At 72.6% G+C, this 56,951-nt stretch carries 54 protein-coding genes (2 of these 54 only partly in view); 28 read left to right on the forward strand and 26 right to left on the reverse strand.

All coding sequences use genetic code 11. The features are described 5' to 3' along the window. Positions 1–1,146, reverse strand: partial view of a molybdopterin molybdotransferase MoeA gene (locus BM028_RS03225; RefSeq protein ID WP_254789370.1) — the 5' portion only. The gene continues 84 nt to the left of window position 1, outside the view; the window shows 1,146 of its 1,230 coding nt (coding positions 1–1,146); it begins with the start codon at positions 1,144–1,146; its stop codon lies off the left edge, out of view. 119 nt (positions 1,147–1,265) lie between these two features. Here BM028_RS03225 and BM028_RS03230 point away from each other — a divergent pair, with 119 nt between their 5' ends. The 9 genes from BM028_RS03230 (at position 1,266) to BM028_RS03265 (ending at position 11,554) form a co-directional block, all read left to right on the forward strand. Continuing rightward, positions 1,266–2,165, forward strand: a complete 900-nt coding sequence (locus BM028_RS03230; protein ID WP_254789371.1) for an MTAP family purine nucleoside phosphorylase — start codon at positions 1,266–1,268, stop codon at positions 2,163–2,165. Further along, positions 2,162–3,232 (forward strand): NAD-dependent epimerase/dehydratase family protein, encoded by a 1,071-nt coding sequence (locus BM028_RS03235; protein WP_092384504.1) that lies wholly within the window; start codon positions 2,162–2,164, stop codon positions 3,230–3,232. The genes BM028_RS03230 and BM028_RS03235 overlap by 4 nt, the downstream gene beginning before the upstream one ends. A gap of 529 nt (positions 3,233–3,761) precedes the next feature. Next, entirely contained in the window at positions 3,762–4,508 is a 747-nt protein-coding gene (locus tag BM028_RS18155) for a glycosyltransferase family 2 protein (RefSeq protein WP_139219733.1), read from the forward strand. Then, positions 4,505–5,137: a TIGR04282 family arsenosugar biosynthesis glycosyltransferase gene (locus BM028_RS18160; protein ID WP_139219734.1), complete on the forward strand. Its 633-nt coding sequence runs from the start codon at positions 4,505–4,507 to the stop codon at positions 5,135–5,137. The genes BM028_RS18155 and BM028_RS18160 overlap by 4 nt, the downstream gene beginning before the upstream one ends. Beyond that, complete coding sequence (locus tag BM028_RS03245; RefSeq protein ID WP_092384506.1) at positions 5,134–5,796, forward strand: methyltransferase domain-containing protein; 663 nt, start codon at positions 5,134–5,136, stop codon at positions 5,794–5,796. The genes BM028_RS18160 and BM028_RS03245 overlap by 4 nt, the downstream gene beginning before the upstream one ends. A 118-nt stretch (positions 5,797–5,914) precedes the next feature. Then, positions 5,915–6,160, forward strand: a complete 246-nt coding sequence (locus tag BM028_RS03250) for a hypothetical protein (protein ID WP_071295066.1) — start codon at positions 5,915–5,917, stop codon at positions 6,158–6,160. Between the two features lie 153 nt (positions 6,161–6,313). Further along, on the forward strand, positions 6,314–7,933 hold the full coding sequence (gene pgm / locus BM028_RS03255; protein ID WP_092384508.1) for a phosphoglucomutase (alpha-D-glucose-1,6-bisphosphate-dependent): 1,620 nt from the start codon (positions 6,314–6,316) through the stop codon (positions 7,931–7,933). A gap of 12 nt (positions 7,934–7,945) precedes the next feature. Next, positions 7,946–8,881 (forward strand): hypothetical protein, encoded by a 936-nt coding sequence (locus tag BM028_RS03260; RefSeq protein ID WP_092384510.1) that lies wholly within the window; start codon positions 7,946–7,948, stop codon positions 8,879–8,881. Between the two features lie 186 nt (positions 8,882–9,067). Next, positions 9,068–11,554 (forward strand): MDR family MFS transporter, encoded by a 2,487-nt coding sequence (locus BM028_RS03265; RefSeq protein ID WP_092384512.1) that lies wholly within the window; start codon positions 9,068–9,070, stop codon positions 11,552–11,554. An 8-nt stretch (positions 11,555–11,562) separates the two neighbouring features. Here BM028_RS03265 and BM028_RS03270 read toward each other — a convergent pair whose 3' ends face one another. Next, entirely contained in the window at positions 11,563–12,480 is a 918-nt protein-coding gene (locus BM028_RS03270) for a DNA-methyltransferase (RefSeq protein ID WP_092384514.1), read from the reverse strand. 46 nt (positions 12,481–12,526) lie between these two features. After that, a complete protein-coding gene (locus BM028_RS03275; protein ID WP_139219735.1) occupies positions 12,527–13,912 on the reverse strand; it encodes a hypothetical protein in 1,386 nt (461 codons plus the stop codon). A gap of 69 nt (positions 13,913–13,981) precedes the next feature. Between BM028_RS03275 and BM028_RS03280 the strand changes: the two genes are divergently transcribed. Then, positions 13,982–14,269, forward strand: a complete 288-nt coding sequence (locus BM028_RS03280; RefSeq protein WP_070416961.1) for a GNAT family N-acetyltransferase — start codon at positions 13,982–13,984, stop codon at positions 14,267–14,269. A 39-nt stretch (positions 14,270–14,308) separates the two neighbouring features. Here BM028_RS03280 and BM028_RS03285 read toward each other — a convergent pair whose 3' ends face one another. Continuing rightward, positions 14,309–14,638 (reverse strand): hypothetical protein, encoded by a 330-nt coding sequence (locus tag BM028_RS03285; RefSeq protein ID WP_139219736.1) that lies wholly within the window; start codon positions 14,636–14,638, stop codon positions 14,309–14,311. A 197-nt stretch (positions 14,639–14,835) separates the two neighbouring features. On the opposite strand from BM028_RS03285, the gene BM028_RS03290 reads away from it, so the two are divergent. After that, positions 14,836–16,413, forward strand: a complete 1,578-nt coding sequence (locus BM028_RS03290) for an AAA family ATPase (protein ID WP_175495973.1) — start codon at positions 14,836–14,838, stop codon at positions 16,411–16,413. On the opposite strand, the gene BM028_RS03295 is transcribed toward BM028_RS03290, so the two are convergent. The 3 genes from BM028_RS03295 to BM028_RS03305 form a co-directional block, all read right to left on the reverse strand. Beyond that, positions 16,398–16,910 carry a hypothetical protein gene (locus tag BM028_RS03295; protein ID WP_139219737.1) on the reverse strand — a complete coding sequence of 171 codons (513 nt, stop codon included), beginning with the start codon at positions 16,908–16,910 and terminating at the stop codon, positions 16,398–16,400. The genes BM028_RS03290 and BM028_RS03295 overlap by 16 nt on opposite strands. Before the next feature lie 44 nt (positions 16,911–16,954). Next, positions 16,955–18,004, reverse strand: a complete 1,050-nt coding sequence (locus tag BM028_RS03300; RefSeq protein WP_070416964.1) for a lipoate-protein ligase LplAB — start codon at positions 18,002–18,004, stop codon at positions 16,955–16,957. Positions 18,005–18,083: 79 nt separating this feature from the next. After that, a complete protein-coding gene (locus tag BM028_RS03305; protein ID WP_071295057.1) occupies positions 18,084–18,959 on the reverse strand; it encodes an alpha/beta fold hydrolase in 876 nt (291 codons plus the stop codon). Positions 18,960–19,057: 98 nt separating this feature from the next. Between BM028_RS03305 and BM028_RS03310 the strand changes: the two genes are divergently transcribed. Further along, on the forward strand, positions 19,058–20,200 hold the full coding sequence (locus BM028_RS03310) for an inorganic phosphate transporter (protein ID WP_092384522.1): 1,143 nt from the start codon (positions 19,058–19,060) through the stop codon (positions 20,198–20,200). Between the two features lie 11 nt (positions 20,201–20,211). Continuing rightward, a complete protein-coding gene (locus BM028_RS03315; protein ID WP_071303526.1) occupies positions 20,212–20,481 on the forward strand; it encodes a hypothetical protein in 270 nt (89 codons plus the stop codon). A 143-nt stretch (positions 20,482–20,624) separates the two neighbouring features. Here BM028_RS03315 and BM028_RS03320 read toward each other — a convergent pair whose 3' ends face one another. Then, positions 20,625–21,377: an SDR family NAD(P)-dependent oxidoreductase gene (locus tag BM028_RS03320; RefSeq protein WP_092384524.1), complete on the reverse strand. Its 753-nt coding sequence runs from the start codon at positions 21,375–21,377 to the stop codon at positions 20,625–20,627. Positions 21,378–21,471: 94 nt separating this feature from the next. Here BM028_RS03320 and BM028_RS03325 point away from each other — a divergent pair, with 94 nt between their 5' ends. After that, entirely contained in the window at positions 21,472–21,882 is a 411-nt protein-coding gene (locus tag BM028_RS03325) for a MarR family winged helix-turn-helix transcriptional regulator (protein ID WP_070416969.1), read from the forward strand. Between the two features lie 5 nt (positions 21,883–21,887). Continuing rightward, positions 21,888–23,225, forward strand: a complete 1,338-nt coding sequence (locus tag BM028_RS03330; protein ID WP_070419235.1) for an MFS transporter — start codon at positions 21,888–21,890, stop codon at positions 23,223–23,225. A gap of 130 nt (positions 23,226–23,355) precedes the next feature. On the opposite strand, the gene BM028_RS03335 is transcribed toward BM028_RS03330, so the two are convergent. Beyond that, positions 23,356–24,252: an alpha-E domain-containing protein gene (locus tag BM028_RS03335; RefSeq protein ID WP_175495974.1), complete on the reverse strand. Its 897-nt coding sequence runs from the start codon at positions 24,250–24,252 to the stop codon at positions 23,356–23,358. A gap of 198 nt (positions 24,253–24,450) precedes the next feature. Between BM028_RS03335 and BM028_RS03340 the strand changes: the two genes are divergently transcribed. Together BM028_RS03340 and BM028_RS03345 are read left to right on the forward strand one after the other, a co-directional pair. Further along, positions 24,451–24,981 carry a MarR family winged helix-turn-helix transcriptional regulator gene (locus BM028_RS03340; protein WP_070419236.1) on the forward strand — a complete coding sequence of 177 codons (531 nt, stop codon included), beginning with the start codon at positions 24,451–24,453 and terminating at the stop codon, positions 24,979–24,981. Between the two features lie 9 nt (positions 24,982–24,990). Continuing rightward, positions 24,991–25,251, forward strand: a complete 261-nt coding sequence (locus BM028_RS03345; protein WP_071303522.1) for a hypothetical protein — start codon at positions 24,991–24,993, stop codon at positions 25,249–25,251. On the opposite strand, the gene BM028_RS03350 is transcribed toward BM028_RS03345, so the two are convergent. The 6 genes from BM028_RS03350 to BM028_RS03375 form a co-directional block, all read right to left on the reverse strand. Next, positions 25,248–26,096, reverse strand: a complete 849-nt coding sequence (locus BM028_RS03350; protein ID WP_254789372.1) for an NAD(P)-dependent oxidoreductase — start codon at positions 26,094–26,096, stop codon at positions 25,248–25,250. The genes BM028_RS03345 and BM028_RS03350 overlap by 4 nt on opposite strands. A 60-nt stretch (positions 26,097–26,156) precedes the next feature. Further along, positions 26,157–27,380: a M23 family metallopeptidase gene (locus BM028_RS03355; protein WP_071303520.1), complete on the reverse strand. Its 1,224-nt coding sequence runs from the start codon at positions 27,378–27,380 to the stop codon at positions 26,157–26,159. A 20-nt stretch (positions 27,381–27,400) separates the two neighbouring features. Continuing rightward, positions 27,401–27,760 (reverse strand): hypothetical protein, encoded by a 360-nt coding sequence (locus tag BM028_RS03360; protein WP_070416974.1) that lies wholly within the window; start codon positions 27,758–27,760, stop codon positions 27,401–27,403. A gap of 134 nt (positions 27,761–27,894) precedes the next feature. Beyond that, positions 27,895–28,635, reverse strand: a complete 741-nt coding sequence (locus BM028_RS03365) for a lysophospholipid acyltransferase family protein (RefSeq protein WP_070416975.1) — start codon at positions 28,633–28,635, stop codon at positions 27,895–27,897. 79 nt (positions 28,636–28,714) lie between these two features. Further along, positions 28,715–30,562: a DNA helicase RecQ gene (recQ, locus tag BM028_RS03370; RefSeq protein WP_092384528.1), complete on the reverse strand. Its 1,848-nt coding sequence runs from the start codon at positions 30,560–30,562 to the stop codon at positions 28,715–28,717. Positions 30,563–30,571: 9 nt separating this feature from the next. Continuing rightward, positions 30,572–31,714, reverse strand: a complete 1,143-nt coding sequence (locus tag BM028_RS03375) for a CPBP family intramembrane glutamic endopeptidase (RefSeq protein ID WP_139219738.1) — start codon at positions 31,712–31,714, stop codon at positions 30,572–30,574. Positions 31,715–31,750: 36 nt separating this feature from the next. Here BM028_RS03375 and BM028_RS03380 point away from each other — a divergent pair, with 36 nt between their 5' ends. Continuing rightward, positions 31,751–32,707: an EamA family transporter gene (locus BM028_RS03380; protein WP_092384532.1), complete on the forward strand. Its 957-nt coding sequence runs from the start codon at positions 31,751–31,753 to the stop codon at positions 32,705–32,707. Positions 32,708–32,815: 108 nt separating this feature from the next. Here the strand turns inward: BM028_RS03380 and BM028_RS03385 are convergent, their stop codons facing one another. Beyond that, a complete protein-coding gene (locus BM028_RS03385; protein ID WP_092384534.1) occupies positions 32,816–33,253 on the reverse strand; it encodes a GNAT family acetyltransferase in 438 nt (145 codons plus the stop codon). Positions 33,254–33,349: 96 nt separating this feature from the next. On the opposite strand from BM028_RS03385, the gene BM028_RS03390 reads away from it, so the two are divergent. After that, complete coding sequence (locus tag BM028_RS03390; protein WP_229087447.1) at positions 33,350–34,153, forward strand: class E sortase; 804 nt, start codon at positions 33,350–33,352, stop codon at positions 34,151–34,153. Further along, on the forward strand, positions 34,150–34,326 hold the full coding sequence (locus BM028_RS18420) for a hypothetical protein (protein ID WP_156794771.1): 177 nt from the start codon (positions 34,150–34,152) through the stop codon (positions 34,324–34,326). Before BM028_RS03390 ends, BM028_RS18420 begins: the two co-directional genes overlap by 4 nt. A 166-nt stretch (positions 34,327–34,492) precedes the next feature. Here the strand turns inward: BM028_RS18420 and BM028_RS03395 are convergent, their stop codons facing one another. From BM028_RS03395 to BM028_RS03410, 4 genes are all read right to left on the reverse strand, one after another. Continuing rightward, the gene (locus BM028_RS03395; protein WP_092384536.1) at positions 34,493–37,468 is read right to left on the reverse strand and encodes an AAA family ATPase; all 2,976 of its coding nucleotides are present in this window, start codon (positions 37,466–37,468) and stop codon (positions 34,493–34,495) included. Continuing rightward, positions 37,468–38,631, reverse strand: a complete 1,164-nt coding sequence (locus tag BM028_RS03400; RefSeq protein WP_092384538.1) for a metallophosphoesterase family protein — start codon at positions 38,629–38,631, stop codon at positions 37,468–37,470. Before BM028_RS03400 ends, BM028_RS03395 begins: the two co-directional genes overlap by 1 nt. 61 nt (positions 38,632–38,692) lie before the next feature. Then, a complete protein-coding gene (locus tag BM028_RS03405) occupies positions 38,693–39,874 on the reverse strand; it encodes a S24/S26 family peptidase (RefSeq protein WP_092384540.1) in 1,182 nt (393 codons plus the stop codon). Positions 39,875–39,991: 117 nt separating this feature from the next. After that, the gene (locus tag BM028_RS03410) at positions 39,992–40,591 is read right to left on the reverse strand and encodes a hypothetical protein (RefSeq protein WP_070416983.1); all 600 of its coding nucleotides are present in this window, start codon (positions 40,589–40,591) and stop codon (positions 39,992–39,994) included. Between the two features lie 236 nt (positions 40,592–40,827). Between BM028_RS03410 and BM028_RS03415 the strand changes: the two genes are divergently transcribed. After that, positions 40,828–41,394, forward strand: a complete 567-nt coding sequence (locus BM028_RS03415; protein WP_175495975.1) for a MarR family winged helix-turn-helix transcriptional regulator — start codon at positions 40,828–40,830, stop codon at positions 41,392–41,394. 36 nt (positions 41,395–41,430) lie between these two features. Further along, positions 41,431–41,940 carry a mycothiol transferase gene (locus BM028_RS03420; protein ID WP_092384544.1) on the forward strand — a complete coding sequence of 170 codons (510 nt, stop codon included), beginning with the start codon at positions 41,431–41,433 and terminating at the stop codon, positions 41,938–41,940. Positions 41,941–42,067: 127 nt separating this feature from the next. Here BM028_RS03420 and BM028_RS03425 read toward each other — a convergent pair whose 3' ends face one another. Together BM028_RS03425 and BM028_RS03430 are read right to left on the reverse strand one after the other, a co-directional pair. Next, positions 42,068–44,152: a DEAD/DEAH box helicase gene (locus BM028_RS03425; RefSeq protein WP_092384546.1), complete on the reverse strand. Its 2,085-nt coding sequence runs from the start codon at positions 44,150–44,152 to the stop codon at positions 42,068–42,070. Between the two features lie 269 nt (positions 44,153–44,421). Beyond that, positions 44,422–45,276 carry a PPK2 family polyphosphate kinase gene (locus BM028_RS03430; protein ID WP_092384548.1) on the reverse strand — a complete coding sequence of 285 codons (855 nt, stop codon included), beginning with the start codon at positions 45,274–45,276 and terminating at the stop codon, positions 44,422–44,424. Positions 45,277–45,405: 129 nt separating this feature from the next. Between BM028_RS03430 and BM028_RS03435 the strand changes: the two genes are divergently transcribed. Both BM028_RS03435 and BM028_RS03440 read left to right on the forward strand, forming a co-directional pair. Next, complete coding sequence (locus BM028_RS03435) at positions 45,406–46,548, forward strand: alpha/beta hydrolase (protein WP_092384550.1); 1,143 nt, start codon at positions 45,406–45,408, stop codon at positions 46,546–46,548. A 204-nt stretch (positions 46,549–46,752) separates the two neighbouring features. After that, the gene (locus tag BM028_RS03440; RefSeq protein WP_139199463.1) at positions 46,753–47,064 is read left to right on the forward strand and encodes a hypothetical protein; all 312 of its coding nucleotides are present in this window, start codon (positions 46,753–46,755) and stop codon (positions 47,062–47,064) included. Here BM028_RS03440 and BM028_RS03445 read toward each other — a convergent pair. The 3 genes from BM028_RS03445 to yczR all read right to left on the reverse strand — a co-directional run bounded on the left by BM028_RS03445 (position 47,061) and on the right by yczR (position 52,731). After that, positions 47,061–50,474: an efflux RND transporter permease subunit gene (locus BM028_RS03445; RefSeq protein ID WP_092384552.1), complete on the reverse strand. Its 3,414-nt coding sequence runs from the start codon at positions 50,472–50,474 to the stop codon at positions 47,061–47,063. The two genes, BM028_RS03440 and BM028_RS03445, sit on opposite strands and share 4 nt — an antisense overlap. Before the next feature lie 33 nt (positions 50,475–50,507). Continuing rightward, positions 50,508–51,173 carry a DUF6518 family protein gene (locus tag BM028_RS03450; RefSeq protein ID WP_092384554.1) on the reverse strand — a complete coding sequence of 222 codons (666 nt, stop codon included), beginning with the start codon at positions 51,171–51,173 and terminating at the stop codon, positions 50,508–50,510. 106 nt (positions 51,174–51,279) lie between these two features. Beyond that, the gene (yczR, locus tag BM028_RS03455) at positions 51,280–52,731 is read right to left on the reverse strand and encodes a MocR-like transcription factor YczR (protein ID WP_092384556.1); all 1,452 of its coding nucleotides are present in this window, start codon (positions 52,729–52,731) and stop codon (positions 51,280–51,282) included. 60 nt (positions 52,732–52,791) lie between these two features. On the opposite strand from yczR, the gene yczE reads away from it, so the two are divergent. The 3 genes from yczE (at position 52,792) to BM028_RS03470 (ending at position 55,008) form a co-directional block, all read left to right on the forward strand. Further along, positions 52,792–53,457 (forward strand): membrane protein YczE, encoded by a 666-nt coding sequence (gene yczE, locus BM028_RS03460; RefSeq protein ID WP_092384558.1) that lies wholly within the window; start codon positions 52,792–52,794, stop codon positions 53,455–53,457. Positions 53,458–53,533: 76 nt separating this feature from the next. Then, a complete protein-coding gene (locus BM028_RS03465; protein ID WP_092384560.1) occupies positions 53,534–54,430 on the forward strand; it encodes a DUF4097 family beta strand repeat-containing protein in 897 nt (298 codons plus the stop codon). Further along, positions 54,427–55,008: a PadR family transcriptional regulator gene (locus tag BM028_RS03470; protein ID WP_092384562.1), complete on the forward strand. Its 582-nt coding sequence runs from the start codon at positions 54,427–54,429 to the stop codon at positions 55,006–55,008. The genes BM028_RS03465 and BM028_RS03470 overlap by 4 nt, the downstream gene beginning before the upstream one ends. Before the next feature lie 69 nt (positions 55,009–55,077). Here BM028_RS03470 and BM028_RS03475 read toward each other — a convergent pair whose 3' ends face one another. Beyond that, entirely contained in the window at positions 55,078–55,866 is a 789-nt protein-coding gene (locus BM028_RS03475; protein ID WP_092384564.1) for a MerR family transcriptional regulator, read from the reverse strand. Positions 55,867–55,996: 130 nt separating this feature from the next. Here BM028_RS03475 and BM028_RS03480 point away from each other — a divergent pair, with 130 nt between their 5' ends. After that, positions 55,997–56,951, forward strand: the 5' portion of a protein-coding gene (locus BM028_RS03480) for an APC family permease (protein WP_092384566.1). Its footprint extends 1,259 nt past the window's final position; 955 of the gene's 2,214 nt are visible here — the first part of the coding sequence; its start codon is at positions 55,997–55,999; the stop codon falls past the right edge of the window.

The raw sequence follows: 56,951 nt of genomic DNA on the forward strand, positions 1-56,951 counted from the left end.
GGCGTAGTGCGCGAGCAGGTGCGAGCTGGTGCCCCCGACGAAGTGCACGCGGCCGTCCTCGACCCGGCCGCGCCGGACCTGGTGCTTGCCCTCGGGCGAGGTCGCGGTGTCCGCAGCGGGCAGCACCGCGGCGACGCGGTCGTCGGGGATCCCGGCGTCCGCCGCCAGGAGCGGGCGGAGGAAGACCTCGAACGAGACGAGGGCCGACACGGGGTTGCCGGGGAAGGACACCACGGGGACCGGACGCCCGGCGAGTTCGACGGTACCGAACGCCTGGGGGCCGCCGGGCTGCATCGCGACGGGGGTGACGGCGAGACCCCGCGGTTCGAGGGCCTGCCGCACGACCTCGTACGCCCCGGCGCTGATGCCACCCGTGGTGAGCACGAGGTCGGCCCAGTCCCCCACCGCATCGTCGAGGGCCGCGACGAACGTCGTCTCGTCGTCCGGCACCCGCACCGACCGCGAGGCCACCCCGAGCTCGGCGAGCGCCGCCCGCAGTGCGATCCCGTTGGCGTCGCCGATCGTGGCGTCACCGGCGCCCTGGAGTTCGGAGCCGGTGGACACGACGAGGACCCGGAGCTGCCGGACGACGTCGACCGTCGAGACCCCGGCCGCGGCGAGCGTCCCGAGCACCGCGGGTGTCACGGCAGCACCGGCAGGAGCCAGCTCGCCCCCGCTCGGCAGGTCGGTGCCCGTCGCCCGGACGAAGGTCCCGGGGGCGAGGTCGTCCGGCACCCTGACCTCGGCCAAGGCCAGCGCCGCGGGGAACGCCCCGAGGTCGGTGGCCTCGACCGGGAACACCGCGTCGGCGCCGAGCGGGATGCGCGCCCCCGTCATGATCGGCGCAGCGGTCCCGGGGTCCAGCGCCGGTGGCATCGTCCCCGCCGGGATCGGGGCGACCACCCGCAGCACGCGACCGGCGTCGGCGGCACGGACGGCGAAGCCGTCCATCTGGCTGTTGTCGAACGGTGGGAGCGGCACGGGTGCGACGACGGCACGTGCGAGCACGCGGTGCCCCCGTCCGCCGTCGGCACCGCTGGCGAGGTCGTCGATGTCCCGTGCCTCCGGGACCGCGGAGCGCCTGGCGGACAGGACCGGCGCGACCAGGGCCGCGATCTCGTCGCGGTGCTGACCGATCGTTCGCACGTGCGCCTCCGAACAGGTGAGAAGTGTGCCCGCTCCCGGTCCGGCCGGGGGCGGTCCCAGTAGCGTAACGAGCGCGCAGAACGCGCCGAGGACCATTCGGAGGACCTGTGGAGAACGACGTGACCACGACCGGGGCTGTGGACGAGACGCGCATCGGGGTGATCGGCGGTTCGGGCCTCTACGAGCTGTTCGAACCCGGCACCGCGGACGAGATCGATGTCGACACCCCGTTCGGCGCCACGTCGAGCCCGATCAGCATCGGCACGATGGCCGGCAAGCGCGTCGCGTTCCTCACCCGGCACGGCCGCGCGCACTCCGTCGCCCCGCACCGCATCAACCACCGCGCGAACCTGTGGGCGCTGCGGTCGCTCGGGGTCCGCGCCGTGGTGTCGTCGAGCGCCGTCGGCGGGCTGCACCCCGACTACGCCCCGGGGACCTTCGTCGTGACCGACCAGCTCATCGACCGCACGTGGGGCCGCGCGGACACGTTCTTCGAGGACGCCGTGCAGCACCTCTCCTTCGCGGACCCGTTCGACCCGGTGCTCCGACGCGTCGCGATCGGTGCGATCGAGCGCCTCGACGTGCCGTTCCGCCCGACGGGCACGTGCGTGGTGATCCAGGGGCCGCGGTTCTCGACGCGTGCGGAGTCCGTCTGGATGCGCGAGGCCGGCGGCCACACGATCAACATGACGATGACGCCGGAGGTGCCGCTCGCGGCCGAGCTCGGCATCGGGACGGTGAACCTCTCGTTCGTGACCGACGCCGACGCCGGCCTGGCCCCGTCCGAGGCCGAGGCGGAAGCGCAGGCAGCCGCCGGAACCGGCGAGGCCCCGGTCACGCACGGCATGGTGATGGAGCGTCTGGCCCGCGCGAACGAGGTGATCGTCCGCGCGATCGGCTCGATCGTGGCGGCGATCCCGGACGACTACACCCCGCGCGAGCTCGTCCCGGCCGAGGCGAGCGCGAGCGCCATGACGAGCGCACGGCCCGCAGCAGCGACCACGGGAGCCACCGCGTGACCCGCCTGCTCGTCACCGGCGGCGCCGGCTTCATCGGCTCCGCCATCGTCCGCCGCGCCCGGGCCGAGGGCCACGAGGTGCGCGTGCTCGACTCCCTCCGCGACGACGTGCACGGCGACCCCGCCGAGGTCGTCACCGCCCACCAGCAGCAGGGCATCGAGTTCGTGCACGGCGACGTCCGCGACCGGGTCGCCCTCGACGCGGCCCTCGACGGTGTGGACGTGGTGTGCCACCAGGCCGCCAAGGTCGGCCTCGGCGTCGACTTCCAGGACGCCCCGGACTACGTCTCGACGAACGACGCCGGCACGGCCCACGTCCTCGCCGGCATGGACCGCCACGGCATCGGCCGGCTCGTGGTCGCGAGCTCGATGGTCGTCTACGGCGAGGGGGCGTACACGACCGCCGCCGGCGAGCGCGTGCGCCCGCCCGCCCGTCGCCGCGCCGACCTCGACGCCGGTGAGTTCGACCCGATCGGGCCGGACGGCACGCCGCTCCTGCCCGGCCTGATCGACGAGTCCGCCGCGCTCGACCCCCGCAACGTGTACGCGCAGACGAAGGTCGCGCAGGAGCACCTCGCGTCGTCGTGGGCGCGCGCCACCGGAGGCCGCGCGATCGCCCTGCGCTACCACAACGTCTACGGGCCGGGCATGCCCGCGAACACGCCGTACGCCGGCGTCGCGTCGCTGTTCCGCTCGGCGCTCGCACGCGGCGAGGCCCCCCGCGTCTTCGAGGACGGCCGCCAGCGTCGCGACTTCGTGCACGTCGACGACGTCGCCGGCGCGAACGCCGCGTCGATCGCCGCGACGGCGGAGCTCCCGGCGGAGAGCTTCCGTGCGTACAACGTCGGCTCCGGCGTCGTGCACACCATCGGCGAGATGGCGGCCGCGATCGCCGGTCCCGAGGGGCCGCGACCGGTCGTCACGGGCGAGTACCGCCTCGGGGACGTCCGGCACGTGACGGCGTCGTCGGACCGGATCGCCGCCGAGCTCGGGTGGCGTGCCGAGGTCGACTTCGAGCGCGGCATGCGGGAGTTCGCGACGGCGCCGCTGCGCGCCGCGGTGCAGTAGGCCGCGGGCCACTCGCCGGCGCCGCCGCGAGCGGGCGCGCCCGCGAGCGGGCGGAATGCGTCGCCCGGGCTGAGCGGTCGAGCGGGCACGACTCGCCGCTCGCGTTCGGCGAGCGGGCGGAACCGGCCGCACAGCGGCCGCGAACGCGACGTTTCGTGCCCGCTCGGCGACCAGGCGGGCAGGCAGGCGGGCAGGCAGGCGAGCGGGCAGGCAAGCGGCCAACGGGCAGGAGCGCGACCGCCTGGAGGCGCGGCGCCGGTCCCCGAAACCGGCGCCGCGCCTCCAGGCCGGCACCCCCACCGCGTGACGCGTCCGCCCGACGCCCCACCTGCGTGTCCCCCGATCAGGGGTGGCCCGCCACCGAGAGTGCGCGGAACGTCCATCGGGGGACGCCAATCCTGTACCCCGACCTCTCATCACGTGTTGTGTCGTAGGCATGGAACGACAGCCGGCCCACGAGACCGACCGCCCCGCCCCGCCGACGCGCGCGGCGGGAGCCGACACCAGTCGTTCCGACGCTCCGCACCGAATGGGCGACATGAACGTCGACGTCATCCTCCCCTGTCTCGACGAGGCCGATGCCCTCCCCGAGGTCCTGGGCCGACTCCCGCGCGGCTACCGCGCGATCGTCGTCGACAACGGCTCGACCGACGGCTCCGCCGACGTCGCCCGGGCCCACGGCGCCCTCGTCGTCACCGAACCGGTGAAGGGCTTCGGCTCGGCCTGCGCCGCCGGGGTCGCCGCCGCCACGGCCGAGTACGTCGCCTTCTGCGACGCCGACGCCTCGATGGACCCGGCCGAGCTCGTCCCGCTCGTCGCCCGCGTGGCCACGGGACACACCGACCTCGCCCTCGGACGCCGCGTGCCGACCACGCCGGGCGCCTGGGCACCGCACGCCCGGTTCGCCAACCGCGTCCTGGCGGTCCTGATGCGTCGCGCGACCGGGTACCGGCTGCGCGACCTCGGCCCGATGCGCGTGATGCGTCGCGCGGACCTGGTGTCCCTCGACCTTCGGGACCGCCGCAGCGGCTACCCGCTCGAGATGGTCCTCGCGGCGCACGCCGCCGGGTGGCGCGTCGACGAGTCCGACATCGGGTACGCGCAGCGCATCGGCGACAGCAAGGTCACCGGCACGCTCCGCGGCACCGTCAACGCCGTCAAGGACATGTCGCGTCTGCTGCGCGAGTACCGCCGGGAGGCGCGAGCGACCGTCGTCGCACCCGCTCTGGTCCGCCACGTGGCCGGTCCCACCCACTCCGAGGAGGTCCACTCATGACGACCGACATCACCGTCGCGGTGGTCGCGAAGGAGTGCCTGCCCGGCCGGGTCAAGACCCGCCTGACGCCGGCGCTCACCCCCGAGGGCGCCGCGCGGGTCGCCGCCGCGAGCCTCGCGGACACGCTGGCGACCGTCCGTGCGCTGCCCGCCGCCCGTCGGGTGCTGTTCTACGACGGCACGGTGCTGCCGACCGGCGCCGAGGGCTTCGACGTCATCCACCAGACCACGGGCGGCCTCGACGAGCGCCTCGGTGCACTGTTCGACGCCGTCGACGGCCCGACGCTGCTCGTCGGCATGGACACGCCGCAGTTCGGCCCGGCCGACGTCGCGCCGGTGTTCGACGAGCCGCAGCGCGACGCGTGGTTCGGCCCGGCCGAGGACGGCGGCTTCTGGTCCCTCTACCTGCGCGACCCGGACGGCGACCTGCTCCGCGGCGTGCCGATGTCGCAGGACGACACCGGTGCGGTCCAGTTCGCCCGCCTGACCGACGCCGGGCTCGACGCGGGCACCCTCGGGGTCCTGCTCGACGTCGACACCGTGCCGGATGCCGAGCGCGTCGCCGATCTCGTGCCCGACTCCGCGTTCGCCGCCGCACTGCAGGCCGAGACCACGGGGGCACTCCGATGACCATGGAAGCACCCGTCTCCTTCGGGGCCGGCGGTGGCGAACCGTACGCGCGTGCGCTCCGCACCGATGGTCGCATCCGGCTGACGGACACCTCCCGACCGGACCGGGCGGTCACGCTCGACGTCGGCCGCTGGAGCGCCGCGGCGGACCGCATCGACCGGTCGCTCCTCGACGGTGCGGACGGGCCGGTGATCGACATCGGCTGCGGGCCGGGGCGGATGCTCGTCGCCGCGAGCACCCTCGGCATCCCGTCGCTCGGCGTGGACGTCTCCGCCGACGCCGTGGCGATCGCCCGACGCTCCGGCGGGACGGCGATCCAGGGCTCGGTCTTCGACCCGGTCCCCGACGAGGGGCACTGGGACACGGCGCTCGTGATCGACGGGAACATCGGCATCGGCGGCGACCCGGCGGCCCTGCTCGCCCGGTGCCGCGAGATCGTGCGCGTCGGTGGCCGCGTGGTCGTCGAGACCCACGTCGACCGCACCGCCGACCGGGTGTACACCGCCCGCGTGGTGGACGCCGACGGCCACAAGAGCGCGGGCTTCCCGTGGGCCGAGGTGGGCGTCGACGCCCTGCTCGACCACGCCGAGACGGTCGGCCTCGTGGCGAAGCAGAGCTGGACCGCCGAGGGCCGGACCTTCTGCGAGCTGCTCGCCTGAGCATTCCTTCTTTTGTGTCATGCAAAAGAAGGAGGTAGTGTGGTGGTCATCAAGCCGACGGCGTCGCGGTCGCCGGCCCGGTGACCGACGACCCTCGGCACGACGACGAGGAGCATCCATGCAGAACCGTCAGAACCCCCTGGGCGGCGCGTACGTGACCGGCCTCGAGAACCGTGACGAGCTCGGCGCCTACGCGGTGGACGCCGCCTGGCGACCGATCGGCACCTACACCGGAACCGGGATCGGTCGCGCGCTCGGCCGCTTCGTCGACACGCAGTCCCGTCGGCCCGGTACCGCGACGTCCTCGACGCGCACGGCCACCGGTTCGCTGCGGACCGCGACGGGCTCGTTCCGCACGGCCTGACGCCGTCCCCGTACCGCGAGTGGTCGTCCACCCGGGGTGTGCCCCTTTCTCCCCGGTGCGGACGGCCGCTCGCTCCTCGTCCACAGGCGCGCTCGTCGTCCACAGGCGCGACGTTCCTGGGCGTGCCGACCTGTGCGATGCCAGGATGGACGCATGAACGACCGCGCCGGCACCCCTGCCACTGCAGACGACCTCGTCGACCTCGACGCCCTCATCGCCGCGTACCACGAGCGCGTCCCGGACGTCTCCGTCCCCGAGCAGAAGGTCGTCTTCGGCACCTCGGGCCACCGCGGCTCCTCACTGGACTCCGCGTTCAACGACACCCACATCGCCGCGATCACGCAGGCGATCGTTGAGTACCGCACGTCGCAGGGCACCGACGGCCCGCTCTTCATCGGCCGTGACACGCACGCGCTGTCCGGCCCCGCCGAACGCACCGCGCTCGAGGTCCTCGCCGCCAACGGCGTGCACGTGCTCGCCGACAGCGAGAACGGCTACGTCCCCACCCCGGCGCTCAGCCACGCGATCATCGCGTACAACCGTGCCGGCAACGCGGACACGGCGGACGGCATCGTCATCACGCCCAGCCACAACCCGCCCCGCGACGGCGGCTTCAAGTACAACCCGCCGCACGGTGGCCCGGCCGACAGCGATGCGACGAGCTGGATCGCCGAGCGCGCGAACGCGATCATCGCCGGCGGCAACGCCGAGGTCCAGCGCACCGAACACGCCTCGCCCGACCGCTACGACTTCCTCGGCGCCTACGTCGCCGACCTCGAGAACATCATCGACATCGAGGCGATCAAGCGTGCCGGCGTGAAGATCGGCGCCGATCCGCTCGGTGGTGCGTCGCTCCCCTACTGGAACCGCATCCGCGACCACTACGGGCTCGACCTCACCGTGGTCAACCCCGACGTCGACCCCACCTGGTCGTTCATGACCCTCGACTGGGACGGCAAGATCCGGATGGACCCGTCGAGCCCGAGCGCGATGGCCTCGGTCGTCGCGCGCAAGGACGACTACGACGTCCTCACCGGCAACGACGCCGACTCCGACCGGCACGGCATCGTCACGCCCGACGGCGGCCTGATGAACCCGAACCACTACCTCGCCGTGGCGATCGAGTACCTCTACGCGCACCGTCCGGCCTGGCGCGACGACGCCGCGATCGGCAAGACCCTCGTGTCGTCGAGCATCATCGACCGCGTGGCCGAGTCCCTCGGTCGCCGCCTGTGGGAGGTCCCGGTCGGCTTCAAGTGGTTCGTCCCGGGCCTGATCGACGGTTCCGTGGCCTTCGGCGGCGAGGAATCGGCGGGCGCGTCGTTCCTCCGCAAGGACGGCACCGCGTGGACCACCGACAAGGACGGCATCATCCTGGCGCTCCTGGCGTCGGAGATCATCGCGGTCACCGGCAAGACCCCGTCGCAGCTCTACGACGAGCTGACCGAACGCTTCGGCGCCCCGGTCTACCAGCGTGTCGACGCCGCCGCGAGCAAGGAGCAGAAGGCCCGCCTGTCGAAGCTCGACGGTGACGCCATCACCGCCGAGACCCTCGCGGGCGACCCGATCACGGCGAAGCTGTCGAAGGCTCCGGGCAACGACGCGGCCGTCGGCGGCGTGAAGGTCGTCACCGACAAGGCGTGGTTCGCGGCCCGCCCGTCCGGCACCGAGGACGTCTACAAGATCTACGCCGAGAGCTTCGTCGGGCAGGAGCACCTCGAACAGGTGCAGCGCGAAGCCAAGGAGATCGTCGACGCCGCACTCGGGGCCTGAGGTCCCGCGCGGATGGGGTGGTTCGGCCGGAAGCAGGACGATCGGCACGACGAGCCCGCCCCGACGCTCGTGGTGCTCGCGCAACGAGCCCTCGCCGAGCGCGGCATGGAGACCACGGTCGAGGTGCCGGCCGGTGAGCAGGCTCGCCTGGTCGGTACCGACGGCCGGGTCTTCCTGCTCGAGAACCTCGCGGCGCAGGTGCACGGCGAGACCCCGGACGTGCAGGCCGACATGGTCGCCGAGCACTTCGACCGGATGATCCAGGCGTACAGCGAGCCGGCACCCGAGGAGCTCGGCGCCGACGAGCTGCGGCAGCGCATCCGACTGCGGATCCTGCCGGACCCCAGCGCGGACGGCGGCACGGGCCTCGGCGCCGGCCCGTCCGACCCCACCGACCTCGACTACGCCCGACCGTTCGCTCCCGGGCTGGTGCTCGGGCTGTGCGTCGACTACCCGACGATGGTGAGCACGCTGTCGGGTCCGACCCTGCCGCGGCTCGCCCTCGGCATCGACGAGCTCTTCGCCTTCGGGCAGCTGGGCACCGACGACGAACCGGTGGACGAGCACGCCGAGATCGCCCCCGGGGTGTTCATCGTCGAGGGCGAGTCCCTGTTCGTCGCGTCGAAGGCGGTCAACCTCCCGGCGCTCTTCGGCGCCGCCGGGTTCGGCACGGTGTTCGCGATCCCGCACCGGCACCTCCTGCTCGCCGTCCCGATCCGTGACGCGTCGAGCATCACCTCGGTGCAGATGCTCGCCGGCCTGGTCGTGCAGGTGCTCACGGACGGCGAGCACGGCCTGCCCGGCGGGGTGCTGAGCCCCCTGCTGTACTTCTCGCGCCACGGCCGGGTCAGCGCGGTGTCCGGCTTCGACGACGAGACGGGCGCGATGCGCATCGAGGTGGACGAGCGGTTCCAAGAAGCCCTCGAACAGGCCGCCGCAGCGTCCTGACGCACCACACGCCACGCTCGGGCGTACTGTGACGGCGTCGGGAGCGCTCACGAGGGCGTTCGACAGGCACCACCGAAACCGGTGCCGGTGCTGCCGATCCACTCAGGAACCCACTCCGGCGCGACCCTTCACCTTGCGGCAGATGTAACTTTGCAGCCAGCGCAAAGTTTCCGGGAGACCCTGCACATGACCCAGACCGCGACCGCACCCGCGGCACCCACCACCTCGTCCAACGCCGTGATGAACCACCGGCAAATCCTGCTGGTCATCTACGGCCTGATGGCGGGGATGTTCCTCGGTGCCCTCGACCAGACGATCGTCGGTACCGCGATCCGCACGATCGGCGACGACCTGCACGGCCTCGACCAGCAGGCCTGGGTGACGACCGGCTACCTCATCGCGTCGACGATCACGACGCCGATCTACGGCAAGCTGTCCGACATCTTCGGCCGGCGTCCGCTGTTCCTCACCGCGATCGGCATCTTCATCGTCGGGTCGTTCGCCGCGTCGTTCTCGACCTCGATGCTCATGCTCGCCGGGTTCCGCGCACTGCAGGGCCTCGGTGCCGGCGGTCTGATGTCCCTGCCGCTCGCCATCATGGGCGACATGCTCGCCCCGCGCGAGCGCGCCAAGTACCAGGGCTACTTCCTGGCGGTCTTCGGCATCTCGAGCGTCATCGGCCCGCTCGTCGGCGGTGTCTTCGCCGGGGCGGACCAGCTGCTGTTCATCGCCGGGTGGCGCTGGGTGTTCCTGATCAACGTGCCGATCGGCATCATCGCGCTCTTCATGGTGCTGACGTTCCTGCACCTGCCGAAGTTCGGCGACCGCGGCAAGCCCCGGATCGACTGGTGGGGCGCGACGCTCGTCATCGTGACCCTGGTGCCGCTGCTCCTCATCGCCGAGCAGGGCCGCGAGTGGGGCTGGGACTCCCCCGGCGCCTTCGCCTGCTACGCGATCGGTGCGCTCGGGCTCATCGCGTTCATCATCGTCGAACGGGCGATGGGCGACGACGCGATCCTGCCGCTGAAGCTGTTCGGCTCGCGGGTGTTCTCGATGTCGGCGATCCTGTCCGTCCTAGTCGGCTTCGGCATGTTCGGCGCCATGCTCACCATCCCGCTGTACCTGCAGATCGTGAAGGGCGTCACCCCGACCGAGTCCGGGTTCGCGATGCTCCCGATGGTGCTCGGTCTGATGATCTCGTCGATCGCCTCGGGCCAGATCATCTCGCGGACCGGCAACTACCAGGTCTTCCCGATCACCGGCACGGCGTTCACGGCCATCGGGTTCACCGTCCTGACGTTCCTCACCGCCGATCGCCCGCTCTGGTTCCTGATGCTCGGCATGTTCGGCATCGGCCTCGGGCTCGGGCAGCTCATGCAGACCCTGACCCTGGCGGCGCAGAACTCGGTCAGCCCGCGGGACATCGGCGTCGCGACGAGCGCCGCCACGTTCTTCCGCCAGATCGGCGGCACCATGGGCACCGCCGTGCTGCTGTCCGTCCTCTTCACGCTCATGCCGACGAACATCACGACGGCGATGCAGAACGAGGGCGACCTGAAGAGCGCCCTGAACGCCGCACTCACCCCGTCGGTCGCGAACGCGTCGGACAACAAGGGCGTGATGGACCAGATCTGGAACAAGATCGTCGACCCGGTGCAGCAGAACGTCCAGGACGGTCTCGACAAGGGCGCCGCCCAGGCCAAGGAGGCCGCGGACGCCGCCGTCACGAAGCAGGTCACCGCTGCCGTCCAGCAGCAGGTCGCGGCCGGGACGGTCCCCGAGGCCTCGGCGGACACGGTCATCGCCCAGCAGGTCGCCGCCGCGAAGCCCGCCGCCGAGCAGCAGGCACTCGAGACGGCCGCGTCGAAGGCGAACGCAGAGGTCGTGGACGGCACGCTGCAGGTGGACTACTCGAACGCCGACCAGCGCCAGAACGTCGTCGACGAGGTTGCTCCGACGCTCGTCAAGCAGCTCAAGAGCGGTGACTCGAGCGCGAGTTCCTCGACCAGCTCGTCGACGAGCGACACGTCGTTCCTGAACGGCGCGGACAAGCGCCTCACTCGGCCGTTCCTCGTCGGGTTCAGCGACTCCGCCGTGGTCGTCTACTACGTCGGCCTCGCCGTGATCCTGCTCGCCTTCGTGCTCACCTGGTTCTTCCGCGTGCCGCCGCTCCGCAAGGTCTCGGCACTGCAGGAGCAGGCGAACACCGAGCGCGCGGACAACGAGCGGGCGACCGCCGACGCGGACCGCCTGACCGTGGACGCCCAGCACGCAGCCGCCCGGACGGGATCGCTCGTCTCGCCGGACACCGGCTCGATGGCGGTCGTGCCGACCTCGCCGGACGTGGTCTCGCAGCCGCGCTCGGCCGGTTCCGCGGTCGGTGTCGGTGTCGGTGTCGGGCAGTCGACGACCCGGTCGGGCGGAGCAGCCGGCGGTGCCTCCACCGTCTCGCTCGACGGCACCCGCGCACCGCTGCCCGACGCGACCACGCACGGCGCGCACTCCGCCGCCGCGCCGGTCGACGAGCCGCCCACCACCACGGGCGCGATCCGTACCCGAGCCGCGCACGCCGCAACGGACGCGACCACGGACACCACCGGCGGCGACGCTGCGGAGGCGAGCCGCGCCTCCAGGCCCGACGAGCACGGGCACGGGCGTCACTCAGCCGAGTAGCGACGTGGTCAGCCCGTCGAAGCGTCCGACGGGCTGACCACGTCGAACGACGCCCCCGGCAGTCGTCGGCGCATCACGTCGACCGCGACCGGGTTGTCGTCCACGAGCACGAACCGCCGGCCGAGCGCGCGGGCCACCGCGCCTGTCGTCCCGCTGCCGGCGAAGAAGTCGAGGATCCAGTCACCCTCGCGGGAGGACGCCTGCACGATGCGGCGGAGCACGCCCTCGGGCTTCTGCGTCGGGTAGCCGGTCTTCTCCTTGCCGGTCGGGGACACGATCGTGTGCCACCACACGTCCGTCGGGAGCTTGCCGCGCTCGCGCTTCTCGGGTGTGACGAGTCCCGGCGCCATGTAGGGCTCACGGTCGACCGCCTCGGAGTCGAACCAGTACCGCGACGGGTCCTTGACGTAGACGAGGATCGTGTCGTGCTTCGTCGGCCACCGCGACCGGGACTTCGCACCGAAGTCGTACGCCCAGACGATCTCGTTGAGGAAGGACTCCCGGCCGAACAGGGCGTCGAGCAGGACCTTGGCGTAGTGCGACTCGCGGTAGTCGAGGTGGAGGTAGAGGGTGCCGTCCTCGGCGAGGAGCCGCCACGCCTCGAGCAGCCGCGGTTCGAGGAACGACCAGTAGTCCTCGAACCGGTCGTCGAAGCGCATGAGGTCGCCGCGGACGCGCTCGTAGGAGCTCCCCCGGAAGCCCGTCACCCGCTCGCGCCGGCGATCGGCAGCTGTGGCCTCGTCAACGACCGTCGGCTCGCGGACCGCGGCGCTCGCGTGCCGACGCTGGTAGCGGCCGGTGTTGAACGGCGGGTCGAGGTACACGAGCGTGAACGAGCCGTCCGCCAGGGTCGGCAGGACGTCGAGGTTGTCGCCGAGAACCACCCGGTCCGGTCCTCGATCGTCGCCGCTGTGCACGTGCACCATTCTGGTCCACGCGGCGTCCCGTCCCCGCGGAGCCGGCGGGCCGGGCTCAGCCGCAGGTCACCTGGGAGATCGTCGCGTCGTCGTCCGGCAGCCACGCGCCGCCGGCCCAGACGTCCACCGGTTCGCCCGCGCGCAGTGCCGTCGCCACCACGAGGTCGTGCGGACCGGGCAGCGTCGCGACCTCCTCGTCGACGGAGAACTGCACGGTCGCCGAGTCGCAGGACGCCTCGGGGGTGACCTCCCACCCGGCGCAGCCGTAGTCGACGCAGCCGTCCGGCCACGAGCCGTCGGCGTCCTCGGCGTCGGAGTCGAGCGGGCTCCGGGTCAGCGCCACGGCGTGCTCCGGTGCGGTGAAGCAGGTGACGTCGCGGATGCCGCCCCACTCCTCGGACCCCTGCTCGGTGAGGACGAGCGGTCGCCCGGAGGTCAGCACGACCGTGCGGGTGTCGGTGCGCACGTCGTCACCGCCCTCGGTGGCGGAGAACCCGACCGTGACCCGGGCCGGCCCGTCGCACTCGCTGTCGATCTGCCACGACCAGCAGCCGTCCGCGAAGTCGATCGCTCCGCAGGTCGCATCCCACGTCTCGTCGTCGCCGATGAACGACGCGGTGACCGTGCCGTCGTCCGAGGTCCACGGTGCCTGGTCCCCCGCGTCCGGTGCGTCCTGGTCCGGTGCGTCGTCGTCCGGGCTGCTGTCGTCCGGGACGCTGCCGTCGGGTGCGGTGTCCTGGAGTCCGTACGCGAGCGTCTGCCCGTCGCTCTGCAGCGCACGGACGACGGGGTCGACGGCCGTCGTCGCGCCGACGACGAGCACGAGCGCGGCGGCACCGGCGGTCACGGCGACGACCGTACGGGTGCGGTGGCGCAACGGCGAACGCCGCGGTGCCGCGTCCGCCGCCACGGCGAACGGCCGCACGGCGGGCAGCCCCCACGCTGCCGCCTCCCAGGCGGCCACGGCTGCGTCCTCGTCGAGCTCCGGGAACGCCGCCCGCGCCCGCGCCGGGACCTCCGTCCGCCGCCACACCGCCGCATCGTCCCGGATCGAGGCCGCGGTCCGGTCAGCGAGCTCGCCCGCCCGCGCGGAGCACACCACCAGCACCGCGATCCCGGCCACGAGCGGCAGGAGTCCGACCACGGCCAGACCACCGAGCGCCGCGACGACGATGACCGCGGCGAGCGCGAGGAGCGCCACCACGAGGCCGATCCACTGGGCGACGCGGAGGCGGCGGGCTGCGGCCGGCACGAAGGCCCGGAACGACCGCGGGACCGGGGCCCAGAAGTGCCAGCCCTCGGGTGCGGGCGGGATCCCCGGCGCTGGCGACCACCCCGGTGCGGGCTCGGCGGCCTGGTGCAGTTCCACCCACTCAGCGGAGGGTGTCGGCCACCCGGGAGGCGTCCGGAAGCGGAACGGCGGGGTCGTCTCGTGCTGCACGATCAGACCCTAGCCCGGCGTCCAGCGCGCACACAGGCCCTTCTTCGGGAGGGGCGTAGCGTCTGCTCCATGGCGACACCCGAGGTCCGGAACGACACCGACAAGCAGCAGTACTCCCTCGTCGAGGACGGTGAGGTGATCGGCTTCGCGGCGTACGAGGTCGACGGCGACGAGATCCGCTTCGTCCACACCGAGGTGGACCCCGCGCACCGCGGCGGTGGTCACGCCTCGATCCTCGTCGAGCACGCGCTGGACGACGTCCGCTCGGGGTCCTCGCGCCGGGTCGTCCCGCAGTGCAGCTACGTCGCGGCCTGGATCGAGCGGCACCCGGACTACCAGGAGCTCACGACCCGCTGACGCGGCCCGCGCGTTGCCGGCTCCCGCCAGGACGAGTCGTCAGTACGACCGGTCGTGCGTCCCGGCCCGCACCGCGTGCCGACCGGCGCTGCGCACCGCCGGCACCTTGATGAGGACACTCCCGCTGAGCAGGTCGTGATCGTCGTCCGCCGGCGTCGGTGCCTCCCTCGGGAGGCGCGACTGCCGTTCGTACTCCGCTTGCGTCTCGTGACGGGTCGGCGCGAACACCTCGTCCATCATCGAGACCACACCGCCGGATCCGCCGCTGCGCGTGGACTTGTTCGACAGGTCGATCCACCCCACGCGATCGGCGATCCACATCACGACGGCCGCGGCGGCCACCGCCCCCAGGAGGATCAACCAGTTCACGCACACGACGCTACGTCGGCGATCGGACGAGGACATCCGCCGCGCGGAGGATTCTCACGATCCACATGGCTCGTTCTTCAGGACGACACCCACACTGGTCCTGCGGCCGCCCGGAACCCCCCTCTCCGGGCGGCCGACCACGCGCGGCCGGCCAACGGGGCCGCACGCGTTCCAGCGCTGCGTGCCAGGATGGCGACGTGCTCGACGACGCAGACCGGGACCTCATGCGGGCGTTCGCCCGCTACATCGAGAAGGCGAACGAACTCGCCGCCGCGGAACAGCAGGCGGTGACCACACCGATCGGTGAACGGATCGGCGCCCACCTCGGCGTCGACCCGCAGTCGGTCCCCGTGGTCACCGAGGAGTTCCCCGACCACCGCCTCGTCGACGCCGACATCGCCCTCGAGGAGCTCGCCGGCACCGACCCCGACGCCCTCGTCGGCATCGCGGGCGACGACAGCCGGTTCCACAGCTCGGTCAGCGAGTTCATCGCGAACCCCCACATGCGGTGGGCGCCCGGCCCCGTGAGCTACGCCACCCGGGCCACCGGTGCCGACACCACCCGTCGGGTCGTGTCGTTCGGCCTCCGGTTCCTCACCTTCGACGGCGCTCCGGTCGCGGTCGTCCAGCGGTCCGCCAAACCGGAGTACGGCCGTGGCCGCGCCAGCCTCGAGATTCTCTCCCCCGACCAGGACGCCGCCACCGCGTTCCTGCTCCGCCTCCGTGCCCTGATGATCGAGCGGAGCGTCCTGCGCGGACAGGTCCTGTCGTTCGTGCAGTCCGAGTACGGGTCCGATGCCGGAGCGACGTTCCTCCGCCGGCCCGAGGTCGACGCCGACGACGTCGTCCTCGGCGCGGGCGTGCTCGACGAGGTGGTCGACCACGTCGTGGGGATCGGCGAGCAGCGTGCGGCGCTCCTCGCGGCCGGACAGCACCTCAAGCGCGGTGTGCTCCTCTACGGCCCTCCCGGGACGGGCAAGACGCTCACGATCCGGCACCTCCTCACCCGGACGACCGGGGTCACCGCGATCCTGCTCACCGGCTCGAGCATCGCGGCGATCGGAGCCGCGGCCGAGATCGCCCGGACGTTCCAGCCGTCACTCGTCGTGATGGAGGACATCGACCTCGTCGCGATGGAACGCCACAGCTCCCCGCAGCCGCTGCTGTTCGAGGTGCTCGACGCGCTCGACGGGCTCGACGGCGACGCGGACGTCGCCTTCGTGATGACCACGAACCGGGTGTCCGTGCTCGAACGCGCCCTCGCGGACCGTCCCGGCCGGGTCGACCTCGCCGTGGAGATCCCGCTCCCCGCCCTGCCCGAGCGCGTCCGGCTCTTCCGCCGGTACGCCGGCTCGCTGCCCTTCTCCGAGGCCGCCCTCGCCGAGGCGGCCGAGCGTGCCGAGGGCACGACGGGCTCCTTCGCCAAGGAGCTCATGCGGCGGAGCGTCCTCGGTGCGGCCCTGCGCGGTGCCGAGCCCGCGGACGTCGACCTGCGTGCAGCGCTCGACTCGCTGCTCACCGAGCGGAGCGCCCTGACCCGGAAGCTGCTCGGCACCCGCTCCGCCGACGACACCGGCGAGCCCGACGAGCCCGACGACATCGACGAGGAGGACGACGCCGAGCACGAGGTCACCTTCAGTGGCTCGTACGTCGCGCCCGTGAACCAGGCCTTCCTCCGCCCGGGCCGGTCGTCGGGAGGCATCGACCTCGTCCTCCGCGCCCCCGCCGACGACGACGACACCGACGAGGACGAGGACGATCAGCCCAGTTCGTAGGTCCGCTGTTCGGCCTCGAACCCCTTCGGCACGACGCCCACGTACCAGTACGTCACCACGTCACCCCGTCGGACCGCCTCCGGCGCATCGCTGAGCGGTCGCGCCCGGAGCGTCAGTCCGCCGGGCTCCGGCACGGTGATCGACATCCGCGTCGTGGCCCCGCACGGAGCGTCCGTCCGCCCGAGCACGTCCGCGACGTCGGCTCCGGCCGTCGCGCGGAAGTACTCGCCGTCGACACCGTTGCACGCGAGCAGCAGGTCCCAGTCGCCGGCCGGGACGTTCTCGAGGGTCACCATGCCCTCGCCGGAACCCCCGGCCCCACCGCGACCGTGCTCGGGGTCGGTGATCGCTGTCTCCATCAGCGACGTCCACCGCTGCAGCCCGGACTGTGCGTCGCTCGAGGCGTCGTCCGGCGCACCGTCCGAGCACCCCGCGAGGGCGGTCGCGACGAGGCCGACTCCGACGAGTACCGACAACGGACGGGGTGATCTGCGCACCTGCCGACCCTAGGGGGTGCCGTGCGTGGTCGACAGCCGCCCGATCAGGGGACGCGCTCGAGCCACTCCCGCGTCGCGAACTTCGACGCCACGAGCTCCTGCGCCCGCCGCCGCTCGTCCGCGGTCACGTGCCCCTCGTGCGCCCCGTACAGCTTCGTGAAGGTCGCGATGAGCCGGTCGATGATCTCCGCACGGGTGAGGCCGGTCTGCGAGCGCAGCGGATCGACGCGCTTCGCAGCCGAGGTCGTCCCCTTGTCGCTCATCTTCTCGCGACCGATGCGGAGCACCTGCACCATCTTCTCGCCGTCCATGTCGTAGCTCATGGTGGCGTGGTGCAGCAGCGATCCGGTGCCGAGCCGCTTCTGTGCTGCGCCGCCGATCTTGCCCTTGGTCGACGAGATGTCGTTGAGCGGCTGGTAGTAGGCCTCGATGCCGAGGGACTTCAGCGCCTCGATCACCCACTCGTCGAGGTACGCGTACGAGTCGGCGAAGGTCATGCCCTGCACGAGGTCGGTCGGCACGTACAGCGAGTACGAGATGATCGCGCCCGCGTCCATGAACATCGCGCCGCCGCCGGAGATCCGACGGACGACCTCGACGCCGTACTTCGCGGCACCCTCGGGGTCGACCTCGTTCTTGAGGGACTGGAACGACCCGATGACGACCGCCGGCTGGTCCCACTCCCAGATGCGGAGGGTCGGGCCGCGGCGTCCGGCGCCGACTTCTTCCGTGAGGACCTGGTCGAGCGCGAGGTGCTCGTTCGGGCTGATCGGCCCCTCGTGGATGATCTCCCAGTCGTACTCACGCCAGGTCGACGCGCGCGACAGGGCACGGCGGACGGCGACCCCGACGGACTCGGGCGTGAACCCGAGCAGGACGGCGTCCTCCGGCAGGGCGGCACGGACGGCGGCGGCGATGCCCGCGGCATCGGTCGTGGCCGGCAGCCCGTCCACGGCGGCGTCGATGAGCGGCAGCGCGTCGTCCGGTTCGAGGAAGAAGTCCCCGGCGAGCCGGAACTGGTCGATCACCCCGTCGACGACCTCGAGGTCGACGACGACCAGCTTGCCTCCCGGGACCTTGTACTCACCGTGCACACCACGAGCCTACGCCGCGTCGGACGGGAGGCGCGGGGCGGCGCCGCCCCGCGCCTCCTGGCCGTCAGCCGGTACCGTCTCAGGACGTGCGCGCGACCGCCCGGTCCAGCCACGCGACCAGGTCCGCGACGACCTCGTCGCGGTTGGTCTCGTTGTAGACCTCGTGCCGCGCCCCCTCGTACACCCGCACGGTGACGTCGGAGAGCCCACCGCGCCGCCGGTACGCCTGCGCGAGGCGCTCGACCGACCGCGGGCCGCCGAGCGAGTCCTCGGAGCCGACCTGCAGCAGCATCGGCAGGTCGTGCGCGATGCCCCGACGCGGGACCCCGAGCAGCCGGAGGGCGTCCCGCAGCCCGAAGAGGCCGATGACGTCCGCTTCGACCGCGAGCGGGTCGGCCGCGACGGCCTCGATGACCGCCCGGTCCCGGGTGAGCCACTCGAACTTCGTCGGCCCCGAGCCCGCGTGCCGGGCGTTCAGGTCGCCGCTGTTCATCCACCCCGGCAACCGGTACGCGCTCGCGGAGAGGACGACCCCGTCGTAGGAGCCGGACGACGTGTTCACGATCCGCTGGGCCATGAGCGAGCCCCACGAGTGGCCGAGCAGCACGAGCGGGACGCCGGGGGTGTCCTCGCGCGCGACGGCGCTCATCTGCTCGACGGCCGCGATCGCGGCCCGCAGGCCGCCGGGGCCGAGCCGTCCGAGCTTGGCGTGGTCGCCGTCCCACTGCGCGAGGCCGGTCCGACCGTGCCCGCGGTGGTCGTTCGCGTGCACGGTCCAGCCCGCGCGGACGAGATCCTGCGCGAGCGGCTCGTACCGGAGCCCGTGCTCGCCGACCCCGTGCGCGATCTGCACGATGCCCTTCGGACGCGCCGCACGCCAGGTCGAGTAGACGATCTCGACGCCGTGCGCGTCGGTGAACGAGGCGTCGCCTCGCGCTGCGGAGAAGGTGGGCACGTGAGCATCCTCGCAGACGGGTCGGACGCAGCCAGGTGGCCGCCGGTGTTCACCCGGCGTTCACGCAGCGGGTTCGGAGCAGGCCTAGCGTCTCGCGCATGGACGTCCTCGTCACCGTCGTGCTGGTGATCGTGGTGGCCCTCGTGTTCGACTTCACGAACGGCTTCCACGACACCGCGAACGCCATGGCCACCTCGGTCGCCACGGGTGCCCTCAAGCCCCGCACCGCCGTGCTCATCTCCGCCGTCCTCAACGTGGTCGGCGCGTTCCTGTCCACCGAGGTCGCGAAGACCGTCTCGCAGGGCATCATCCGCGAGGGGCAGGACGGCATCCACATCTCGCCGACCATGATCTTCGCGGGACTCGTCGGCGCCGTCCTCTGGAACCTCGCCACGTGGTACTTCGGCCTCCCGTCGTCCTCGACGCACGCGCTGTTCGGCGGGCTCATCGGTGCGTCGATCATCGGCGCAGGCCTGAACTCGGTCGACTGGGCGACGGTCGTCTCGAAGGTCGTCCTGCCGGCCCTGCTCTCCCCCGTCATCGCGGGTGTCATCGCCCTCGTCGCGACGTACATCGCCTACACGCTGACGAAGAACGCGACCACCCACGGTGCGGCGACGGGCTTCCGGCACGGCCAGACGATCTCGGCGTCGCTCGTGTCGCTCGCCCACGGGACGAACGACGCGCAGAAGACGATGGGCGTCATCACGCTCACCCTCATCGCCGCGAATTACCAGTCCGCCGGCACCGGACCGGCGCTCTGGGTGATCCTGGCGTGCGGCCTCGCGATCGGCCTCGGCACCTACATGGGCGGCTGGCGGATCATGCAGACCGTCGGCAAGAAGATCTCCGACGTGCAGTCCCCGCAGGGCTTCGCGGCGGAGACCAGCTCGGCGGCGACGATCCTCGTGTCCTCGCACCTCGGCTTCGCGCTCTCGACCACCCACGTCACGAGCGGCTCGGTGATCGGCTCCGGCCTCGGCAAGAAGCTCGCCGACGTGCACTGGTCGGTCGTCGGTCGCATCGTCGTCGCGTGGGTGATCACGCTGCCCGCGGCCGCGGTCGTCGGTGCCCTCGCCACCTGGGTCGCGTCGACGTCGACCATCGGGCTCGTCCTGGTCGCGGTGCTCGCCCTGGCCGCAGGCCTCACGTTCTACGCCCTCGCCAAGCGGCGCCCGGTCTCGCACGAGGACATCACCGCGGACGAGGCCGAGCGCGAGCCGGTCGCGGCCCGGAACTGAAGGGGACGACGATGGACATCGACTTCACCAGCATCGGCACCGTCGCGGGGGTCGGCTTCGTGGCCGCGGTCGGCGTGGTGCTCCTCTACACGCTCGGGCTGCGGCTGCTCGGCACCGGCCAACCGGTCGACGCCGGGGGCGAGCACACCCAGTACGCGCAGGAGACCCCGCGGTCCGGCCACACGCCCCCGCTCGCGCTGGCGGGTGCCGGGCTGTGCTTCGCGGTCTGCATCGCTGCCGTGCTCTTCGGCATCTGGATGACGATCCCGCAGTTCCACTGAGCGCCGCGCGGGCGCGCGGGCGCGCGGGCGCCCGCTTGGTGAGCAGAAATGGTCGGGTCCGCACGCCGGACCCGACCATTTCTGCTCACCATGCGGCGCCGGCGCCCGCGCCGGCGCCCAGGCCCGCGCGCGGACGCAGCGCCTCAGTGAGCGCTGTAGCCGCCGTCGACCAGGTGGTAGCTGCCGCTGATGAAGGACGCCTTGTCGCTGAGCAGGAACAGCACCAGGGCCGCGACCTCGGCATCGGTGCCGAGGCGCTTCGCCGCGTGCTCCGCCTCGAGCGCGGTGAGCGCCTCGGGCGAGAGCGACGCGCGCACGAGCGGCGTGTCGATGAAGCCCGGTCCGACCGCGTTCGTCCGGACGCCCTGCGCCGTGTACTCGAGGGCGGCGACCTTCGTGAGGCCGACCAGCGCGTGCTTCGACGCCACGTAGGCGGCGTTCTGCGCGATGCCGACCGAGCCGAGCACCGACGACATGTTCACGATCGCGCCACCGCCGGCGGCGACCATCGCGGGGATCTCGTAGCGGAGGCCGTAGAACACCCCGTCGAGGTCCACCGCACGCACGCGGTCCCACGCGGCGACGTCGTACTCGCCGATGGGCTGCGGTGCGGCGCCGATGCCGGCGTTGTTCACGGCGAGGTGCAGGGCTCCGTAGGTGTCCACGGCGAACTGCACCATGCGCTCGTTGTCGGCGGCGACGGCCGAGTTGGCCTCGAACGCACTCGCCGTCCCGCCGGCTTCCTCGATCGACGTCACGACCCGCTGTGCGGCGTCGAGTTTGATGTCGGTGACGACGACCGTCGCGCCCGCAGCGGCGAGCTCCTTCGCGACGGCCTCGCCGATACCGCTGCCGCCACCGGTGACGATGGCGACCTTGCCCTCGAACTCGGACATGATTCCTTCTCTCTGGACAACACCTGTTGTTCAACAGTACGATACACCTGAAAACCAGTTCGTTCGCTGAACTAATTTGCTAGGCTAACGACCTGTGACCGACGCCACCGACCTCCGCATCGCGGTGAACCGCCTCTCCCGCACGCTCCGTGCGCAGAAGGCCGACACCACCGTCAGCGATGCCCAGTTCTCCGCGCTCGCCCGACTGCACCGCGACGGCCCGATGACCCTCGCCGAACTCAGCCGGCAGGACGGCGTCACCCCACCGTCGATGACGAAGACGATCGCCGTCCTCGTCGAGCGCGGCCTCGTCTCGAAGGGCGACCACGGCGACGACCGCCGCAAGGTCCTGCTCGGGGCGACCGGCGCCGGTGCCGCGTTCGTCGAGGAGACCCGTCGTCGTCGGGACGGCTGGCTCACCCCGCGGCTCGCCGAGCTCACCGACGCAGAACGGCGGACCCTCGCGGACGCCACCGAGATCATGAGGAGGCTGGCCCAGCAGTGACCGCCATGTTCCGCTCCCTGTCCGGCCGCAACTACCGCATCTGGTTCGCCGGCGCCCTGGTGTCCAACGTCGGCACCTGGATGCAGCGCACCGCCCAGGACTGGATCGTCCTGACGAAGCTGTCCGACAACGACGCCATCGCGGTCGGCATCACGATGGCCCTGCAGTTCGGTCCGCAGCTGCTCCTCCTGCCCCTGACCGGGCTCGCCGCCGACCGGTTCGACCGGCGCAAGATGCTCATGCTGACGCAGGGGCTGATGGGCGCCCTCGGCCTGGGGCTCGGCATCATGGTGCTGACCGACACCGCCACGATCTGGTCGCTCTACGGGTTCGCCCTCGCGCTCGGCATCGTCGCCGCGTTCGACACCCCGATCCGCCAGGCCTTCGTGTCCGACGTCGTGCAGGGCGAGAACGTCGCCAACGCCGTGGCGCTCAACTCGGCCTCCTTCAACGCCGCCAGGCTGATCGGCCCCGCGGTCGCCGGTGTGCTCATCGCGGCGATCGGCTCCGGCTGGGTGTTCGTCATCAACGCCGCCTCGTTCCTGGCCGTGCTCATCGCGCTCCGCTTCGTCGACCCCGCACAGCTCGCCGAGCGGATCCGACCGAAGCGCGGCAAGGGGCAGATCCTCGCGGGCTTCCAGTACGTGCGGACGCGGCCGGACATCATCGTCGTGCTCTGCATGATCTTCGTCGTCGGGACCTTCGGCGTGAACTTCCCGATCTTCACCTCGACCATGGCCCGCGTCGAGTTCCACAAGGGGGCGGGCGAGTTCGGCCTGCTCAACTCGGTCATGGCGATCGGTTCGGTCGCCGGCGCCCTGCTCTCCGCACGCCGCGACCGCCCGCGGATGCGCACGCTCGTCGTCGCCTCCGCCGGGTTCGGCCTGGCCTGCGTCGCGGCCGCCGTCGCTCCGACGTACTGGTCGTTCGCGATCGTCCTGGTCTTCGTCGGGCTCGCGTCGCTGACGTTCATGACGACCGCGAACGCCCTCGTCCAGACCACCACGAAGCCCGCGATGCGCGGACGGGTGATGGCCCTCTACATGGCGATCTTCGCGGGCGGCACCCCCATCGGCGCCCCCATCGTCGGCGCCGTCGCCGACGCGTGGGGTCCACGCTGGGCCATCGCCGTCGGCGCGGCATCGGGGTTCGTGGCCCTGGCGATCGCGCTCGTGTGGCTCATCCGGTACGAGCGCTTCCGGGTGCGGTACGACGCGGACACCCGGCTGCACCTGGCGATCACGCACGCGGTGCCGGTCGTGGGGACCCGCGCGTCGCGCGCGGCGCTGCGGCAGGACCTGGAGCGCGACGAGGCGGTCGCGGACCGGTCCAGCGCGGTCTGACGTGACCGCCTGACGGACGGGAGGCGCGGGTCGGCCCCGCACCGCGCCTCCCGTCCGTCGTCACGTCCGTCCAGGGCACGGTCCGGCACACGGGTCCGGGCGCGGCTCAGCGCGCGGGTTCGGGCGCGGCTCAGCGCGCGGGTTCGGGCGCGGCGAAGACGCGTTCGTCGAGGGCCTGCACCACCAGGTCCGCCGCCGCCGCGAGCCGCTCCCCCGCGGCGCGGGCTGCCAGCACCGCGCCGTCGTCGGACACCGACTCGAGGCCCGCTCGGGTGTCCGCGAACGCACGCACCTCGTCGGCGATGCACGACGGCGCCACGTCGGCGAGGCACTCGTCCGCCCGCCGCGCGAGGAACCGCAGCGACCGCGGACTGTGCTCGTCCAGGAGCAGGAACGCCGCGGCGTCCTCCGGCCCGGGCGTGTGGTGGTCGCGGCCGCGCTGGAACGCCTCGCCGGCGCCGCACGCCCGGAGCGCCGTCGTCCAGGACGCGCCCGACTCCGGGTCGAGCAACCCCGACGCGAGCAGTCGCGCCGTGGCCGAACACCGCTGCAGCGCACGGCCGAGCGTGAAGAACTCCCAGACCTCGTCGTGGCTCGCATCGGCCTCGACGACCCCGATCGCCAGGGCGCTGCGCTCCCGCACCCACGCCAGGAACTCGTGGGCGCGATCAGGTGCGACCTTGCGGGGCATCCGCGACCGGGTGACGTTGAGGCAGTCCCACAGTTCGGTGGAGACGACCTCACGGGCACGCCGGGCGTTGTCCCGCGCGACCGCGACGGCCGACGCGATGGACGCCGGTTCATGCCGGTCGAGGGCGAGGGAGTCGATCGTCGAGGCCCGGTCCGGGTCGTTCGCCGGTCCCGCGGCCCCCACGACCGCCCGGAGCTCGGCGGCGACCGCCCGGTCGTGCTCGGCCCCGGCGGGCTCACCGCGGGCGACGTACACGTCGAGCATGCGCGCGACGACCTCGGCCCGTTCCACGGCGCTCCCGACGTGGAACACGCTCCCCGCGAGTCGGCTCAGCACGTCGGCTCCTGCATGCCGTGAACCTACTGACCGGGGATTGCGAGGGTGTTTCGTCGCCGCGTCACGGGTGTTGCGGCTCGGCGCGGACCCCGCTGGTGCGCCCGTGTGCCGGGTCCGATCCTGGACGTCCGGCGTGCGTCCCCGGTCCACTCTCCGCGCTCGCTAGACAATCTAACTAGAGCGTCTAGCATTGTGACCATGAGTACCGAGGTGACGACGAGCGCCGCGGGGTTCTGGTACGGCGAGGATTCCCGGGTCGACGCGGTGGACGTGCTGAACGCACTCCGCAGGTACCGGAGCGCCGAGAGCGCAGCACAGCGACGCGCGCGTGAGGCACTGGGCATCGGTGAGAACGCCCTGCTCGCCCTCCGTGCACTCCTCGACGCGGAAGAGGCCGGCCGTACGGTCAACGCGAAGGACCTCGCCGAACACCTCGACATCACCCCGGCGTCGACGTCGGCACTCGTCGACCGGCTCGTCCGGAGCGGGCACGTCGAACGCCACCCGGACCCGAACGACCGTCGCGGCGTCATCCTGACCGCGTCCGGTGGCTCGATGCGCCAGGTGCTCCGGGTGATCGACCAGCTCGACTCCCGCGCGGTCGAGGCGACCGAGCACCTGTCGACCGACGACATGGCCGTCATCGTGTCGTTCCTCGACGAGATGGTCCGCGTCGTGGACGGCGTCGACGTCGCCGGTCGTGGGCACCGCGTCAGCCGGTCCGCGTAGCCTGCTGGCATGGCAGACACGGGCACCGACGGCACCGCGACGCCCGCGCCGCACGACCCCGAGGACGACATGCCCGTGGCGGAGCTCGACGCCCGGGCCCGCGCGGACGCCGCACTCCGTCGGATCCAGGCCGGGGCCGATCCCGCGCGCGAGGCGTTCGACCTCGCCAACACGATGAACGACGAGACCGTGGGGCGCCTGACGAACGCGCTCCGACGGTTCCTCGGACGGGACGGGCGCCGCACGGCCCGGCGTGACGACCTGCGCTAGAACGCCGTGCCGACGGCCGCGATGTCGTCGCCGCCGTGTCCCGCAGCGCTGGCGTCGGCGTAGACCCGGCCCAGTGCGTCGAGCAGGACCGTCGACACCCCCGTGCTGCGCGCGGCGTCGGTGATGAGGCCGATGTCCTTCCGGAGACCGTCGAGCGCGAACTGCGCCGGGAACGACCCCTCGATGATCGACTTGCCCTTGGTGTGCGCGTAGGCCGAGTCGCTGGCGCTGCCGTCGATCGCCTCGAGGAAGAGCGCCGGGTCCAGCCCGAGCGACTTCGCGACCGCGAGCGACTGCCCGGTCGCGGCCGTGATCGACGCGATCCAGGCGTTCGCCGCGAGCTTGAGCGCGGTCCCGGCACCGACCTGGTCCCCCGCACGCACGGTCTTCGCGCCGATCGCGTCGAGCACCGGGTCGATGCGGTCGAGCACGTCCGCGGGTCCGGCGGCGAGCATCGTCAGCGTGCCCTGCTCGGCGGGTGCCTTCGTGCCGAGCATCATCGCCTCGACGAGGGTGATCCCGTACTTCGCGGCGAGCTGCACGACGGTCTCGGTGCCGGCGACGCCGATCGTGGAGCACTGCACCCACACGGCGTCGGTCGGGGCGTCGCCCGCGGAGGCCTCGAGGACGTCCACCACCGCGTCCGTGTCGAAGAGCGTGAGCAGCACGACCTCGGCATCGGCCACCGCTGCGCCGGGGTCGTCCGCCACGGTCGCACCCTGCTCACCCAGCGGAGCGGCCTTGTCGGCGCTCCGGTTCCACACGGTCACCGTGTGGCCCTCGCGGAGCAGCGACCCAGCCACCCCGGCACCCATCGCCCCGGTCCCCAGTACCGTCACCCGCACGCGCGTCTCCGTCCCTGCGCCGCACCGTGCGGTCGCCCGTTCGACGGTACGCGCCGTCGATCAGAGCAGTCCGCGGTCCCGGAGCCACACCGCCGGGTCGACCGCCACCCCACCGTGGAGGACCTCGAAGTGCAGGTGCGACCCGGTCGAGACGCCGGTGTTCCCCACGGCACCGATGCGCTGCCCTGCCGTCACGGTCTGCCCCACCCGGACACCGATCTGGGAGAGGTGCCCGTACCGGGTCTGGGAGCCGTCGGCGTGCTGCAGCAGGACCTGGTTGCCGTACCCGCCGACGACCCCGGCGGACACCACGCGTCCGGACATCGCCGCCACGACGGCCGTCCCCTCACGCGCGGCGAAGTCGAGCCCCTGGTGGTTCGTCGAACAGGCACCGCAGCCGCTGACCCACCGCGAGCCGAAGCCGCCCGCTGCCGGGATCGTCCCCGCGACGGGCCTGGCTGCCGAGGCGCCCGGAGCCGGCTCGGACGACGGGGCCGCTGCCGCGCGACGCTCGGGTGCCCGGCCGATCGCGAAGCCGTCCCGCTCGGCGCGGGCGGTCGACGTCGCCGAGGTCGTGTACTCCTGCACGTCGAGCGCCGGGAGCACCGACGTCACGCTCGCTGCGGTCGCCGTCTGCGGTGTGGCGACGGTGACGAACAGGCACGCGGCGACGGCGGTCGCGGTGAGCGGGACGGCCCGTGCGGACGCGAAGGCCGAGCCGATCGAGCGGAGCGGCAGCGTGATCGCCTGGGTGACGGCATGCCCGAGGGCAGTGGGGCGGATCGCGGGCGTCTCGGTGCGCAGCGTCCGTCGCGACGGCAGGGGCTGCGGGTTCCCTGCGCTGGTGGAGACCGGGGCGGCGGGAGGGGACACCGCCGCCCCGGTGGTCGAGTGGGTGACGGCTCCGGTCGTCACGGTCGGGGACACGACCGGGACGGCCGGCGGGGCCGACGCAGCCCGCCGGGCCGACGGTCTGGCTGCCGGTGGGGTCGACGGCTCGGACGCCGGGGGTGTCGGCGCGGGCGACGCCGCGGGGAGATCGGGATGCCGGAGGCTGGCGGTGCCCGGAGTGTCGACGCCTGGCACCTCGATGCTCGGAGCAGCGGCGCGCGGCGTCGTGGTGAGGGTGTCGGTGCCGGGCGCGGTGGTCGGGTCCGCCGCCGCACGCTCTGCCGCACGGCGAGCACGACGGGTGGGCAGCGGCTCGACCCCGGCCGGGGCGTTGGCCGCGTGGCGAGCGGCGCCCCGCGGGCGCATCGGCAGGCGGTCCGTCGTCGTGGACATCGGCTTCGTCGAGGGCCGGCTCAGGCGCGGACGACGCCGTCGCGGGCGATGCGGTCGAGCTCGGTCACGACGGCGTCCACCACGGCGCGGGTGATCGCGTCGGCGACGGCCTCGACCAGGACGAGCTGCTCCGGAGCCACCGCGTGGGCGGTCGTCGCGGCGACCACGCGCGTCGGGATGGCCTCGATCGCGGCGACGAGCGACGCCGGGACGAACACGGGCCCCTGCGGCTCGACCGGAGCGGTCATCGGCGAGGTCGGCGCGGGGGCGAAGGTGGCCCGGGAGATGGTCGGCGCGCTCGGAGCTGCCGGTGCCGCCGGAGCGGGGGTCGGCCGTTCGGCACGGCGGGCGATGGAGTCGAAGAGCGGCGTGGAGGACATGCTGCTTGCCTTCCGATCAGGTGGTCGGGCGTCCCGTTCTCGGGCGGGACGCGGTCGGAGTGTGCCCCTGGGCACGACTCCATTCAACCACCAGTATTTCAGATGTGCAATAGCATGTTTCGTGTATGCGCTCGTCAGTCGGGCTCGACCGCGGCCGTCGGGTCGTCGCGTCTGAGGACCTGCCGCACCCGTTCGACGATCGTCGCCGGCGGGTTGTTGTAGGCGTTCGCGGGCTCCTGTCCGCTGAGCTCCTGGATCGCCGCCATCACGGCGTCCGTCGCGTGGCGACGGGCCCGGCCGGACGAGGCCTCGCCGAAGCCGGAGAGGTCGAGCGGCGTCCCGAACTCGACCGTGACCTTCGCGAGCTTCGGGACGCGCGACCCCACCGGCTGGACGTCCTGGGTACCGGTGAGGGCGACGGGCACCACGGGTGCACCACTCGTCAGGGCCAGCCAGGCCACTCCGGTGCGGCCCCGGTAGAGGCGGCCGTCGAGCGACCGGGTCCCCTCGGGGTAGATCGCGAACGCATCGCCGGCCCGGAGCCGCTCGAGCCCGAGGTCGAGGGCCTCCTGCGCCGCCGAGCCCGCACCCCGCTCGACACCGATCGCGCCGATGCCCTCGAAGAAGCCCCGCGTCACCGAGCCCCGGAAGCCCTTGCCCGTGAAGTACTCCTTCTTCGCGAGGAAGAACACCTTCCGCGGGGCGAGGAGGCCGATCGTCGGGGAGTCGATGAACGAGCGGTGGTTGCTCGCGAGGATCACCGGGCCACGCTTCGGGATGTTCTTCCGACCGATGATCCGCGGCCGCCAGATCATGCGAGCGAGCGGTGCCACGAAGGCACGGCTCAGCGTGGTGTACTTCGACGATCCGGACACACGGGCCTCCTCGTGACGGGAGTCTCCGAGTGTAGTGATCACGACCCCGATCGCATGCCCGCCACGGAATGTGTCGCGATCACTCGGCCGCGGCGACGACGTCGAGCACCGCACGGCCGTAGCGCTCGAGCTTCGCCCCGCCGACGCCGGAGATCTCGGCGAGCTGGTCTTCGTCCGACGGCTTCACCGCCGCGATGCCCCGCAGCGTCGCGTCGTTGAAGACCACGTACGCCGGGACGCCCTGTTCGCGGGCCTGGGCCGCACGCCAGGCGCGCAGGGCCTCGAACAGCCCGAGGGCTTCCTGCGGCATGTCCGTCACGACGGTCCGGCGGTTGCGGGAGGCCCGGGGTGCCTTCACCGGGTCGCGCCGCATCCGGACCTGCACGCGGCCGCCGAGGACGTCGGCGCTCGTCGGGCTCAGGACGACCGTGCCGAACCCGTCGCCGGACACCGCCGCGTAGCCCTGCGCGAGGAGCTGTCGGGCGACGGTGCGCCACTCCGCTTCGCCCAGGTCGCTGCCGATGCCGAACGTGGCGAGGGACTCGTGCCGGAGCTCCTGCACGCGGGGCGACTGCTTGCCGACGAGGATGTCCACGAGGTGCGAGACGCCGTAGCGCTGCCCGCGTTCACGGTCGAGCCGGACCACGGTGGAGAGGAACTTCTGCGCCGGGACCGTGCCGTCCCACGACTCGGGTGGGGCGATGCACGTGTCGCAGTTGCCGCACGCCGTGCTCTCCTGCCCGAAGTACGCGAGCAGCCGGACGCGCCGGCACTCGATGGTCTCGCACAGGGCGAGCATCGCGTCGAGGTGCGCGCTGAGCTGCCGACGGTGCGCGGCGTCGCCCTCGGACTGGTCGATCATCCGGCGCTGCTGCACGACGTCGTTCAGGCCGTACGCCAGCCAGGCGGTCGAGGGGAGCCCGTCGCGCCCGGCACGACCGGTTTCCTGGTAGTAGCCCTCGACCGATTTCGGCAGGTCGAGGTGCGCCACGAACCGGACGTCCGGCTTGTCGATCCCCATGCCGAACGCGATGGTGGCGACCATGACGACGCCGTCCTCGCGCAGGAACGCGGACTGGTTCCGTTCCCGCACCTTGGCGTCGAGACCGGCGTGGTAGGGCAGCGCCGGGATCCCCTGCTCGGACAGCGCGGCCGCGGTGCGCTCGACCGAGTTGCGGGAGAGGCAGTACACGATGCCGGCGTCGCCGCTGTGCTCGGTGCGGATGAAGGTGAGGAGCTGCTGCAGCGCCCCGGTCTTCGGTTCGATGCGGTACTGGATGTTCGGCCGGTCGAAGTCGGCGACGAAGTGCGCGGCGTCGTCGAGGCCGAGGCGGGCGGAGATCTCGCGGTGGGTCTGCGGCGTCGCGGTGGCGGTCAGGGCGATGCGCGGCACGGTCGGCCAGCGCTCGTGCAGGACGCTGAGCTCGAGGTAGTCCGGCCGGAAGTCGTGGCCCCACTGGGCGACGCAGTGCGCCTCGTCGATGGCGAACAGGGCGATCCGCGCGCGGTCGAGCAGTGCGCGCGTGGACTCGAGCCGGAGCCGCTCGGGCGCGAGGTAGAGCATGTCGACCTCGCCCGAGACCACGGCGCGTTCGACCCGGGCACGTTCGTCCGGCCCCTGCGTGGAGTTGAGGAACGCGGCCTTGACGCCGTTCGCCGCGAGGGCGTCGACCTGGTCCTGCATGAGCGCGATGAGCGGCGACACGACCACGCCAACGCCGTCCCGCACGAGCGCCGGCACCTGGTAGCAGAGCGACTTGCCACCGCCGGTCGGCATGAGGACGAGTGCGTCGCCCCCGGTGACGATCTGGTCGATGATCGAGGCCTGTTCGCCCCGGAAGTCGTCGTAGCCCCACACGCGGTGCAGGACGTCGAGCGCGGCGGCTCGGGAAGCAGACACGGCGGCGGGCGCGGGCGTGGTGCTCATGCCACGAGCCTACGGCCGACCGACGACACCCACGGCGTTGTCCACAGGCGCTGCGTCCGCCCCGTCGGCCGAGCCGGCCGTCTCGTCGAGGCGGGCCGGGGCGCTCGCCCAGCCCGTGCCTCCTGGACCGAACCAGCGCGTGCCACCCGCCCAGACCGGTGCCGGACCACGGAACCGCGGTGCGGCCGCGCCCGCGAACCGGCGGTCGAGGTGGCGCCACCGCGCGAGCACCTCGACCATGCCCCAGTAGAGCAGCGAGGTACCGAGCGTGACGAGCCAGCCGCCGATGGTCCCGTTGGCGTCCTGCGACGAGAGGTCGATCCGCGACCACCCCGGCGCCTGCAGCACGAAGATCATGATGTTGTTGAAGGCGTGCTGCAGCACGGTCGCCTCGAGGCCGCCGGTGCGCAGCACGATGATCGCGGCGATGAGGCCGAACGACCCGACGTCGAGGATGCCCCAGACGTTGTAGCCGTTCGGGATGTGCAGCAGGGCGAACACGACGGTCGACACCGCGACGGCGAGGACCGTGCCCACGATGCGGACCGGGATCCACGAGCCGATGGTCTGCATGAGGAAGCCGCGGAAGATGTACTCCTCCGCTGCGCCCTGGAACGGCACGAGCACGATGACGAGCACGAGCGTCGTGGTCAGCGTGCCGAGGGACACCGTCGACTGGCCGATCGCGGCGTGGTTCCAGGCGAAGCCACCGTCCGTCGTGATCATCCCGCCGTCCCAGAAGAGCCCGGTCTGGACGACGAACATGATCGCCGCGATGACGAGCGTCGGGATGAGGCACCAGGCCGTCCAGCCCCAGCGCACCCGGAACCGCGTGGACGACAGGATCCCGGCGGGACCGACGCGCGCGATCTTCACCGCGAGCAGGATGCCCGGCAGCAGGACCACGAGGGACACGAGCGACAGCGACAGCACCACCGGGTCGGTGGGGTCGAGCGCCCCGCTCGCGAGGTCGTTCTGCAGGTCGATGACCCCCTGCGGCCCCTGGTTCGCGCCGATCGGCACGAAGTACGCGACGGCGATGATCACCTGCGAGACGAAGTACCAGCCGGCGAGGAACGCCAGCGCCACGAGCGGGCGCCACCACCTCCAGCGTGCGTCGACGCGGGGCAGGCGGTGGTAGGGAACGCTCACGCCACGCAGGCTACCGGGCCGGGCAGGATGGGAGCCGTGCTCACCGTCGTCCTCGGCCTGTCCGGCGCGCTCGTCTACGGGTTCGCCGACTTCCTCGGCGGCCTCGCGTCACGTCGAGTCCGTGCGGTGACGGTCGCCGCCGTCGCCGCGGCGGTCGGGATCGTGCCCCTGCTGGTCGGGCTCGTCGTGGTCGGGGGTGCGTTCGGCGCGGAGTCCGTCCTGTGGGGCGCGATCGCCGGGGTGTCCGGAGGCGTCGGCGTCCTCCTCCTCTACCGCGCGCTGGCGATCGGCCCGATGAGCGTGCTCTCGCCGCTGACCGCCGTCTTCGCCGCCGTCGTGCCCGTCCTGGTGGCGGTGTTGCGCGGGACGGCGTTGTCGGGCCTCGCGGTGGTCGCGCTGGTGGTGGCGGTCCTCGCGGTGGTCCTGGTGGCATCGGTGCGGGACACGTCGGGTGCGCGGGTGACCGCGGTGGGGCTCGTGACGGCGGCGGTCGCGGGGTGCGGCTTCGGCGGGATCGTGCTCGCGTACGACATGACGCCGTCGGACGCGGGGGTGGCGCCATTGGTCGTGTCGCGGGTGCTGCAGGCGGTGTTGCTCGGGACGGCGGCGGTCGTGGTGACGCGGCGGGCCGCGGTCACGGGGCAGGCCGCGGGGCGGGGCCCTGGAGGCGCGGCAGACCCCGCGACGTCGGCCGACGCTCCGGGGTCTGCCGCGCCTCCCGGCATCCGTGGTGGCGGACGCTGGCCGGCTCGCCTGGTGTGGACGGTGGTCGCCTGCGGCGTCCTCGACGCCGCGGCGAACGTCTTCATCCAGGCCGGGCTGCACTCGAGTGAGGACCCGGCGACCCTGCCCGTGGTGAGCGTGCTCAACGCGCTGTACCCGATCGGGACGGTCGTGCTCGCCGGGATCGTGCTCCGGGAGCGGCTGACGCCCGTGCAGTGGGCCGGGATCGTGCTGGCGTTCGGCGCCGCGGTGGGGTTGGCGCTCGCGTAGGGGGTCGCTGCGCCGCACTGGGCGAGTCTCGCCTGGGCGGACAGTTTCGTGCTCGCAGGGCCGCGAAACTGTCCGCGGAGCCGAGACTCGGGGCGGCCGGAGCGGGCGTCAGGCGTCGGGGATGAGCCGCTTGCCGAGCGAGACCGTGCGGTCGTCGGTGTAGCCGAGTGCCTCGTAGAAGCCGATGACCTGCTCGTTGCCTGCGCGGACCTGCAGGTTGAGCTTCGGGCAGCCGAGGTCCGTCAGCAGTCGCTCGAACTCCGCCATGAACGCACGCCCGAGCCCCGAGCCCTGCAGGTCCGGCTGCACCGCCAGGTAGTTCACCCAGCCGCGGTGCCCGTCGAACCCGGCCATGCCCGCTCCGACGACCGGACGGGCGGGGTCCTCGGCGTCCTCGGCGACCAGGAACAGCTCCGGCTGCACGGTCAGCTTGCGGGCGATGTCGCGACGGGGGTCGTTCCAAGGACGGACGAGACCGCAGGCCTGCCACAGGGCGACGACGGCTTCGGTGTCGGCCGGGTCGAACCGGCGGAGGACGTGCTGCATCACTTCACCGTAACGGTGCTGTGGACAACCTCGTCACGGGGTCGTCGTCGTGATCTGATAGACCTGTCCGACCACCCCATCCGGATCAGGAGCCCCGTGACCGCACACGAGACACTCCCGTCGCGCCGAGACCGCCGCGACGGTGCGGCCGGTGCTGCACGGCGAGCACCGCGTCGCCGCCAGACCGTGGGTGGCGCCATCGTCTCGCTCATCGCCGAGCTGCTCATCATCGCGGGCGCCGGCACCGGGCTGTACGTGGTGTGGACGGCGTGGTGGACGGACGTCGTCGCGGTCAACGAGCAGACGAAGCTCGTCGACGGCCTCGGGCAGAAGGACGTTTCGGGGACCGGCACCGAGCACCGCGGGCCCGCTCCCGTGCTCGCCGAGCCGCCGAACGTCACCGATGTCTTCGGCACGATGCAGATCCCCCGGTTCGGCAAGGACTACGAGCGCCCGATCGGCGAGGGCACCGACCGCGAGAAGGTCCTCAACACGATCGGCCTCGGGCACTACCAGGACACCGCGATGCCGGGCGCCGAGGGCAACTTCGCCGTCGCCGGGCACCGGGTGACCTACGGCAAGCCGCTCAACCAGATCGCCGAGCTCAAGACCGGCGACGACGTCGTGGTGCGGGTGACCGATGCGAAGACGAAGTTCGACGTCTGGTACGTCTACAAGGTCACCGACTCGCAGATCGTCACGCCCGACCACGTCGAGACCATCGCCCCGGTGCCGAACAAGCCCGGGGTCGAGCCGACGGCCGACGACCGCTGGCTGACCCTGACCGCGTGCCACCCGATGTGGTCGGCGAAGGAGCGGTACGTCACGCACGCCAAGCTCGACTACTGGATGCCCGCGTCGGAGGGCACCCCGAAGGAACTCTCGGAGACGTCGAAGTGATCTTCCCGTTCGTCTGGCGCATCCTGCCCGGCCCCGCGGCGCTCAAGGTGATCGAGTTGCTCGTGCTCCTCGCGGCGATCGTGTGGGTCCTGTTCACGTTCGTGTTCCCGTGGGTCGCTGCGGACATCCTGCCGCCGCCGGACGGCACGGTGGACGTGTCGCCGTCGCCCTGACGCGCGGGGTTGCGCAGCGTCCTGGGTCCGCACCGTGCGAGGTTTCGCTGACGGTGGGACGTCGGGGGCCTCGCACCGAGCTCGGGGCCTCGCACGGTGGCGAGGCGGGGGCGGAGCGGGTGCGGGCGCGAGCGCGGGGGCGGGCGCGGGCGCGGGGGCGGGCGCGTCAGACCGTGGTCGTCACCCGGGATCCGCCGTCGGACGTGCGCCGCACGGCGATGCGCTCCGGGATCCGCTGCTTGAGCTCCTCGACGTGGCTGACGATCCCGACCTGACGGCCGCCCGCGGTCAGGCGCGACAACTGCCCGATCACGTCGTCGAGCGTCTCGGGGTCGAGCGTGCCGAACCCCTCGTCGACGAACAGCGTGCCGAGGGAGACCCCGCCAGCCTCGGCCTGGACGACGTCGGCGAGACCGAGCGCGAGGCACAGCGACACCGTGAAGGTCTCGCCGCCGGACAGGCTGCGGGGATCGCGCACGGTGTCGGTTGTCTGGTCGTGCACGGCGAGCGCGAGGCCCGTGCGCCGTGCACGTGAGCCGGACTCCCGCTCGTCGGAGGTCTCGAGCGTGAACCGGCCCGCGAGCATCGCCCGCAACCGGTCGTTCGCCGCGGCGACGACGTCCTCGAACCGGCGCATGAGCACGTAGGTGCCGAGGGTGATCCCGGTGGGGTTGGCTGCTGCGACCCCGGCCGCGACGTCGGCGAGCCGCACCACGGCCCGACTGCGCGCAGAGGTGTCGTCGCGGGCACGGACCGCGGCGTCCAGCTCGGCTGCGCACCGTTCGGACGCGACGGCCTGGTCGACCGCCGACGTGGCCGCGCGGACGGCTGCTTCGGCCGCGGCTGCGGTGGCGTCCCGTGCTGCGCGGGCTCCGTCGAGGTCGAGTGCTGCCGGGTCATCGTCGGCCGCAGCGACGACCGCCGGTTCGGCGAGTCCCGCGTCGACGACCGCCCGTGCCTGGTCGGCACGGGCGACCTCGGCCCGGAGTGCTTCGGCGTCCGCTCGGTCGAGGACCCCGGCGCGGGCGGAGGCGACGTCGTCGAACCCCTGCTCGGCGAGGACCCGGTCCACCTCGGCCGCACGTTCGCGGACGTCGGCTGCTGCCGAGTCCGCGCGGCTGTCGGCCTGGAGCACCGCGTCGAGTCGACCGACGAGCGCGTCGAGCGACTCGACCCCCTGGCGCAGGGTCTCCGGCGCATCGTCGAGGTGTTCGGCCACGCGTTCGATCGCGGCCGACACCGCCGACTCGTCCTGCTCGAGGCGCTCGGCATCGGCTGCGGCTGCTCCGGCGAGGACGGCGCGTTCGGCGTCGACCTCGTTCCGCTGCCGTTCGAGGGTGCGCGTCCCCTCGTCGTGTGCGGCCCGCTGCTGTTCGAGGTCGCGCACGCGGACGGCCGCGTCGTGCGCCGCCGTGACGGCTGCGTCGGCCGCAGCCGCGAGGGCGTCGACGGTGTCGTCGTCGACGTCACCGAGGACCTGCACGAGCCGGGCGAGTTCGGCCCGTTCGAGTGCGAGGGCCGTCGCGGCGTCACCGAGGGCGCGCTCGGCACGTCGGGCACGTTCGGCCGCGGCCTCGATCGCCTCGGTCGTGGGGTGGTCGTCCTGCGGTGTCGCGACGACCGGGTGCTCCGTCGCCCCGCACACCGGGCACGGGTCGCCCGGCAGGAGTGCGGCGCCGAGCTCTCCGGCGAGTCCGGCGATGCGGCGCTCCCGCAACTGCTGCTCGACCCGGACGAGCTCGTGGGCGGTGGCGCGGGCGGCCATGACGGTCTGCTCGGCACCCTGCACGCGCCGCTCGGACGCGGCCCGGGCGACGAGGTCGGCCCGGAGTGCACGGACACGCTCGACCTCGAGCCGGGCGGCCTCGGACCCGGCGGCCAGCGCGGCGGCGGCCCGGGCGTCCTCGACGATGCGGGCGCGTTCGGCGGGGCGGGCATCGAGCGCGGTGTCGAGCTCGGCGAGGCGTTCGGTGAGCAGAGTTCCGCGAGCGACGGCGTCGGTGATCGCCCGACGCCTGCCGGGGAGCGCCTGCTCGAGGTCGATGCGGTGCCGGACCGCGGCGAGGCACTCGGTCACGGCGGTCCGCTGGTGGGCGAGGGCGTCTCGGTCGGTCGTCACGCCGTGCTGTGCGCGGAGGGCGTCCGCCGCCGCGGCGGCGTGGTCGGAGCGGGCGCGTGCGGCGTCGAGCCCGTCGGCGACGACCGCGACGCGGGCAGCGCGTTCGCCCGACGCCAGGCGCACGCGGGCCGCGGCGACCCCGTCGGCATCCGCGTCGAGTTCCGCACGACGTGCGACGAGGACGGCGCGGCGGTTCAGTGCGGCTGCACGAGCAGTGACCGACTGCTCGTGCGCCGCCGCAGCAGCGGCCGCGCGCGACGCGGTGGCGCGAGCGGATTCGGCAGCGTCGGCGGTCGCTCGGAGTGCCGCGACGGTCGCGGGGACGTCGGACTCGTCCGGCTCGTCGACACCCGCAGCCTGGGCGAACCGGTTCAGGGCGTCGCGGACCCGGGCGTCGGCGCCCTCGACCTCGGCCAGGACGGCGCGACGGCGAACAGCGAGTTCGTCGGCCGTCCGGTCGTAGACCTGCGTGCCGAACAACGACTGCAGCAGCTTGCGGCGGTCTTCGCCGGGAGACCGCAGGAACCGGGCGAACTCGCCCTGGGGCAGGACGACGGTCTGCAGGAACTGCGCCTTGTCGAGGCCGATGATCCGGGCGATCTCGACCGCGACCTCGGGGATGCGCGAGGACATCGGCTCACCGGCCACGTCGGCCGGCCCGGCGAGGCGGAACAACTGCGCGGAGGCCTGCTGCTTCACGGTGCCGGTCCCCCGCTGCTTCGGGCGCTGGTACTGCGGCGTGCGTCGGACGCGGTACACACCGGCACCGGTCTCGAACACGAGCTCGACGAAGGGCTCGACCGCTGGGTCGGCGTGCTGGCTGTGCAACCGGTCGTCGCTCGCGTCGGCACCGGCCAGTCCACCGTAGAGGGCGAACACCACGGCGTCGATGATCGTCGACTTACCGGAACCCGTCGGCCCTTCGAGCAGGAACACCCCGGAGGCGGCGAGCGCGGCGAAGTCGATCGACACGAGGTCCGGGTAGGGGCCGATCGCGCGGAGTTCGAGCCGGTGCAGGTACATCAGCGGTCCCCCTCACGCTGGAGGGCCAGGGCAGCAGCTTCGTACGCCTCGGTCAGGATCGCGCGGTCGTCGTCGTCCGGCACGGTGCCGGTGGCGAACGACACGAAGTCGGCTGCCACCTCGACCGGGTCGGACGTCGCCGTGACCGCGCGGGCGGCGGCACGCTCGGCGCGGTCGGCCGGCTCGTGCGTGATGGCGAGGGCGTGGGGGAAGTGGTCCTTCACCCGGGCGTACATCCGTTCCGGGTGGACGGTGTCCGTCACGGCGACGCGGACCCAGGCGTCCGCCGCCGACCGGTGCGCCCCGGACTCGATCTCGTTGATCGTGGCCCGGACGTCGACGAGCCGCCGCGGCACGGGCGCCGGCACGAGCTCGGCCGTCACCTGCCCGGAGTCGTCGAGGTCGACGACCGTGACGGACTTCTGCTGGTGCCGCTCGCCGAACGAGAACGCGAGCGGCGAGCCCGCGTACCGCACGCGGTCGCCGTCCCCCACGCGCTGCGGCCCGTGCAGGTGCCCGAGCGCGACGTAGTCGATGCCGTCGAACACGGCACGCGCCACCCGGTCGACACCGCCGACGCGGATGTCCTGCTCGCTGTCGCTCGGTTCGGTCCCGCCGACGAACGCGTGGGCCACGACGACGCTGCGCGTACCGGGCCGCTGGGCGAGATCGGCGCGGACGCGGTCCATCGCCGCACCGACGACGGCCTGGTGCGAGCGGGCGAGCGGCTCGTCGGGCACCGCCGCGAGGGCGTACCGGGTGAGGTCGGGGTGCAGGTACGGGATGCCGTACACCGCGACGGGCCCGTCGGCGTCATCGACGAGGACCGGGGTGGCGATGCCTGCGGGTTCGGCGAGGATCCGCACCCGCGGGTCCATCACGCCGGCACCGAAGCCGAGTCGTGCGGCGGAGTCGTGGTTGCCCGGGGTGATGACGACCGTGGCCGTCTCGGCCAGCCGTTCGAGCACCCCGGACAGCATCCGGACGGCGTCGACCGGCGGGATGGCACGGTCGTAGACGTCCCCGGCGACGACGACGAGGTCGACCGCACGCGCCCGTGCCTGGTCGACGAGCCAGTCGAGGAAGGCCGCCTGGTGCTCGAGCAGGTCGGCACCCAGCAGTGTGCGGCCGAGGTGCCAGTCGCCGGTGTGCAGGATGCGCATGCGGTCACGGTAGCGCCGGCCGGGGACATCGCCGGGTGCCCCGCGGCGACCTGTGGAGAACTCAGGCGCAACTGAGGTTGGTACCGATGAGGGCCGTCTGGATCCGGGCGGTCGCGGTGCTCGTCGACGTCCAGTTCCCGAGGTAGTTCACGCGGACGGTGACGGTGTACACCTGGCCGAGGTTGAGGAGACCGGAGCCGACGACGCGCACGGGCGAGGTCGACTGGGTGGCGAGTGCGGTCGTCCCGTTCATCACCGAGAACGAGGTCGCGGCCGGCCCACCGTAGGTGAAGCCGATGTTCACGGAGCCGTCGCCGTTCGGAGTGCAGGCGAGCGCGGTGGCCTGCGGGACGGTGAGAGCGTCGAACGAGGTGGACGTGACGGTGGTCCGCGACCACGGTCCGGCGACGGCCTCCGCCGGCAGGAGGAACCCGGCTCCGCCCGCGAGCACGAGGACGGCGGCCGCGCCGCCGAGCCGGCGGAACCGACGCGCTCGGCGGTCCGCGCGACGGAGGGTACGGCGGCTCACGACGGCGGTCGGGGCGGTGGTCGGGGCCGTGGCGACGCGCGGGGCGGGGTCGACCCGCGCCTCCTGGCCGTCACCGGCGCCGACGCCGCTGTCACCAACGCCGTCCGGTCCGCCACCCGCGTCGCGCGACGCATCGTCCTCCGACGAGCGCCCCGCCGGACCGACCAACCGCCGCAGCGATCCGTCGATCGTGCAGAGCGCGAGCACCGCGACCAGCCCGAGTGCCAGCATCCCGACCTTGCCCCACTCCCCCGCACGGAGCCAGACGATCGGCGCACCGACGAACGGGACCCGCAGGAACGCGACTCCGTGGACGGCCGAGGGTTCGACGGGCGTGGAGTCCTGCCGGGGGTTCGCATCGCCCTTCGTGACGATCGTGCCGCGCGGACCGTCCTCGACGTAACGGTGCATGCGGAGGTGCCCGGGCTGGTCCGGGTCGTCGACGAGCAGGACCTTGCCCATGCGGACGTCACCGGCCGACACCGGGCGGGAGACCACGACGTCGCCGGGGGTGAGCCGCGGCTCCATCGATCCGGTCATCACCGTCGTCGGCTGCCAGCCGATGACGGCGGGAGCAGCCGCCCAGAGCGCGAGCCCGAGCAGGGTCGCGACGACGCCGCGGGCGAGCGTGGCCACGACCACGCGCCCCCAGTCGACGGCGTCACGGAGCACGTCGTGCGGCGTGGGACCGCCGTGCACTTCGATGCTGACCATGACTGCCTTCGACCGGGGGCGCGTTGTCGGACGGTGACGGACGGGCCCGCATCGGGCTCGGTCCCGGACGTCACGCGGTGGACACGGGAGCGTCGATCACGCTCCCGTGTCGCCGGCTCAGCTGTTCTGGGCCTCCCAGGTGAAGCCGAGGGCCGCGGTGCCGCCCTGCACGGTGTTCGGTGCGGTGCTCGAGACGGTGTAGGTGAAGCGGTAGACGCGCGACTCCGAGCCGCTGCCGGTCGGGGCCCAGCTGCCGACACCCGTGGCGAAGTTGGTCGAGGCCGTGCCGAAGCCCGCGACGGTGCCGCTGTAGAGCGTGCCGTTGGTCGACGCCGCGGTGAAGCCGGTGCAGGAGCCGAAGCCGCCGCCCGTGCCCTGCTCGACGGTGAGGTTGATGTTCGACGCGAGGGCGTTCGTCGTGGCCGCGTTCGTGCCGTAGAGCTTCACGGTCGAGGGCAGCGTGCCGGTCGAGGTGACCGTGATGCAGTTCGCGCCGGTCGAGCCGGGCTTGAGGCCGGTCGCGTTGAACAGCGCGGTGTTGTTGTCGTCGTCGGTGAGGGCGACGCTGCCGGCCGTCCAGTTGCTGGTCGGGTTGACCGTGGTGGCCGAGAAGGCCGAGTAGGACGCGGTCGAGACGACGACACCCGAGGCCACGAGAGCGGCGGGGATGGCGATCCAGGCGGCGAGACGCGCAGCGCGCGGGGTGACACGGGACATGACGGAGCTCCTGATCCAAAGGGGCGCCGGGGTTCCGCGGTGGTTGGTCGCGACGGCGCCGTGGTTGCTACGACGATCAAGCTACTTGAGCGCCGTGTGGCTCACAAGGGAAGCTACACCCCCACAGTTGGGGGTACTTCAATCGGTGAGATACTTGTTCAATGAGCAGCACGACGGCATACCCGTGCCGTCCCGCCGATCGCGCAACCGATCACCCTCCCGAGAAGAGCCGCCCGATGACGGACACCACCACCGCGCTCGCGCGACCCCTGGACGCCGCGCAGCTCCCCCCTGCCCCCGTGTCGCCGACCGTCAGCATCCCCGAGGTCGACCCGGACGGCGACGTCGCGAAGCTGATGACGGCGTTCCGCGTGCTGCAGATGCAGCACGCGCGCGTCCTGCACCACGAGAGCTCCACCCGCGGGCTGAACGCCACGGACGCCCGGTTCGTGTTCTTCCTCGCGTCCGCCGACGGCGAGGGCATCACCCCGAAGCAGGCAGGCGAGTACCTCGAGCTGTCCACGGGTGCCATGACGAGCCTGATCGACCGGCTCGAGAAGCGCGACCACATCGAGCGTCGCCCGAACCCCGACGACCGCCGCAGCATCCTCCTCCACCTCACCCCGTCCGGGTCCGAGGTGGCGCGCGAGATCGGCGCCGTCTACTCGTCGGCGTTCCGCGAGGTCATCGCCCCCGGCGACCGCGCCGGCCTCGCCGACGCCTTCGACCGGCTCGGCGCTGCGCTCGAACGCCACTCGCGATCGGTCTCCGTCGCGGGGACGATCGCCGGCCTGCAGCCGTGACGAACGGTGTCGGACACCGCGCGTAGCGTTGCCGGCATGACCCCCTCAGAACTCCTCATCGAAGCGTTCTCCCGCGTCCCCGCCACGGTCGAGCGCGCCGTCAGCGGGCTGTCGGAGGACCAGCTGGCCGCACGTCCGGCCGCCGGTGCGAACACCCTCGCCTGGCTCGCGTGGCACATCGCGCGCGGGCAGGACGCCCAGATCGCGGACCTCGCGGGCACCGAGCAGGTGTGGACGGCGGACGGCTGGGTGGAGCGGTTCGGACTGCCCTTCCCCGCCGAGGCGCTCGGCTACGGCATGTCGCGGGACGACGTCGGACGCGTCCGCGCCTCGGCGGACCTGCTGGTCGGCTACCTCCGCGCGGTGCACGACCGCACGGTCGCGTACGTCGGCACGCTCGAGCCGGCGGACTTCGACCCGGTGGTCGACGACGCGTGGGACCCGCCCGTCACGCGGGGCGCGCGACTCGTCAGCATCCTCGACGACTGCACGCAGCACGCCGGACAGGCCGGGTACGTGCGCGGGTTGCTCTTCTTCAACCGCTGACGCGGCGCATCGTGATCAGAATGGGTCGGGTCGGCGGCGGCGACCCGACCGCTTCTGCTCACCATGTCACGGACGGGAGGCGCGGTGCCAGCTGGCACCGCGCCTCCCGTCCTGCGTCTGCTCGCGACTACCGCGCGGCGAGCTCCGCGACGATCCCGTCACCGGGGGCGGCGTCGACGAGGTCCGCCTCGATCTCCGCGTGCTCGAGGATGCCCTCGATCTTGCGGCGACGGCTGCGCGGGACGATCGTGACGACGGTGCCCTCCTTGCCGGCACGCCCCGTGCGGCCCGAGCGGTGCATGTACGCCTTGTAGTCGTCGGGCGCGTCGGCCTGCACGACGAGCGACACGTCGTCCACGTGGATGCCACGGGCGGCGACGTCGGTCGCGACGAGCACGTTCACGCGGCCGCTCGTGAGGAGCTGCAGGTTGCGCTGCCGGCGCGACTGGTTCAGGTCGCCGTGGAGCGAGGTCGCGCGGATGCCGGCGTCCTCGAACTGGTCGGCGAGCCGCTCGGCGTAGGCGCGGGTGCGGGCGAACACGATCGTCTTGCCGGCGCCCGCGACGAGCTCCTCGAGGAGCTGGTCCTTCTGGCGCTGCTCGACCACGAGCACGCGGTGGTCGATCGTCGACGAGGCCTGGTCCTCACCGGCGACCTCGTGGACGGACGGCTCGTGCAGGAACTGCTCGACGAGCGACGCGACCTGGGCGTCGAGCGTCGCGCTGAACAGGAGCTTCTGGGCGCGGTTGCCCTCGGGGGTGACCTCGGCCGTGGCGGAGAGGATCTCCTGCACCGGCTCGAGGAAGCCGAGGTCGCACATGTGGTCGGCCTCGTCGAGCACGGAGATGACGACCTCGCTGAGGTCGAGCGTCCCCTTGTTCATGAGGTCCTGCACGCGCCCCGGGGTGCCGACGATGATGTCGACGCCGCGCTCGAGCGCACCGACCTGGCGGCCGTACGGGACACCGCCGTAGATCTGCGTCGTGAAGAGGCCCACCGAGCGGGCGATCGGCTGCACGGTGCGGTCGATCTGCAGCGCGAGCTCACGCGTCGGCGCGAGGATGAGCGCACGCGGGGCGCGGCCCATCTTGCGCTTCGTGCCGCCGCCGTTCTCCATGAGCTTCTCGACGAGCGGGGCGCCGAAGGCGATCGTCTTGCCGGAGCCCGTGCGGCCACGGCCGAGCACGTCCTTGCCCGCGATCACGTCGGGGATCGTCGCTGCCTGGATCGGGAACGGGCTCGTGGCGCCGAGTTCGGCCAAGGCGCGGGAGATGTTGCCGCCGATGCCGAGGTCGGCGAAGGTCACGCCCTCGACGTCGGCCGCGAGGGTCGCCTCGGCCTGGAGCTTCTCGAGCTTGACGTCGTCGGCGGGGACGAAGGGCTTGCGCTCGGTGTCGTCGCGGTCGAAGCGGCGCGGGGCGCGGTCGTCGCGGTCGAAGCGGCGCGGGGCGCGGTCGTCGTCACGACGGGGCGCACGGTCGTCGCGGTCGAAGCGACGGGGCGCACGGTCGTCGCGGTCGAACCGGCGGGGAGCGCGGTCGTCGTCACGACGGGGAGCGCGGTCGTCGCGGTCGAAGTTCCGGCGCGGACGGTCGTCGGCGTCACGGCGGGGCGCACGATCGTCGCGGTCGAACCGGCGGGGAGCGCGGTCGTCGCGGTCGAAGTTCCGGCGCGGACGATCGTCGTTGTCACGGCGGGGCGCACGATCGTCCCGGTCGAACCGGCGGGGAGCGCGGTCGTCACGGTCGAACCGGCGCGGGGCGCGGTCGTCGTCACGACGGGGCGCACGGTCGTCACGGTCGAAGCGACGCGGGGCACGATCGTCGCGGTCGAAGCGACGCGGGGCACGGTCGTCCCGGTCGAACGAACGACGCGGACGGTCGTCGTTGTCACGACGGGGCGCACGGTCGTCGCGGTCGAAGCGACGAGGGGAGCGGTCGTCGCGGTCGAAGCGACGGCCGCCACGGTCATCACGCTGCGGGCGGCCCTGGCCACCGTCGCGCGGCTCCCAGTTCGGACGGCTCGGGCGCTCGCCCTGCGCCGCGCGGCCGCGACGCTCCTCGGCGTCCCAACGCTGCTTCTGCCGCGGAGCGGACGGTTCGGCGGCGCGGAAACCGCGGTGTTTGCTGCTGCGAGCGGCGGGGGTGCCGTTCGGGTGACGGACGCGGTCGGAGGCGCGGTTGTCCGCGCCGCCCTTGTTGTACGGGGCCATGGCTACTTTCTCGGGGTGCAGACGTACCGCAGCGCCCGGCAGCGACATCGGCGGGGGCTTGCGTGCGGAGAGGGGGTTCTTCCCGTCGCGGATCGACGTGAATCCAGCCCTCGAGCAACACACACCCAAACGAAAACTCCGTGATCGCAATGTCACGGCGTCGAAGGCCGACCGAGTGAGTCTACGCGATCGGACCGTCGCTGGCCAGCCCACCGCCGGGCCGGGGCTGCGAGGCGGGGGCGATCCGTGCCTCCTGGACCGTTCGCGGGTCAGGACTCGGCGAGCCGCTGCCGCTGCTCGGCCACGTCGAAGTCCGCTGCGGGCCAGGTGAGCTGCATGTCCTCGAGCGTGCGGAGCAGGAGCTGCTGCACGGCGAGCCGGGCGTACCACTTGCGGTTCGCCGGGATGACGTACCAGGGGTTCGTGGCGGTCGAGGTGCGGTCGAACACCGTCTGGTACGCGGCCTGGTAGTCGTCCCAGAGCAGGCGCTCGTCGATGTCGCCGGGGTTGAACTTCCAGTGCTTGTCGGGTCGGTCGAGGCGCTCACCGAGTCGTTCGCGCTGCTCGTCCTTCGAGATGTGGAGCATGACCTTGACGAGGCTCGTGCCCGACGCGGCGAGCTCGTCCTCGAAGTCGACGATGGCTCCGTAGCGGCGCTCGATCTCCTCCGGCGGGGCGAACGCGCGGACCTTCTGGATGAGGACGTCCTCGTAGTGGGAGCGGTCGAAGACGCCGAGCTGGCCGGCGCCCGGGAGCTGTCGCTCGATGCGCCAGAGGAAGTCGTGCTCGCGTTCCTCGGCGTTCGGCGCCTTGAACCCCGCGTAGTGCACGCCGTTCGGGTCCACCGCGCCGACGACGTGCGAGACGATCCCGCCCTTGCCCGCGGTGTCCATCGCCTGGAGTACGAGGAGCACACGGCGCTGGTCACCGGCGGTCGAGGCTGCCCAGAGTCGCTCCTGCAGCGCGGACAGTCGGGAGGCCCCGGCGGCGAGCGCCTCGAGCCCGTCGATCTTCCGCCCCGGGAAGCCCGGGGTGCCGTCGGGGTCGACCCGGTCGAGGCGGAACCCCTCCTCGACGCGGAGCAGTGGTTCGGGGTCGGCGTTCCAGGCCTTGCGACGGCTCACGGGTCCTCCTGCGGGGTCGTCACCATCCTGGCACCGCCGGGCGGGTTCGTCCGGCGGTGGTCCTCGGGGCGGGTCGGCTCCTCCCGTGGATGGACGACGGCGTGCGGGGACCGGGTTACCGTTGATCCGATGAGGTCAGGCCGTCGCACGCTGCTCGCGCTCGTCGCCGCGGTCGTGGCGCTCGGCGCGGTCGCGTCGTGCAGCACGGACCCGGTCGGTGACGAGAACCGCACGGTGACCGCCGGACCCGTCATCTACCCCCTGTCGCTCCGGTACCACGGCATCGACGTCGTCGCCGACGTGCCGTACGGGTCGGACGCGCTGCAGCGGCTCGACGTGTGCCTGCCGGCGGACAGTGCGCCGGACACCACGAGGACCCCGACGCCGACGCCGGGCGGGACGGCTTCCGCGACGGCGGACGATGTCGGGGCCGACGCGGCCGGGGGCGGGAGTACGAGTGGTGCCGGGGCTTCTGGGACTTCCGGGGCCGGCGTCGCCGCTGCGGGGGCCGGGGCAGCCGCCGACGGGACCGGTGCCGGCGACGCCGCCCTCGCCGAGGCGGCCAGCGGCGCGCGTCCCGCCGTCCTGATGATCCACGGCGGGAGCTGGTCCCACGGCGACAAGGCCACCGCCGCGTACCGATCGGTGTGCAAGTACCTGGCCTCCGAGGGCTTCGTCACCTTCAACGTCGACTACCGGCTCGCCCCGACGGACCCGTTCCCGGCCGGGCTGGACGACGTCCGACGGGCACTCGACTGGGTGTTCCGTCCGACGACGCTGTCCACCTACGACGTCGACAGCAAGCGGGTCGGGGTGTTCGGGGGCAGCGCCGGTGGGAACCTCGCGGCGATGCTCGCCGTGACGGACCACGACTCGACCGCCTACGCCGAAGGCGACCGGATCCGGGCCGTCGTCGACCTGAGCGGCCCCACGAACCTGACGACCCGTTCGACCGAGGCCGACGGCGTCTCAGCCGCGTTCCAGCGGAAGCAGTTGCTGTACCTCGGTTGCCGGACCTACTCGGACTGTCCGGCCGCGACCCGGGCGTCGCCGGAGTACCACGTGACCTCGGACACGGCGCCGTTCTTCATCGGCCACTCCACCGACGAGTTCATCCCGCTGTGGGAGTCGCAGGAGTTCGCGGCGACGCTCCGACGACATGACGTGCCGGTGACGTTCGTCGCGGTCGAGGGGTCGGCGCACTCCATCGCGCAGCTCGACGAGGCGATGAGCAAGCGCGTGGCGAGCTTCCTGCGGGAGCACCTGGACTGAGGCGCGGTCGGGGCCGCGCGTGGCTGGTGGCCGCCGCGGCCCCGAGTCTCGGTTCGGCGGACGTTCCTCGGGCGGTGCGGACGCGAAAGTGTCCGCGGGGCCGAGACTCGGGCACCGGCACCGGCACCGGACGCACGTGCCCCGGCCGGGTGGCACCCGGAGTCGGGACTGCCGCTCGGCGCCCGCGCACCGCAGACTTCGGGGGTGACCGACACCTCGATGCGCCCTGCACACGCGACTGCCTCCCGCTGGGAGCGCCACTCCTCGCTGCAGACGTTCGCCGAGCTCCTGCTCGGTCTGTCGTTCACCGCCGCGGTCGCCTTCGGCGGGTACGCGGCCGTGACGGGACGGATGACCGTGCTGTCGCAGGGCGCCGGCGTGGTGTTCCTCGTGACGCTGACGTGCGTCCTCGTGTCGTGGTTCCGTGCCGTCGAGCGCGAGGAGGCACCCGTGGCGGCGCCGGCTGCCTCCGTCGTCGACCCGATCTCGGCGATCGACGCGGAGTACCGCCGCTAGTCCTCCCCCGCCGCGGCCCCACGCGCAGCGGCATCCCCTGCAGTGGCCTCCCCCGCCGCGGCCTCGCGCGCCGCCCGCCGGTCGGCCCGCCGCTCGAAGAGCCCCTCGACGAGGGCGTACAGCGACGGCAGCACCACGAGGGTGAGCAGCGTCGACGACACCAGCCCGCCGATGACCACGAGCGCGAGCGGCTGCGAGATGAACCCGGACCGGCCGGTCAGCCCGACGGCCATCGGGAGCAGCGCGAAGATCGTCGCCAGGGCGGTCATCAGGATCGGCCGGAGTCGTCTGGTCGCACCCTCGATCAGGGCATCGTGCACGCGGAGCCCCCGGCGCCGGTACTGGTTGACGAGGTCGATGAGGACGATCGCGTTCGTCACCACGATGCCGACGAGCATGAGCAGGCCGATCAGTGACGCCACACCGAGCGGGATCCCCGTCACGATCTGCAGGAGCAGCGCGCCGGTGACCGCGAACGGCACCGACACGAGCAGCAGCAGCGGCTGCCGCAGGCTCCGGAACGTCGCGACCATGATCACGTAGACGATCAGGACCGCGACGAGCATGGCCAACAGGAGCTGGCTGAACGCCGACGACTGGCTCGAGGCGACACCGCCGATCTCGGCGGATGCGCCACGCGGCAGGTCGAGGCCGTCGACGGCCGCCGTCACGTTCTGCACGGCGGCGCCGAGGTTCGTCGAGTCCGGGGTCACCGTGATCGTGGCCGTCCGGACGGCGTTCGACGTCGTGATGGACGTCGGCCCCTCGGACTGCTCGACGGTCGCCAGGTCGGACAGCGGCACCGACCCGGTCGAGGTGGGGATGGACAGCGACCGCAGTGCTGCGACGGTCGTCGGGGGCTCGGGGTCGGCGATGTACACGTCGAGCGTCGCGTCGTCGATCTCGATCGTGCCGGTGTCGCGGGGCGAGACCGCCGCGGCGACGATCCCGCCGACCTGCGTCTCGGTCAGCCCGCGCTCGGCGGCCGCCTGCCGGTCGACCCGGACGGCGAGGTACGGCTCGGACGCCGACAGGTTGCTCGTCGCGCCGGTCGTGCCGTCGACCTTCCGCATCTCGCGCAGCACCGACGCCGCCGCGGTCCGGAGCTCTGCCTGGGTCGGCGCGGTGACGTCCACCTCGATGTCGCTCGAGCCGCCGAAGCCGCCACCGGCCGACGAGAGGCTGACCTCGCCGACGCCGTCGATCCGGTCGATGCGGTCGCGCGCGGTGGACTGGATGGCGGTCTGGTCGTCGCCGGCGTCCGTCGTGACGTTGTACTGCACGGAGGCCGACGCCCCGCCTCCGAAGGCCGCCTGGATCGACTGCCCGCTCGTCCCGATGGTGGTCTGCACGGTCTGCACACCCTGGACACCGCGGAGCACGCGCTCCACCTCCTGCGCCGCGTCGGACTGCTCGTCGAGGCTCGTCCCCGGCTCGAGGTCCTGCGTGACGGTGAAGGTGTTCTGCCCGGAGTCGCCGAGGTAGTTCGTCTTGACGAACGGCACGGCGGCCGCGGTGCCGCCGAGCACGAGGACCGCCAGGACCACCACGAGCGCCGGCCGACCGATGGCCCATCGCAGCACGGGCTGGTACCCGCGCCGGAGCCGGTCGGACGTGCCGGCGTCGTGCAGGTCCTCGGCGGACGACAGCGCGGCGGTCGCAGCGGACCCGTCGGCAGCAGCGCCACCGGCTCCACGGGCGGCGGCGCCACCCGCGGCGGCAGCGCCACCAGCGACGGTGCCACCGGCGGCGGGCGTCCGGAGGAACCAGTACGCGAGCACCGGGACGATCGTCAGCGACACCAGCAGCGAGGCCACGAGCGCCATCGTCACGGTCAGGGCGAACGGCCGGAACAGCTCGCCGACGAGCTCCGCGACGAACGCGACCGGCAGGAAGACGGCGACGGTGGTGAGGGTCGACGCGGTGACGGCGCCGGCCACCTCGCGGACGGCGTCGAGCACCGCCCGGGTCCGGTCCACCCCGGGTTGCAGGTGCCGCTTGATGTTCTCGATGACCACGATCGAGTCGTCCACCACGCGCCCGATCGCGATGGTGAGCGCGGCGAGCGTGATGACGTTCAGCGTGTACCCGGTCGCCCGCATGCCGATCGCGGCGAGGAGCACCGAGGTCGGGATCGAGATCGCGGTGACGATCGTCGACCGCACCGAGAGCAGGAACAGCAGGATCACGACGACGGCGAACCCGAGGCCGAGGAGCCCCTCTTCGGCGAGGGAGTCGATGGACTGCTGGATGTAGGGCGCCTGGTCGAACACGACGGTGAACCGGGGGTCGCCGGCGACCTTCGCCTCGATGCCGGGGAGGGCGTCGCGGACCGTCTTCGAGACGTCGACGGTGTTCGCTTCCTGCGTCTTGGTGATCGCGATGGTCAGTGCCGTCTCGCCGTTCACGCGGCTGATCGAGGTGCGCGGCGACTCCTCGATCGCGACCTTCGCCACGTCGCCGATGGTGGTCGGCGTCGTCGCGGCGGTCCCGGCACCGGCGGTCGCACTGGAGGCGCCGCTCGCTCCCGCCGCACCGCCAGCCGCCGTCCCACTGGTCGCGTCCACGGCCCCGGTCGAGCCCGCCCCGCCGGTCGCGCCTGCCCCGGCGTCCGCCGCACCGCCGGACGAGGAGCTGCCGGAGGATCCCGCCCCGGACGACGACCCGCCGCTCGACGACGCGGTCAACGGCAGCCCCTCGATGTCCTTGATCGAGGCGATCCGCTCCCCCGTCTGCACCGACAGCGTCGTGCCGTCCTGGGTGATCGTGCCACCGGGGACGAGCGTCCCGTTGTCGTCGAGTGCGTCCGCGATGGACTGGGTGCTCAGACCCCGCGACGCGAGCTCGTCGATGTCCGGGGTGATCACGACGCGGCGCCCCGGGTTGCCGAAGACGTCGGCCTGCCGGACGCCGTCGAGCTTCTCGATGTCGGGGATCGCCGTGGCGTTCAGCCGGTCGACCAGCTGTTCCTGGTCGCCCTTCCCCGTGACGGCGAGCTGCAGCACGGGCAGGTCGTCGAAGGACCCGGTGACGATCTGCGTCTGCACGGTGTCCGGGAGCGACAGGGCGTTCACCGCGGTCTGGATCTTGTCCTCGGCGCTGGCGAGGTTCGATCCGTAGTCGAACGACGCCGAGACGACGCTCTGCCCGGTCGACGACGTCGCGGTGGTCGACTCGAGGTTCGGCACGACCTGGATCGCCTGCTCGATCTTCGTCGACACGTCGTTCGACACGACCTCGGGCGTGGCACCGGGGTACGCGCTGACGATGGCGACCTGCGGGAACTGGACGCTGGGGATGAGCTCCTGCTTGAGGCTCGTCAGCGCGATGCCGCCGAACACCGCGACGACGACGGTGACGAGCGCGATGAGCGCCCGGTTGCGGAGGCTGAAGACCGAGAGGAGGTGCACACCCTGATCCTTGCAGGGCGTCCCTCGACGCGCTCAGCCGCCGAGGAGCAGGTACGCGCCGAGCACGCCCACGGTCCCGAGCACGCCGGTCGCGAGCGCCACGATCCGGCCGAGCGGGGTCCGTGCCGTCACGACCGCCACGACGAGCACCGCCAGACCGACGACGATCTCGACCACCCAGGTCACCGGCCCAGTGGTGTCCGCGACCTGCAGCAGGGCCCGGACGCCCTCGCCGACGAGCACGGCGGCGGTCGCCCCGAGCGCTGCCCCGCGCCACCCGACGTCCCGGGACCGGAGTGCCACCGCGACCGCACCCGCGAGCACCCCGGCGGGGATGCCCATCAGGACCCAGAAGTTCGTGATCGACAGCACGTCCGGGTAGCCACGCAGGTTCGTCGCCGCCCAGTACCCCACGTGCATGAGCTCGAGGAGCACGACGCCGAGCACCATCGCGACCGGTGACGCCCAGCGCCCCGACCGCACACCGGCGAGCAGGCACAGCGCAGCCGCGACGACGAACCAGGGTCCGGCGGAGTTCGCGACGGAGGAGAGTCCGGGCACCGCCTGCCCGAACGAGGTCAGCACCCCGGCGAGCAGTGCCCCCGTGAGCGCCATCGAGACCCGGGCGGCGGCGGGCACCGCGTGGGTCGGAGCGGGCGCCGGACGGGCCGTCGTGCCGGCGTGCATGGTCGTCTCCATGGGACCAGGATCCCGGTGGCCGGGCGTCGCACGCATCACTCCGCAGAGCCAGATCGCACGAGGGGCGTCACCCCGGAGGATGACACTGCCGAGCGAGGAGGGCGCGTCACACCACCGCGGCGAGCGACCCCCGCACGCCGGCGGCGTCGCCACCGATCCGCGCCCACGACCGTTCGAGCACGTCGACGAGCCGCACCCGGTCGGCCGGGGACATCGTGAACGGCACCCGCAGGAACCGCTCGAACCCACCGTCCGGGCCGAAGACCCCGCCGGACGCGAGCACGACGCCCTCGGCGCGCGCGGCGAGCACCAGCGCGCTCGACACCGGGCGCCCGAGCCCGACCCACGTCGTCAACCCGCCCGCCGGCGACGGCACGTCCCACTCCGGGAGCCGCGCGCGCAACGCACCCACGACGTCGTCGCGACCCTGGCGCAGGTACTCGCGCCGCGCCTCCAGGACCGCCGCCGTCCGCGGGACGAGCTCCCGCGCGACCAACTGGTCGAGCACGGGCGTGCCGAGGTCGCCCGTCGGCCGGGCGAGGAGCAGCCGCTGCAGGAGCGCCGGTGCGGCGCGGATCCAACCGATCCGCAGGCCGCCCCAGAACACCTTGTCGGCCGACCCGATCATCACGACCGATGCCCCGGACGGGTCGGCCGCTGCCAGCGGCAGGGACGGCGAGCCCTCGATCCGCAGCTCGCCCATGGTCTCGTCCGCGATGACCGTCGTCCCGGTCGACGCAGCGACGGACAGCAGGAGCTCCCGGGTGGACGCGGACATCGTCGCTCCGGTGGGGTTGTGCAGCTCCGGCATGACGTAGGCGACCGCCGGCGCCGTACGGCGCATCGTGGTCTCGAGCGCTGTGGCGTCCCACCCGGTCCGTGCGTCGACGGGCACGCCGACGAGTCTACCGCCGACCTCGCGGAAGGCCTCGTGCGCGTGCGGGTAGGTCGGGGATTCGACGAGGACGGCGTCGCCCCGGCGGACGAGCACCCGGGCGAGCAGGGCGATCGCGTGCTGCGCCCCGATCGTCACGACGACCTGGGACGGGTCGGTGGGCAGGCCGCGTTCGGTGTACCGCTCGGCGATCGCCGCGCGCAGCCCGGGGTCCCCGACGGTGTCGTACCCGATGCCGGCGAGCGCCGCGGGCACGTGCCGCACCGCGCGCTCGACCGCCTCGGCGATCCCGGGAGCCGCGTGCAGTGCGGCCTTGCGGAGGTCGAGCAGGTCGTCGTCGACGACACCGCCGAGCCGTTCCGGGTCCGGTCGGCCGATCAGCCCGGCCGGGAGCCGGACCACGCTGCCGGACCCCCGGAGCGACACCACGAAGCCGTCGGACCGGAGCCTCGAGTACGCGTTCGCGACGGTGGTGCGCGAGACGCCCAGCGCGGTGGCGAGGCCGCGCTCGGCGGGCAGCCGCACGCCCTGCGGGATCCGGCCGTCGATGACGAGCACGCGCAGCGCGTCGGACAGCGCCTCGTACGCGGGGGCGTCGGTACCGGCGCGCCAGTCGGTGAGGAGGAGCGCTGCGGATCGGGCACTGAGCAGGACCGGGGTCATGGATCCACGGTAGCGGAATTGGCTCTCGACCCGCAGTCCAATCTCCACGACGATCGAGCCATGCCCCGCTCGACCGCCCTCACGCTCCGCTTCGTCCAGCTCTTCGTGGGCCTGTTCCTCTACGGCGCCTCGACGGCACTGCAGGTGCGTGCGGTCGTCGGGGTCTCGTCGTGGACGGTCCTCACGGAGGGGCTCGAGAACGTGGTGCCGTGGTCCTTCGGCGTCATCACCGTGGTGTCGAGCGGCGTCATCCTGCTGTTCTGGATCCCGCTCCGCCAGAAGCCGGGCATCGGGACGCTGCTCAACGCCCTGGCGATCGGACCGAGCGCCGACCTCGTGCTCTGGCTCGTCCCGACGCCGTCGGAACTCGTCGGCCGGGTCCTCCTGTTCGTCGCCGGGCTGGTGCTCCTGGCGGTCGCCACCGCGTTCTACATCGGCGCCGGCTTCGGCACGGGCGCTCGTGACGGCCTGATGGTCGGCCTGCACGAGCGCCTCGGCTGGCCGGTGTGGGTGGCGCGGACCGTCATCGAGGTCTCGGTCGTGATCGTCGGCTGGTTCCTCGGCGGCGACGTCGGAGCCGGCACCGTGGTCGCGGCGTTCGCGATCGGTCCGATGGTGCAGCCGCTCATGCCGGTCTTCCGCCGGTTCCCGTGGAGCCCGGAACGGACGCGTGCCGCCACACCGGTCCAGGAGGCGCGGGTCGCCGCCGCCTCGGAGGTCGCCTAGAGCCCTTGCGTGCGTCCAGGTCGCGATATAACGTGTCTGCCACAGACGCGATACATCGCGAGTTCGAGGAGGCAACATGGCCCAGGAGAAGTGGCTCGTCGAGGAGCCGAAGGTGATCGACACCGGGATCGTCCGCCGCTTGCGCGTGGGACTCGCCGGAGGACAGGTGGACGTCGTCGCGCACGACGAGCCGACCGCCCGCGTCGAGGTGCACAGCGTGTCCGGCAAGCCGATGAAGATCGAGCTCGACGGCGACACGCTCACGATCGACCACCCGCAGGTCCGGTGGGACGACCCGATCGGCTTCCTGAAGTCGTTCCGCGGCAAGGCCCACGCCGACGTCAGCGTCCTCGTGCCCCGCGACGCCATCGTCACCCTCGGCGTCGTCTCGGCCGGGGCCCTGCTGTCCGGCACGAACCGCGGCGCCACGCTCAACACGGTGTCCGGCGACCTCGTCGTCGACGACGTCGCGGGTGACGTCACCGTGAACGCGGTGTCCGGCACGACGACCATCCGCGAGCTCGACGGTGCACTGACGGTCCACACCGTGTCCGGCGACGTCGTGGCGACCGGGGCGATCCCGCGGTTCTCGGCCGACGGGGTGAGCGCCGACGTGGTGCTCGACCTGCACGGCACCCCCGACCAGGCCCGCGTCAACACGGTGTCCGGTGCGGTGAGCGTCCGACTCGAGGACGGCGTGCCCTACCAGTGCACCGTCAGCACCGCCTCGGGCAAGCTGCAGTTCGACGACTCGGAGATCCGCGGCGTGCGGGGGTCCTACGTCAAGCAGGGCGGCGAGCTGTCCGGGCAGTGGCTCGACCTCAAGGTGAACTCGGTGTCCGGCGACATCGCGGTCCTGCACGCCCCACCCGTCGCGGAGCCGACGGCACCGACGGAACCGACGACACCGCCCGCGCCGGCTGCACCGACCACGCCCGCGGCCCCGGTGAACGACGGCGAGGTGCCCGAATGAGCCCCGTCTTCGCGCACGGCCACCTGCGCCTCTACCTGCTCGTGCTGCTGGCGGACCACCCGATGCACGGGTACGAGGTCATCCAGGCCCTCGGCGACCGCTTCGGCGGCACCTACGTCCCGAGCGCCGGCACCGTGTACCCGCGGCTCGCCAAGCTCGAGGAAGAGGGACTCGTCACGAAGTCCGCCGACGGCCGGAAGACCGTCTACGCCATCACCGACGCAGGCCGTGCCGAGCTCGACGCCCGTGCCGACGAGATCGCCGCGGTCGAGAACGGCGTCAACGACTCGGTGAAGTCCCTGGCCGACGGCGTCCGCGCCTCGGTGGGGGAGGCGATGCGGTCGCTCCGCGCCGACCTCGCGGCGAGCGCGCAGGCACCGCGGGGCCGGACCGCCGACGAGCCCGTGGACGTCACGTCCGAGGGCGCCCGCGCCCTGCGCGAGGTCGAGATGGTCCTGTCGTCGTTCCGGCAGCAGGTCCGCGCGGACCTCCGCCGTCGGGCGACTCGCGGCACGCTCGGTGCGGACACGGTCACGCGTCTGCGCGACGGCCTGGAGGCGCTGCGCAAGTCCCTCTGACGACCGGCGGCCGACAGACGGTGACGACCCGCGCCTCCAGGCAGTCCGCCAGGAGGCGCGGGTCGTCCGTCACAGACCGCGGTCGGCCAGGGCGTGCATCGCGTCCCGCAGGGCGCGGGCGGCACCCGCGCCCGCCCACTCGTATGCGTGCGTGAACCGTTCGTCCTGCACGTACATGTCACCGAGCGTGCGGAACCGGTCGGCGGTGAGCTCGGCCGGGGGCGTCGCCTCGGCGAGCCAGGCGAACTGGCGCCGCGCGAGGGCCGTGCCGGCCTCCGATGCCGGACCCGCGCCCGACGCGGCGAGCGCTGCGGCGTCCTGCGCGATCGCCCGCTGTTCCGCCTGGAAGGCCTCCTTCGCGGCGGGGTCCTTCGACTCCCACCAGCGTGCGCCTCGGTCCCAGGCCGCGGGCCCCCAGCGTTCCTCGACCTCCTGCCGGAAGCGGGTCTGGTCGAACCCGTCGAACGTGTCGGTGGCGTTCATGTCCTGTCCTTCCTCGATCCTCGTGATGGTGGTCCGCACGGCCGCGAGCTGCCGCGCGAGCCGGTCGCGCTCGCGTTCGAGCCACGCGACGTGCGCCGTGAGGGCCGTGACGTCGTCCTGCTCGCCGTCGAGGACCCGGCCGACGTCGGCCAGCCCGAGTCCGAGCCCGCGCAGCAGGAGGATCCGTTGCAACCGGACCAGCGCGCGGTCGTCGTAGCGTCGGAGCCCGCCCTCGCCGACCGCGGTCGCGGGCAGCAGGCCGATCGCGTCGTAGTGCCGGAGCGTGCGGCTCGACACACCGGCGGAACGCGCCACGTCGGCGATGCCGTGCGGTGCTTTCGCAGCTGCGGCTGCTGTGTCTGTCGAATCCCTCATGCAGGCCACGGTAGAGGTTGACGCAGCGTCAACCGCAAGGGGTTTCCGGGGTGCGCCCGACCCGAACCGGCACGGACGGGGAATACCACCGGGGTCGGCCGTGTTGACTCGCGCCCGGAAATGAGTAGGTTTGCCGCTCGTGACGAACGAGATCCGGTCGTTGAAAGCGCGACTGATCGGGGATCCCCTCCCCTCCGAGAAGCTCGAGGGACAGCTCCTCCCGAAGCACCTGGCACTGCCGATCTTCGCGAGTGACCCGCTGTCCTCCGTGGCGTACGCGCCGCAGGAACTCCTCATGATCCTGCTGCTCGGTGGGATGGCTTTCCTGACGTTCGCCCCGTGGGTCGCCGCCCTCGTCGTGCTGCTGCTCGTCGTGGTCGTCGCGTCCTACCGACAGCTCATCAAGGCGTACCCGTCCGGCGGCGGCGACTACGAGGTGGCACACCGGAACCTCGGCGAGAGGGCGGGGCTCGTCGTGGCCTCCGCGCTGCTCGTCGACTACGTCATGACGGTGGCGGTCTCGGTCGCGTCCGGCGTGGACAACATCATCTCCGCGCTCCCGTTCCTCAACGAGTTCCGGGTCGAACTGGCCCTGGTGTTCGTCGTGCTCCTCGCCGCCGCGAACCTCCGGGGTGTCCGCGAGTCGAGCAAGGCCTTCGCCGTGCCGACCTACCTCTTCGTGGCGAGCGTCTTCGTGATGGTCGTCGTCGGGCTCGTCCGGGCCGCGGTCGGCAACGCCCCGGTCGCGGAGTCCGCCGCCTACACCGTGCAGAACGTCGAGCACACGACGCAGGCCGCGTTCATCCTGCTGCTCCTCCGCGCGTTCGCGTCCGGCTGTTCGGCGCTGACCGGTGTCGAAGCGATCGCGAACGGCGTGCAGGCGTTCCGCCGCCCGAAGATCAAGAACGCGCAGATGACCCTCGTGTTCATGGGGTCGATCGCGATCGTGCTGTTCGTCGGTCTCATCACGCTCGCCCTCATCTCCCGCGTGCACTACGCCGAGAGCGCGTGCGACCTGCAGGGCTTCGCGCAGTGCGCCACGACGCCGCAGCGTTCCCTGATCGCGCAGATCGCGGCCGCGACGT

Origin of the sequence: Curtobacterium sp. YR515 (genome assembly GCF_900113095.1) — a bacterium.
In the GTDB taxonomy this organism is placed as follows: Bacteria; Actinomycetota; Actinomycetes; order Actinomycetales; family Microbacteriaceae; genus Curtobacterium.

What these genes read in the sequence shown, in the direction of transcription:
- BM028_RS03410 (WP_070416983.1), bottom strand. Translation starts at nt 40,591, where the DNA reads ATGTCCCGTGTCACCCCGCGCGCTGCGCGTCTCGCCGCCTGGATCGCC.
- BM028_RS03450 (WP_092384554.1), bottom strand. Translation starts at nt 51,173, where the DNA reads ATGGAGACGACCATGCACGCCGGCACGACGGCCCGTCCGGCGCCCGCT.
- BM028_RS03415 (WP_175495975.1), top strand. Translation starts at nt 40,828, where the DNA reads ATGACGGACACCACCACCGCGCTCGCGCGACCCCTGGACGCCGCGCAG.
- BM028_RS18155 (WP_139219733.1), top strand. Translation starts at nt 3,762, where the DNA reads ATGGGCGACATGAACGTCGACGTCATCCTCCCCTGTCTCGACGAGGCC.
- BM028_RS03425 (WP_092384546.1), bottom strand. Translation starts at nt 44,152, where the DNA reads ATGGCCCCGTACAACAAGGGCGGCGCGGACAACCGCGCCTCCGACCGC.
- BM028_RS03470 (WP_092384562.1), top strand. Translation starts at nt 54,427, where the DNA reads ATGAGCCCCGTCTTCGCGCACGGCCACCTGCGCCTCTACCTGCTCGTG.
- BM028_RS03355 (WP_071303520.1), bottom strand. Translation starts at nt 27,380, where the DNA reads ATGTCCACGACGACGGACCGCCTGCCGATGCGCCCGCGGGGCGCCGCT.
- BM028_RS03315 (WP_071303526.1), top strand. Translation starts at nt 20,212, where the DNA reads ATGGACATCGACTTCACCAGCATCGGCACCGTCGCGGGGGTCGGCTTC.
- BM028_RS03265 (WP_092384512.1), top strand. Translation starts at nt 9,068, where the DNA reads ATGACCCAGACCGCGACCGCACCCGCGGCACCCACCACCTCGTCCAAC.
- yczE (WP_092384558.1), top strand. Translation starts at nt 52,792, where the DNA reads ATGCCCCGCTCGACCGCCCTCACGCTCCGCTTCGTCCAGCTCTTCGTG.
- BM028_RS03475 (WP_092384564.1), bottom strand. Translation starts at nt 55,866, where the DNA reads ATGAGGGATTCGACAGACACAGCAGCCGCAGCTGCGAAAGCACCGCAC.
- BM028_RS03360 (WP_070416974.1), bottom strand. Translation starts at nt 27,760, where the DNA reads ATGTCCTCCACGCCGCTCTTCGACTCCATCGCCCGCCGTGCCGAACGG.
- BM028_RS18160 (WP_139219734.1), top strand. Translation starts at nt 4,505, where the DNA reads ATGACGACCGACATCACCGTCGCGGTGGTCGCGAAGGAGTGCCTGCCC.
- BM028_RS03320 (WP_092384524.1), bottom strand. Translation starts at nt 21,377, where the DNA reads ATGTCCGAGTTCGAGGGCAAGGTCGCCATCGTCACCGGTGGCGGCAGC.
- BM028_RS03345 (WP_071303522.1), top strand. Translation starts at nt 24,991, where the DNA reads ATGGCAGACACGGGCACCGACGGCACCGCGACGCCCGCGCCGCACGAC.
- BM028_RS03395 (WP_092384536.1), bottom strand. Translation starts at nt 37,468, where the DNA reads ATGTACCTGCACCGGCTCGAACTCCGCGCGATCGGCCCCTACCCGGAC.
- BM028_RS03435 (WP_092384550.1), top strand. Translation starts at nt 45,406, where the DNA reads ATGAGGTCAGGCCGTCGCACGCTGCTCGCGCTCGTCGCCGCGGTCGTG.
- BM028_RS03465 (WP_092384560.1), top strand. Translation starts at nt 53,534, where the DNA reads ATGGCCCAGGAGAAGTGGCTCGTCGAGGAGCCGAAGGTGATCGACACC.
- BM028_RS03385 (WP_092384534.1), bottom strand. Translation starts at nt 33,253, where the DNA reads ATGCAGCACGTCCTCCGCCGGTTCGACCCGGCCGACACCGAAGCCGTC.
- BM028_RS03405 (WP_092384540.1), bottom strand. Translation starts at nt 39,874, where the DNA reads ATGGTCAGCATCGAAGTGCACGGCGGTCCCACGCCGCACGACGTGCTC.
- recQ (WP_092384528.1), bottom strand. Translation starts at nt 30,562, where the DNA reads ATGAGCACCACGCCCGCGCCCGCCGCCGTGTCTGCTTCCCGAGCCGCC.
- BM028_RS03310 (WP_092384522.1), top strand. Translation starts at nt 19,058, where the DNA reads ATGGACGTCCTCGTCACCGTCGTGCTGGTGATCGTGGTGGCCCTCGTG.
- BM028_RS03250 (WP_071295066.1), top strand. Translation starts at nt 5,915, where the DNA reads ATGCAGAACCGTCAGAACCCCCTGGGCGGCGCGTACGTGACCGGCCTC.
- BM028_RS03270 (WP_092384514.1), bottom strand. Translation starts at nt 12,480, where the DNA reads ATGGTGCACGTGCACAGCGGCGACGATCGAGGACCGGACCGGGTGGTT.
- BM028_RS03400 (WP_092384538.1), bottom strand. Translation starts at nt 38,631, where the DNA reads ATGCGCATCCTGCACACCGGCGACTGGCACCTCGGCCGCACACTGCTG.
- BM028_RS03260 (WP_092384510.1), top strand. Translation starts at nt 7,946, where the DNA reads ATGGGGTGGTTCGGCCGGAAGCAGGACGATCGGCACGACGAGCCCGCC.
- yczR (WP_092384556.1), bottom strand. Translation starts at nt 52,731, where the DNA reads ATGACCCCGGTCCTGCTCAGTGCCCGATCCGCAGCGCTCCTCCTCACC.
- pgm (WP_092384508.1), top strand. Translation starts at nt 6,314, where the DNA reads ATGAACGACCGCGCCGGCACCCCTGCCACTGCAGACGACCTCGTCGAC.
- BM028_RS03245 (WP_092384506.1), top strand. Translation starts at nt 5,134, where the DNA reads ATGACCATGGAAGCACCCGTCTCCTTCGGGGCCGGCGGTGGCGAACCG.
- BM028_RS03420 (WP_092384544.1), top strand. Translation starts at nt 41,431, where the DNA reads ATGACCCCCTCAGAACTCCTCATCGAAGCGTTCTCCCGCGTCCCCGCC.
- BM028_RS03330 (WP_070419235.1), top strand. Translation starts at nt 21,888, where the DNA reads ATGTTCCGCTCCCTGTCCGGCCGCAACTACCGCATCTGGTTCGCCGGC.
- BM028_RS03280 (WP_070416961.1), top strand. Translation starts at nt 13,982, where the DNA reads ATGGCGACACCCGAGGTCCGGAACGACACCGACAAGCAGCAGTACTCC.
- BM028_RS03340 (WP_070419236.1), top strand. Translation starts at nt 24,451, where the DNA reads ATGAGTACCGAGGTGACGACGAGCGCCGCGGGGTTCTGGTACGGCGAG.